At 59.4% G+C, this 50079-nt stretch carries 91 protein-coding genes (1 of these 91 only partly in view); 28 read left to right on the top strand and 63 right to left on the bottom strand.

Annotated elements, in window-relative coordinates; translation table 11 throughout:
• The 31 genes from A3AI_RS0117570 to A3AI_RS0117415 form a co-directional block, all read right to left on the bottom strand.
• Window positions 1-346, bottom strand: partial view of a phage virion morphogenesis protein gene (locus A3AI_RS0117570; protein WP_024516853.1) — the 5' portion only. 65 nt of this gene lie to the left of the window's left edge; 346 of the gene's 411 nt are visible here — the first part of the coding sequence; it begins with the start codon at window positions 344-346; its stop codon lies beyond the left edge, outside the window.
• Entirely contained in the window at window positions 343-1149 is an 807-nt protein-coding gene (locus A3AI_RS45310) for a lysozyme family protein (protein ID WP_024516852.1), read from the bottom strand. The genes A3AI_RS0117570 and A3AI_RS45310 overlap by 4 nt, the downstream gene beginning before the upstream one ends.
• Window positions 1150-1152: 3 nt before the next feature.
• The gene (locus A3AI_RS47635) at window positions 1153-1308 is read right to left on the bottom strand and encodes a hypothetical protein (RefSeq protein ID WP_156927829.1); all 156 of its coding nucleotides are present in this window, start codon (window positions 1306-1308) and stop codon (window positions 1153-1155) included.
• Between the two features lie 20 nt (window positions 1309-1328).
• On the bottom strand, window positions 1329-1589 hold the full coding sequence (locus tag A3AI_RS0117555; protein ID WP_198030137.1) for a hypothetical protein: 261 nt from the start codon (window positions 1587-1589) through the stop codon (window positions 1329-1331).
• A 137-nt stretch (window positions 1590-1726) separates the two neighbouring features.
• On the bottom strand, window positions 1727-2164 hold the full coding sequence (locus A3AI_RS0117550) for a hypothetical protein (protein WP_036048651.1): 438 nt from the start codon (window positions 2162-2164) through the stop codon (window positions 1727-1729).
• 66 nt (window positions 2165-2230) lie between these two features.
• Window positions 2231-4183 carry a hypothetical protein gene (locus A3AI_RS45305; RefSeq protein ID WP_024516849.1) on the bottom strand — a complete coding sequence of 651 codons (1953 nt, stop codon included), beginning with the start codon at window positions 4181-4183 and terminating at the stop codon, window positions 2231-2233.
• A gap of 241 nt (window positions 4184-4424) precedes the next feature.
• Window positions 4425-5306 (bottom strand): hypothetical protein, encoded by an 882-nt coding sequence (locus A3AI_RS0117535; protein WP_024516848.1) that lies wholly within the window; start codon window positions 5304-5306, stop codon window positions 4425-4427.
• Complete coding sequence (locus A3AI_RS0117530) at window positions 5307-5684, bottom strand: hypothetical protein (RefSeq protein WP_156927828.1); 378 nt, start codon at window positions 5682-5684, stop codon at window positions 5307-5309.
• A 4-nt stretch (window positions 5685-5688) separates the two neighbouring features.
• Window positions 5689-5970, bottom strand: coding sequence for a phage fiber-tail adaptor protein (locus tag A3AI_RS0117525; protein WP_024516846.1), 282 nt, complete (start codon window positions 5968-5970; stop codon window positions 5689-5691).
• Window positions 5967-7154: a hypothetical protein gene (locus tag A3AI_RS0117520; protein ID WP_156927827.1), complete on the bottom strand. Its 1188-nt coding sequence runs from the start codon at window positions 7152-7154 to the stop codon at window positions 5967-5969. The genes A3AI_RS0117525 and A3AI_RS0117520 overlap by 4 nt, the downstream gene beginning before the upstream one ends.
• 28 nt (window positions 7155-7182) lie before the next feature.
• Window positions 7183-7698, bottom strand: a complete 516-nt coding sequence (locus A3AI_RS0117515; protein ID WP_024516844.1) for a hypothetical protein — start codon at window positions 7696-7698, stop codon at window positions 7183-7185.
• 10 nt (window positions 7699-7708) lie between these two features.
• Complete coding sequence (locus A3AI_RS0117510; protein WP_024516843.1) at window positions 7709-8107, bottom strand: hypothetical protein; 399 nt, start codon at window positions 8105-8107, stop codon at window positions 7709-7711.
• A 3-nt stretch (window positions 8108-8110) separates the two neighbouring features.
• Entirely contained in the window at window positions 8111-8785 is a 675-nt protein-coding gene (locus A3AI_RS0117505; RefSeq protein ID WP_024516842.1) for a hypothetical protein, read from the bottom strand.
• Window positions 8786-8788: 3 nt separating this feature from the next.
• Window positions 8789-10285 carry a heparin lyase I family protein gene (locus A3AI_RS0117500; protein ID WP_036048645.1) on the bottom strand — a complete coding sequence of 499 codons (1497 nt, stop codon included), beginning with the start codon at window positions 10283-10285 and terminating at the stop codon, window positions 8789-8791.
• Between the two features lie 136 nt (window positions 10286-10421).
• Window positions 10422-11303 carry a phage tail fiber protein gene (locus A3AI_RS0117495; protein WP_036048643.1) on the bottom strand — a complete coding sequence of 294 codons (882 nt, stop codon included), beginning with the start codon at window positions 11301-11303 and terminating at the stop codon, window positions 10422-10424.
• 69 nt (window positions 11304-11372) lie between these two features.
• A complete protein-coding gene (locus A3AI_RS47630) occupies window positions 11373-11543 on the bottom strand; it encodes a hypothetical protein (protein WP_156927826.1) in 171 nt (56 codons plus the stop codon).
• A gap of 1 nt (window position 11544) precedes the next feature.
• Complete coding sequence (locus tag A3AI_RS0117485) at window positions 11545-11859, bottom strand: hypothetical protein (RefSeq protein ID WP_024516839.1); 315 nt, start codon at window positions 11857-11859, stop codon at window positions 11545-11547.
• Window positions 11860-11875: 16 nt separating this feature from the next.
• Entirely contained in the window at window positions 11876-12811 is a 936-nt protein-coding gene (locus A3AI_RS0117480) for a hypothetical protein (protein ID WP_024516838.1), read from the bottom strand.
• A gap of 4 nt (window positions 12812-12815) precedes the next feature.
• Window positions 12816-13238, bottom strand: a complete 423-nt coding sequence (locus A3AI_RS0117475; RefSeq protein WP_024516837.1) for a hypothetical protein — start codon at window positions 13236-13238, stop codon at window positions 12816-12818.
• 10 nt (window positions 13239-13248) lie between these two features.
• Window positions 13249-13482 carry a hypothetical protein gene (locus A3AI_RS0117470; RefSeq protein ID WP_024516836.1) on the bottom strand — a complete coding sequence of 78 codons (234 nt, stop codon included), beginning with the start codon at window positions 13480-13482 and terminating at the stop codon, window positions 13249-13251.
• A 74-nt stretch (window positions 13483-13556) separates the two neighbouring features.
• The gene (locus tag A3AI_RS0117465; RefSeq protein WP_024516835.1) at window positions 13557-14567 is read right to left on the bottom strand and encodes a hypothetical protein; all 1011 of its coding nucleotides are present in this window, start codon (window positions 14565-14567) and stop codon (window positions 13557-13559) included.
• Window positions 14568-14594: 27 nt separating this feature from the next.
• A complete protein-coding gene (locus tag A3AI_RS45300) occupies window positions 14595-16028 on the bottom strand; it encodes a DUF6582 domain-containing protein (protein WP_051382431.1) in 1434 nt (477 codons plus the stop codon).
• Between the two features lie 3 nt (window positions 16029-16031).
• A complete protein-coding gene (locus tag A3AI_RS0117455) occupies window positions 16032-16346 on the bottom strand; it encodes a hypothetical protein (protein WP_156927825.1) in 315 nt (104 codons plus the stop codon).
• Between the two features lie 47 nt (window positions 16347-16393).
• The gene (locus A3AI_RS0117450; RefSeq protein WP_024516832.1) at window positions 16394-16618 is read right to left on the bottom strand and encodes a hypothetical protein; all 225 of its coding nucleotides are present in this window, start codon (window positions 16616-16618) and stop codon (window positions 16394-16396) included.
• Complete coding sequence (locus A3AI_RS49950; RefSeq protein WP_283807244.1) at window positions 16615-16743, bottom strand: hypothetical protein; 129 nt, start codon at window positions 16741-16743, stop codon at window positions 16615-16617. The genes A3AI_RS0117450 and A3AI_RS49950 overlap by 4 nt, the downstream gene beginning before the upstream one ends.
• The gene (locus tag A3AI_RS0117440; RefSeq protein ID WP_024516831.1) at window positions 16743-17036 is read right to left on the bottom strand and encodes a hypothetical protein; all 294 of its coding nucleotides are present in this window, start codon (window positions 17034-17036) and stop codon (window positions 16743-16745) included. The genes A3AI_RS49950 and A3AI_RS0117440 overlap by 1 nt, the downstream gene beginning before the upstream one ends.
• Window positions 17033-18400 (bottom strand): phage portal protein, encoded by a 1368-nt coding sequence (locus A3AI_RS0117435; RefSeq protein WP_024516830.1) that lies wholly within the window; start codon window positions 18398-18400, stop codon window positions 17033-17035. The genes A3AI_RS0117440 and A3AI_RS0117435 overlap by 4 nt, the downstream gene beginning before the upstream one ends.
• A gap of 71 nt (window positions 18401-18471) precedes the next feature.
• On the bottom strand, window positions 18472-19674 hold the full coding sequence (gene terL, locus A3AI_RS0117430) for a phage terminase large subunit (RefSeq protein ID WP_245286912.1): 1203 nt from the start codon (window positions 19672-19674) through the stop codon (window positions 18472-18474).
• A gap of 193 nt (window positions 19675-19867) precedes the next feature.
• On the bottom strand, window positions 19868-20203 hold the full coding sequence (locus A3AI_RS47625; RefSeq protein ID WP_024516828.1) for a hypothetical protein: 336 nt from the start codon (window positions 20201-20203) through the stop codon (window positions 19868-19870).
• Between the two features lie 26 nt (window positions 20204-20229).
• Window positions 20230-20499, bottom strand: a complete 270-nt coding sequence (locus tag A3AI_RS0117420; protein ID WP_024516827.1) for a hypothetical protein — start codon at window positions 20497-20499, stop codon at window positions 20230-20232.
• Between the two features lie 202 nt (window positions 20500-20701).
• Entirely contained in the window at window positions 20702-20977 is a 276-nt protein-coding gene (locus A3AI_RS0117415) for a hypothetical protein (protein WP_024516826.1), read from the bottom strand.
• Window positions 20978-21093: 116 nt separating this feature from the next.
• Between A3AI_RS0117415 and A3AI_RS0117410 the strand changes: the two genes are divergently transcribed.
• Window positions 21094-21795: a class I SAM-dependent methyltransferase gene (locus A3AI_RS0117410; RefSeq protein WP_245286911.1), complete on the top strand. Its 702-nt coding sequence runs from the start codon at window positions 21094-21096 to the stop codon at window positions 21793-21795.
• On the opposite strand, the gene A3AI_RS0117405 is transcribed toward A3AI_RS0117410, so the two are convergent.
• The 32 genes from A3AI_RS0117405 to A3AI_RS0117250 all read right to left on the bottom strand — a co-directional run bounded on the left by A3AI_RS0117405 (window position 21796) and on the right by A3AI_RS0117250 (window position 35955).
• Window positions 21796-22299, bottom strand: coding sequence for a hypothetical protein (locus A3AI_RS0117405; protein ID WP_024516824.1), 504 nt, complete (start codon window positions 22297-22299; stop codon window positions 21796-21798).
• A gap of 2 nt (window positions 22300-22301) precedes the next feature.
• On the bottom strand, window positions 22302-22619 hold the full coding sequence (locus A3AI_RS42885) for a hypothetical protein (protein ID WP_036048638.1): 318 nt from the start codon (window positions 22617-22619) through the stop codon (window positions 22302-22304).
• A gap of 279 nt (window positions 22620-22898) precedes the next feature.
• Window positions 22899-23168: a cold-shock protein gene (locus A3AI_RS0117390; RefSeq protein WP_024516822.1), complete on the bottom strand. Its 270-nt coding sequence runs from the start codon at window positions 23166-23168 to the stop codon at window positions 22899-22901.
• A gap of 14 nt (window positions 23169-23182) precedes the next feature.
• Entirely contained in the window at window positions 23183-23380 is a 198-nt protein-coding gene (locus tag A3AI_RS0117385; protein WP_024516821.1) for a hypothetical protein, read from the bottom strand.
• Complete coding sequence (locus A3AI_RS0117380; RefSeq protein ID WP_245286910.1) at window positions 23380-23595, bottom strand: hypothetical protein; 216 nt, start codon at window positions 23593-23595, stop codon at window positions 23380-23382. Before A3AI_RS0117380 ends, A3AI_RS0117385 begins: the two co-directional genes overlap by 1 nt.
• 468 nt (window positions 23596-24063) lie before the next feature.
• On the bottom strand, window positions 24064-24228 hold the full coding sequence (locus tag A3AI_RS47620) for a hypothetical protein (protein ID WP_156927824.1): 165 nt from the start codon (window positions 24226-24228) through the stop codon (window positions 24064-24066).
• Window positions 24225-24521: a hypothetical protein gene (locus tag A3AI_RS0117370; protein WP_024516819.1), complete on the bottom strand. Its 297-nt coding sequence runs from the start codon at window positions 24519-24521 to the stop codon at window positions 24225-24227. The genes A3AI_RS47620 and A3AI_RS0117370 overlap by 4 nt, the downstream gene beginning before the upstream one ends.
• Window positions 24521-24883: a GIY-YIG nuclease family protein gene (locus A3AI_RS50255; RefSeq protein WP_502685751.1), complete on the bottom strand. Its 363-nt coding sequence runs from the start codon at window positions 24881-24883 to the stop codon at window positions 24521-24523. The genes A3AI_RS0117370 and A3AI_RS50255 overlap by 1 nt, the downstream gene beginning before the upstream one ends.
• Before the next feature lie 168 nt (window positions 24884-25051).
• Window positions 25052-25471, bottom strand: coding sequence for a hypothetical protein (locus A3AI_RS47615; RefSeq protein WP_156927823.1), 420 nt, complete (start codon window positions 25469-25471; stop codon window positions 25052-25054).
• A gap of 234 nt (window positions 25472-25705) precedes the next feature.
• Window positions 25706-26131 (bottom strand): hypothetical protein, encoded by a 426-nt coding sequence (locus A3AI_RS0117355; protein WP_024516816.1) that lies wholly within the window; start codon window positions 26129-26131, stop codon window positions 25706-25708.
• Window positions 26128-26388: a hypothetical protein gene (locus A3AI_RS0117350; RefSeq protein ID WP_024516815.1), complete on the bottom strand. Its 261-nt coding sequence runs from the start codon at window positions 26386-26388 to the stop codon at window positions 26128-26130. Before A3AI_RS0117350 ends, A3AI_RS0117355 begins: the two co-directional genes overlap by 4 nt.
• Window positions 26389-26390: 2 nt before the next feature.
• Window positions 26391-26699, bottom strand: a complete 309-nt coding sequence (locus A3AI_RS0117345) for a hypothetical protein (protein WP_024516814.1) — start codon at window positions 26697-26699, stop codon at window positions 26391-26393.
• Window positions 26699-28264 (bottom strand): AAA family ATPase, encoded by a 1566-nt coding sequence (locus A3AI_RS0117340; protein WP_084800952.1) that lies wholly within the window; start codon window positions 28262-28264, stop codon window positions 26699-26701. The genes A3AI_RS0117345 and A3AI_RS0117340 overlap by 1 nt, the downstream gene beginning before the upstream one ends.
• A 150-nt stretch (window positions 28265-28414) precedes the next feature.
• A complete protein-coding gene (locus A3AI_RS0117335) occupies window positions 28415-28630 on the bottom strand; it encodes a hypothetical protein (protein ID WP_024516812.1) in 216 nt (71 codons plus the stop codon).
• Window positions 28627-29088 carry a hypothetical protein gene (locus A3AI_RS47610; RefSeq protein ID WP_036048636.1) on the bottom strand — a complete coding sequence of 154 codons (462 nt, stop codon included), beginning with the start codon at window positions 29086-29088 and terminating at the stop codon, window positions 28627-28629. Before A3AI_RS47610 ends, A3AI_RS0117335 begins: the two co-directional genes overlap by 4 nt.
• A 1-nt stretch (window position 29089) precedes the next feature.
• Window positions 29090-29500 (bottom strand): hypothetical protein, encoded by a 411-nt coding sequence (locus tag A3AI_RS0117325; protein WP_024516811.1) that lies wholly within the window; start codon window positions 29498-29500, stop codon window positions 29090-29092.
• A gap of 27 nt (window positions 29501-29527) precedes the next feature.
• Window positions 29528-29971: a RusA family crossover junction endodeoxyribonuclease gene (locus A3AI_RS0117320; RefSeq protein ID WP_024516810.1), complete on the bottom strand. Its 444-nt coding sequence runs from the start codon at window positions 29969-29971 to the stop codon at window positions 29528-29530.
• Entirely contained in the window at window positions 29968-30267 is a 300-nt protein-coding gene (locus A3AI_RS42875; RefSeq protein WP_024516809.1) for a hypothetical protein, read from the bottom strand. The genes A3AI_RS0117320 and A3AI_RS42875 overlap by 4 nt, the downstream gene beginning before the upstream one ends.
• Window positions 30264-30473: a hypothetical protein gene (locus A3AI_RS0117310; RefSeq protein WP_024516808.1), complete on the bottom strand. Its 210-nt coding sequence runs from the start codon at window positions 30471-30473 to the stop codon at window positions 30264-30266. Before A3AI_RS0117310 ends, A3AI_RS42875 begins: the two co-directional genes overlap by 4 nt.
• A gap of 208 nt (window positions 30474-30681) precedes the next feature.
• Window positions 30682-31218, bottom strand: a complete 537-nt coding sequence (locus A3AI_RS0117305; protein ID WP_024516807.1) for a hypothetical protein — start codon at window positions 31216-31218, stop codon at window positions 30682-30684.
• On the bottom strand, window positions 31215-31574 hold the full coding sequence (locus A3AI_RS0117300; protein WP_024516806.1) for a helix-turn-helix domain-containing protein: 360 nt from the start codon (window positions 31572-31574) through the stop codon (window positions 31215-31217). The genes A3AI_RS0117305 and A3AI_RS0117300 overlap by 4 nt, the downstream gene beginning before the upstream one ends.
• Window positions 31571-32260, bottom strand: a complete 690-nt coding sequence (locus A3AI_RS47605) for a Mom family adenine methylcarbamoylation protein (protein ID WP_156927822.1) — start codon at window positions 32258-32260, stop codon at window positions 31571-31573. Before A3AI_RS47605 ends, A3AI_RS0117300 begins: the two co-directional genes overlap by 4 nt.
• The gene (locus A3AI_RS0117295) at window positions 32257-32502 is read right to left on the bottom strand and encodes a hypothetical protein (RefSeq protein ID WP_024516805.1); all 246 of its coding nucleotides are present in this window, start codon (window positions 32500-32502) and stop codon (window positions 32257-32259) included. The genes A3AI_RS47605 and A3AI_RS0117295 overlap by 4 nt, the downstream gene beginning before the upstream one ends.
• Entirely contained in the window at window positions 32499-32687 is a 189-nt protein-coding gene (locus A3AI_RS42865; protein ID WP_036048631.1) for a hypothetical protein, read from the bottom strand. Before A3AI_RS42865 ends, A3AI_RS0117295 begins: the two co-directional genes overlap by 4 nt.
• A complete protein-coding gene (locus A3AI_RS0117290; RefSeq protein ID WP_024516804.1) occupies window positions 32684-33118 on the bottom strand; it encodes a hypothetical protein in 435 nt (144 codons plus the stop codon). The genes A3AI_RS42865 and A3AI_RS0117290 overlap by 4 nt, the downstream gene beginning before the upstream one ends.
• Window positions 33118-33441: a hypothetical protein gene (locus A3AI_RS0117285; RefSeq protein WP_024516803.1), complete on the bottom strand. Its 324-nt coding sequence runs from the start codon at window positions 33439-33441 to the stop codon at window positions 33118-33120. The genes A3AI_RS0117290 and A3AI_RS0117285 overlap by 1 nt, the downstream gene beginning before the upstream one ends.
• Window positions 33438-33884 carry a GcrA family cell cycle regulator gene (locus A3AI_RS45290; RefSeq protein WP_024516802.1) on the bottom strand — a complete coding sequence of 149 codons (447 nt, stop codon included), beginning with the start codon at window positions 33882-33884 and terminating at the stop codon, window positions 33438-33440. Before A3AI_RS45290 ends, A3AI_RS0117285 begins: the two co-directional genes overlap by 4 nt.
• On the bottom strand, window positions 33857-34489 hold the full coding sequence (locus tag A3AI_RS0117275) for a hypothetical protein (protein WP_024516801.1): 633 nt from the start codon (window positions 34487-34489) through the stop codon (window positions 33857-33859). The genes A3AI_RS45290 and A3AI_RS0117275 overlap by 28 nt, the downstream gene beginning before the upstream one ends.
• Window positions 34490-34510: 21 nt before the next feature.
• Window positions 34511-34921, bottom strand: coding sequence for a hypothetical protein (locus A3AI_RS0117270; protein WP_024516800.1), 411 nt, complete (start codon window positions 34919-34921; stop codon window positions 34511-34513).
• A 133-nt stretch (window positions 34922-35054) separates the two neighbouring features.
• Complete coding sequence (locus tag A3AI_RS47600) at window positions 35055-35231, bottom strand: hypothetical protein (protein ID WP_156927821.1); 177 nt, start codon at window positions 35229-35231, stop codon at window positions 35055-35057.
• Window positions 35228-35731 carry a hypothetical protein gene (locus tag A3AI_RS47595; protein ID WP_156927820.1) on the bottom strand — a complete coding sequence of 168 codons (504 nt, stop codon included), beginning with the start codon at window positions 35729-35731 and terminating at the stop codon, window positions 35228-35230. Before A3AI_RS47595 ends, A3AI_RS47600 begins: the two co-directional genes overlap by 4 nt.
• Window positions 35728-35955: a hypothetical protein gene (locus A3AI_RS0117250; protein WP_024516797.1), complete on the bottom strand. Its 228-nt coding sequence runs from the start codon at window positions 35953-35955 to the stop codon at window positions 35728-35730. Before A3AI_RS0117250 ends, A3AI_RS47595 begins: the two co-directional genes overlap by 4 nt.
• Before the next feature lie 84 nt (window positions 35956-36039).
• Between A3AI_RS0117250 and A3AI_RS42855 the strand changes: the two genes are divergently transcribed.
• The 27 genes from A3AI_RS42855 (at window position 36040) to A3AI_RS0117100 (ending at window position 49896) form a co-directional block, all read left to right on the top strand.
• The gene (locus A3AI_RS42855; RefSeq protein ID WP_024516796.1) at window positions 36040-36393 is read left to right on the top strand and encodes a transcriptional regulator; all 354 of its coding nucleotides are present in this window, start codon (window positions 36040-36042) and stop codon (window positions 36391-36393) included.
• 639 nt (window positions 36394-37032) lie between these two features.
• Window positions 37033-37227, top strand: a complete 195-nt coding sequence (locus A3AI_RS47590; protein WP_024516795.1) for a hypothetical protein — start codon at window positions 37033-37035, stop codon at window positions 37225-37227.
• Window positions 37228-37319: 92 nt separating this feature from the next.
• A complete protein-coding gene (locus tag A3AI_RS0117235) occupies window positions 37320-37505 on the top strand; it encodes a hypothetical protein (protein ID WP_024516794.1) in 186 nt (61 codons plus the stop codon).
• Window positions 37502-37717 (top strand): hypothetical protein, encoded by a 216-nt coding sequence (locus tag A3AI_RS0117230; RefSeq protein WP_024516793.1) that lies wholly within the window; start codon window positions 37502-37504, stop codon window positions 37715-37717. Before A3AI_RS0117235 ends, A3AI_RS0117230 begins: the two co-directional genes overlap by 4 nt.
• Window positions 37714-38088 (top strand): hypothetical protein, encoded by a 375-nt coding sequence (locus A3AI_RS0117225; RefSeq protein WP_024516792.1) that lies wholly within the window; start codon window positions 37714-37716, stop codon window positions 38086-38088. Before A3AI_RS0117230 ends, A3AI_RS0117225 begins: the two co-directional genes overlap by 4 nt.
• Window positions 38088-38651 (top strand): hypothetical protein, encoded by a 564-nt coding sequence (locus A3AI_RS0117220; protein ID WP_024516791.1) that lies wholly within the window; start codon window positions 38088-38090, stop codon window positions 38649-38651. Before A3AI_RS0117225 ends, A3AI_RS0117220 begins: the two co-directional genes overlap by 1 nt.
• A 191-nt stretch (window positions 38652-38842) precedes the next feature.
• Complete coding sequence (locus A3AI_RS0117210; protein WP_024516789.1) at window positions 38843-39046, top strand: hypothetical protein; 204 nt, start codon at window positions 38843-38845, stop codon at window positions 39044-39046.
• A gap of 16 nt (window positions 39047-39062) precedes the next feature.
• Window positions 39063-39386, top strand: coding sequence for a hypothetical protein (locus A3AI_RS0117205; RefSeq protein WP_024516788.1), 324 nt, complete (start codon window positions 39063-39065; stop codon window positions 39384-39386).
• A gap of 11 nt (window positions 39387-39397) precedes the next feature.
• A complete protein-coding gene (locus tag A3AI_RS0117200; protein WP_024516787.1) occupies window positions 39398-39682 on the top strand; it encodes a hypothetical protein in 285 nt (94 codons plus the stop codon).
• 20 nt (window positions 39683-39702) lie between these two features.
• Entirely contained in the window at window positions 39703-40131 is a 429-nt protein-coding gene (locus tag A3AI_RS50250) for an HNH endonuclease (RefSeq protein ID WP_024516786.1), read from the top strand.
• 346 nt (window positions 40132-40477) lie between these two features.
• The gene (locus tag A3AI_RS47585; protein WP_156927819.1) at window positions 40478-40714 is read left to right on the top strand and encodes a hypothetical protein; all 237 of its coding nucleotides are present in this window, start codon (window positions 40478-40480) and stop codon (window positions 40712-40714) included.
• The gene (locus A3AI_RS42845; RefSeq protein ID WP_024516784.1) at window positions 40711-41307 is read left to right on the top strand and encodes an ERF family protein; all 597 of its coding nucleotides are present in this window, start codon (window positions 40711-40713) and stop codon (window positions 41305-41307) included. The genes A3AI_RS47585 and A3AI_RS42845 overlap by 4 nt, the downstream gene beginning before the upstream one ends.
• Window positions 41304-41990 (top strand): lambda exonuclease family protein, encoded by a 687-nt coding sequence (locus A3AI_RS0117180; protein ID WP_024516783.1) that lies wholly within the window; start codon window positions 41304-41306, stop codon window positions 41988-41990. Before A3AI_RS42845 ends, A3AI_RS0117180 begins: the two co-directional genes overlap by 4 nt.
• Entirely contained in the window at window positions 41987-42235 is a 249-nt protein-coding gene (locus A3AI_RS0117175) for a hypothetical protein (protein WP_024516782.1), read from the top strand. Before A3AI_RS0117180 ends, A3AI_RS0117175 begins: the two co-directional genes overlap by 4 nt.
• Window positions 42232-42498: a hypothetical protein gene (locus A3AI_RS0117170; protein ID WP_024516781.1), complete on the top strand. Its 267-nt coding sequence runs from the start codon at window positions 42232-42234 to the stop codon at window positions 42496-42498. The genes A3AI_RS0117175 and A3AI_RS0117170 overlap by 4 nt, the downstream gene beginning before the upstream one ends.
• The gene (locus tag A3AI_RS45780; RefSeq protein ID WP_024516780.1) at window positions 42495-43247 is read left to right on the top strand and encodes a recombination protein NinB; all 753 of its coding nucleotides are present in this window, start codon (window positions 42495-42497) and stop codon (window positions 43245-43247) included. The genes A3AI_RS0117170 and A3AI_RS45780 overlap by 4 nt, the downstream gene beginning before the upstream one ends.
• Window positions 43244-43621, top strand: coding sequence for an HNH endonuclease (locus A3AI_RS46270; RefSeq protein WP_084800950.1), 378 nt, complete (start codon window positions 43244-43246; stop codon window positions 43619-43621). The genes A3AI_RS45780 and A3AI_RS46270 overlap by 4 nt, the downstream gene beginning before the upstream one ends.
• A gap of 103 nt (window positions 43622-43724) precedes the next feature.
• Window positions 43725-43967: a hypothetical protein gene (locus tag A3AI_RS0117150; RefSeq protein WP_024516779.1), complete on the top strand. Its 243-nt coding sequence runs from the start codon at window positions 43725-43727 to the stop codon at window positions 43965-43967.
• Window positions 43960-44988, top strand: coding sequence for a hypothetical protein (locus tag A3AI_RS0117145; RefSeq protein WP_024516778.1), 1029 nt, complete (start codon window positions 43960-43962; stop codon window positions 44986-44988). Before A3AI_RS0117150 ends, A3AI_RS0117145 begins: the two co-directional genes overlap by 8 nt.
• A gap of 199 nt (window positions 44989-45187) precedes the next feature.
• Window positions 45188-45352 carry a hypothetical protein gene (locus tag A3AI_RS47580; RefSeq protein WP_156927818.1) on the top strand — a complete coding sequence of 55 codons (165 nt, stop codon included), beginning with the start codon at window positions 45188-45190 and terminating at the stop codon, window positions 45350-45352.
• 10 nt (window positions 45353-45362) lie between these two features.
• Window positions 45363-45551 (top strand): hypothetical protein, encoded by a 189-nt coding sequence (locus A3AI_RS0117135; RefSeq protein ID WP_036048628.1) that lies wholly within the window; start codon window positions 45363-45365, stop codon window positions 45549-45551.
• Entirely contained in the window at window positions 45548-45964 is a 417-nt protein-coding gene (locus A3AI_RS47575) for a hypothetical protein (protein ID WP_156927817.1), read from the top strand. Before A3AI_RS0117135 ends, A3AI_RS47575 begins: the two co-directional genes overlap by 4 nt.
• 2 nt (window positions 45965-45966) lie before the next feature.
• Window positions 45967-46311 carry a RyR domain-containing protein gene (locus A3AI_RS0117125; protein ID WP_024516775.1) on the top strand — a complete coding sequence of 115 codons (345 nt, stop codon included), beginning with the start codon at window positions 45967-45969 and terminating at the stop codon, window positions 46309-46311.
• An 89-nt stretch (window positions 46312-46400) separates the two neighbouring features.
• The gene (locus A3AI_RS0117120; RefSeq protein ID WP_156927816.1) at window positions 46401-46598 is read left to right on the top strand and encodes a hypothetical protein; all 198 of its coding nucleotides are present in this window, start codon (window positions 46401-46403) and stop codon (window positions 46596-46598) included.
• A gap of 173 nt (window positions 46599-46771) precedes the next feature.
• Window positions 46772-47539 (top strand): DUF5131 family protein, encoded by a 768-nt coding sequence (locus A3AI_RS0117115; protein ID WP_024516773.1) that lies wholly within the window; start codon window positions 46772-46774, stop codon window positions 47537-47539.
• A gap of 234 nt (window positions 47540-47773) precedes the next feature.
• The gene (locus A3AI_RS0117105) at window positions 47774-49087 is read left to right on the top strand and encodes a site-specific integrase (RefSeq protein ID WP_024516771.1); all 1314 of its coding nucleotides are present in this window, start codon (window positions 47774-47776) and stop codon (window positions 49085-49087) included.
• A gap of 209 nt (window positions 49088-49296) precedes the next feature.
• Window positions 49297-49896 carry a PAS domain-containing protein gene (locus tag A3AI_RS0117100; protein WP_024516770.1) on the top strand — a complete coding sequence of 200 codons (600 nt, stop codon included), beginning with the start codon at window positions 49297-49299 and terminating at the stop codon, window positions 49894-49896.
• The last annotated feature ends 183 nt before the right edge of the window (window positions 49897-50079 follow it).

Raw genomic sequence — 50079 nt, 5'->3', positions numbered from 1 at the left:
GCGCTGACCCCATCAGGAATGATCGTGGCGGAATCTTTGACGTGCCGACTTCCTGATACAGGGCATAGTCGAGATCGGACCCGATCCGAGCCGTATCGCCGGTTACCTCGTGGCGGATGCTGTCGCGCATCTCTCCGGTCTCCAGCAGCGGGGTATCGGCCGACTTTCTCGCAAGAGTAGAAGGTGCCAGCGACGGCCAACCGAACTCATACGTGCCGATTGCCGCCTTCGCGCCGTCCTCGACGATCACCGCGACATGCTCCAACGCCTCATGCTTGGCGCGATCCAGTCCGACGACGGACGCCGTAGCGAAGGCGGCAAGACTCGCGAGGGAGAACTCCTTCATGGCACCGACGTCTCCGGATCGAATGGCTTCTCGGCCTTCGCTTCATCACCATGGCGGGCCGCGAATGCAGCCTTGCCTCGCGCCAGCCTGCGCCCCCACCCTTCTTCGAAGCTCTCATGCGTCTGAGCGCCGTGCATTCCGGGATACGGGTTGCCGCTGATGTTGGTCATGGCACCGCGCGTATAGAAGCCCAACCCCTGCTGGTGCATCATGTAAAGCTCGGCGTCGGTCGGATCGCGATGGAAGTGCTCGCGGAACTGATTCCGGTTCGCCTCGAACATCCGCGCCGCGCCCATTGCGTTCTCGCGCGCCGAGTAGATGTTGCCGCCACCCCCGAACCTGCGCCACTCGTCGTGGCCGATCTGGTAGAGTCCCTTGTACTGCGTCGATCGGTTGGCGTTCGACGACGGGTTCATGCCGGATTCGATGTCGGCAATTGCTCGCATGGTGTTGGGATCGAGGTGGTGAGCACGAGCCGCTTCCACGATCGCTTGATCGACCTCGGCCGAGCCTTGGCTGACCGGACGACTGCCGCTCCCTGCATAGTCCTTGCCCTGCGGCGTATAGCCTTCGTGCGCGGTATGGTGATGGGCGCGATCTGATGTGTGCGCCTCGTGACCGTGCGAGGCATATCGATGCGGAGCGTGTGCCGCGCCAGACGGAGCGCCCAAGGTGTGCTCTGCCGCCCGGCCCTGCGGCACGTAGCCATCAAGATCGGGGACGAATGGATCTGCGGAATAACCATCAGTCAGACTAACGACGCCGACCTGCCGACCGCCGACCGTGATGACGCCAATCTGCATTGATCACCGCTTCTCGATGAACCCGCCTCGGTCCCAGTCCCATTCCTGCCCGCCGTTCTTCAGCGACGCGAACACAATCGAATAGGACAGCAACTCGTGGTCGAACATGTTATGGGCGACATCGAACGGGACCCCATTCTGGATGCTCCAGCAGATCATCCGAAAAACAGGGTCCTCGACTAGTTTTTTGCTTCTTCGGCCCCGTTGACCGGCGAGTCCTCTGCGAGGCGCCCGAGTGCCGCACCAGCCGCAGCCAACCCCTCGGCGTCAAGCTTATCGAAGATTGCGTCAAGCTCGCCGCGATTGCGCGGGAACGGAATGGGCGACTCGTTGATCATGCACACGGCGGCAGCGATAACATGCGGCATCCGGTGCGATATCTGCACCTTGTTGCCGTCCGGCGTCATGACCTCATCGTGGCCGCTCAGCTCGGGCGTCATGCCCGTGACCTTGGCCTGCTCGCTAGGCCTCAGGCGCCGAACTCCGATCAGGCGCCCAAGCTTGTCGGCCTCTTTCTCTACTGTTTTGTATCGCGCAAGGATTGTCTCACTTTCCGTGGACATGCACTCTCCTACTGTTAGGCAATCTGCGTCTTGGCGCTGGCCATTCCCTCAAGCTTCAGCTTCACAGGCTTGTCGCGGCTGATGTTGCCGTGGTCGGTGAGGAAGATGACGCAGTTGACGTACTGATACCGGCTGGTCGAGCCATCGGGGTTGATAATGGCCTGGTTCAGGAAGCCCGGCTGCCGCACCGTCCCGTTCAGAAGCTGCTGCGAGCGCGTGATCATGTAGTTTTCCAGCGTCGCGCTGGTACGCACAATGCTGAACTCGATGCGGAAGCCGTCGTCGACATAGTCGTAACGGGGAAGGTTGTTGTACGGCATCGCCTTGATGTCGTGCTTCATAGCGGTGATGGTGACATCCTCGATGTCGGAGATGTCGAGCAGGATGCCGCTTGCACCGTCGAAGTAGGAAAACGAGTAGTCGACGCCAATGTTCATCGTATTCGTGGGCATTGAAGTCTCCAAACAAAAAACCCGCCGGCTAGGGCGGGGCGATCAGGACAAAGGCGTTGGGGTCGGTTAGAGCGATGTGTTCGCCGAGGGCAGGAACTGCGACGGAGTCGGCGGCGTGCTCTGCGGGGTGATGGTTACGTTGCCACCTCCGGCGAACTTCACAACGAAGTAACGAACTTCGTTCAAATACCTCACCTGCCAGTACAGGAAGAGATAACCAAGTGCTTGCAGTGGCGCCGGGTTGTTGAGCAAATCACACTGCACCGACCACGCATCGATCATGCCCTGCCCGTTGATGCCGAGCCCGACCTGCGGTGAGGCGAGCTGCGCCGAGAAACCATCAAACAGGGCCTTCGCTTTCGCGCGGGTCTGGTCGTTGGGCTGGATCGACTGCAACTGGCCCACGAAGCTCCCCGCCGCCTTGCTCTGCGCAGCGCGGATCAGGAAGTTGGTCAGCCTTGGATAGATGTCGCTATTGGCAGCCGTATTCGACGAGGCGTTGCGGCCCGATGCGAACGAGAAGTAATAGCCGCCCGGCGAACTCGACGGGGGCAGGATGACGTCGATGCGGCCGGTGTTGATCTGCGACAACTCGGTGTCGGAATAGGTCTGGCCCAACGTCGAGCGCTGGGTTGCCGAGATACCCTGCAGTGGCTTGTTGAGAGATCCGAGTTGAGGCGACAGGTTGCCGAAGATTCCGATGCCGAACGCGGACGGGTTGATCAGCCGCGAGACACCGTTAAAGCTATCATAGAAGGTCGGCCAGTCTCCGAGGATGTACTTGAACCAAGGCGTGTCGACGCCAGCATTGGTTATGGTCGCAAGGCAGTTCGCGATGGTGTCACCCGATGGCGATGCAAAGATCGCGTAGCAAGTCTCCGACAGCGCAAACGAGGCAATCGCCGCATAGTCAGCAACCGTCGAGAGATCGCAGAGCGTGAAGCAGTCGACACCGGCATTACGCAGGGCGAACATGCCCTTTCGCGGGGTGATGTCCTGCCCCATCAGCGTGGCGTCGGTGACGTTGGACGCGCCATCAGTGCCGCCCGACAGGGTCGTCTGGGTAGATAGCGTCGGCGGGACCGTGGAGACGTTTGCCGTCGCGATCACAAACTGGCTCGGCCCATGGAAGGCGTTACCGCTGTTGATGACGCTGGCGACGTTGTTCCAGAAGGTCTGCCAAGTGCCTGCACCACCAGTCAGGGTGGCACCAGACAGCGTAATGGCGGTCGAAACCTTGGCGAGGGTCAGAGAGTTGCCCGAAGCGCCAGCGCTGCCGCCGGAGTTAACGAACTGGTTGGCCGAGAACGCCAGCACGTTACTGGACAGCGCATAGCTGAATTTGACGAGGTTGACGTCCGACGATGCCAGCAGGAAGGCCAAGAGATTCGACAGCGTCACGGCAAGCGACGATCCAATCTGGACCTGGCTGCCCACTGGATTCGCAGTCACGAACGTGACCGACGTGCCGCCGATGGTCAGGACGTCATTATTGGAGGGCTGGCCTGAGAATGTGGCGCTGCCGGTTGCCGGCGTCGGGCCGGTGATGTTGTTGAATTGCTCCGGGACGATGCCCGGGAAGCCAACCACAGGCATCCACGAATTGGCCAGCGAGCCATTCTGGATCGACACGTTGATCTTGTTGCCGAGAACTCCAGTATACTTGCCGGTGATGGTGACGCCGCCGATGTTTGCAGTAGCAGCGAGGTCTGTGCCGTCAGACACGCGCACACAGAAAAAGCCGATCGCGCCACCGACCTGCGAGGCGGCCGACACATAAGATGACATGTCATAGGGGCGGATCATCGGCGGACCGAACGTGGTCGCCATATCCGACGGCTTCGAAACACCCATCACCGCATTGAGCGGACCCCAGCTTGCAACACCCACAAGGCCTTCGATGTTGGTCGGCGTGCCGAGAAGTTGCGGCGTGGGGAGGATGATGTCCCCATAGACGCCCGGCACGGTAAGTGCCGCCAAATTCTGCTGACCGTCGAGGAAAACAGTGCCGGTCGTCATCTAACTTTCTCCAAATAAAAAACCCGCCTCGAAGGGCGGGTCATTGGGTTGATCTGACGGCTCTGTTAGTCGTCTGCACTGGGCTCGGGCTCACCACCTTCCGATGCAGGCACCCTGACGAAGTGGTGGTCGCGATCCTTCATCAGTCTTTCGACCTCCGAGGGATCGGTGACCCTCTGCCCCTTGTGGTAGCCGTGGAAGTCGTGGACACAGATCAGGTGATATTGCACGGTGACCTCTCTCAGACGATGGCGGTCGCGATTGCGGTGTTGCTCGGGTTGGCGATGTCTATCGTGACCGATGTCACGACATAGCCGGGGAACTCTTCCAACGTGGCGTATTCGGCCTCGTAAATGAGATCGCGGCGATAGACCGTCCTCGCCTCGCCCTCATCGATCACATTGGTGCGGCTGTAGCGGATGACGGCCTGTGAGGTATCCGGCATGGACACCTTGAGGTTCTGCTTGATCAGATTGTCGACCGCGCTAGCGAGCGTCGTGCGGTGATCGGGCGTATCGGCCCACACGCTGACCATGACGCAATGCTTCTGGCGCCACGTCACCTTGCCCATCACGCCGACACCGCCCTGCCTTACGGAGAATGAGAACTTGGCGGGGATGCTCAGCGACGTTGCTGTTGAGCTCGCGGTTGGGTAGTTCGCTTGCGCCTGTGTGGCCAGGGTTGAGAGGATGGCAGGAAGTGTCGCGCCCGTTGCCGAATAGATGAATTGCCGGTCCGCCTCGACTGTGAGGTACTCGCCGGGGCCCGGCTGTCCCGAGGCATAGATCACATCGCCAATGACCACGAACGTAATTCCGTAGGTCGGCTGCGAGATGATGCGGGTCTCGTCCTGTATCTGGTAGGTACTGACGCCAGTCCCCGCCATCGGGAACACGCTGACGTTCATACGCGGGCCGTTCGGGCGCTGCACCTCTAAGGGCGGCTTCCTCGAATTGTCCAGCGTCATGCCGGCGACATCGAGATCGAGCTTCGCGGCGTTAGGCCAGCCTTCGACAACGAGGCAGTCCAGCCCCACGATACTCGGCTGCAATGTACCGTTAGGATAGACGGCCGATATGGCCTGAGATTTCAGGTATGCCGTCACATCCGAAAGGTCGGCCATTTATGCCTCCAAACGGATGCACGTCAGTTTGTAGCCAAGAATGTTCCAGTAATTCTGGCCGACTTCGTAGCGATAGCCCTCATCGTCCACGATAATGTCGCGGTCGCGCACCGTGTACTGCCCCACCGCGGTGGACGGGATGTAGATCGTCCACGTCGGCGCATAGACGACGTCGGTCGGCAAGGTGCCCGCGGATTGCCCGCGGCGCCCTACCGCGCCGGACTGGATCTCCGCTATCAGCCCGGAGGCGATAAGCTGAAGCCCCTGCGGGCTCGTTGTCGACTGCACGGGGCCAGAGTAGCCGCCATCACCGACCGCACTGTCGCTCGGGCCCGCAGACGTCATCTGCCGGTAGACGCTCACCGTCCTTCCAAACACGTCGCTAGTCCTTGACCAAGACGGATGCCTGACGCGTGAACGAGCTGCCGAACACCGTCGTGATGGCGTTCTGCAAGATGTAGGCCTCTCCGCTTATCCCCCCGGTCAGGAAGACCTTGGTGACGGGGCTGATGAACCCGCCATCGACGAAGGTCAGCGAGGTCGACGCCGACGGCATAGACCAAGTCGATGTCAGGATCGAATCGCCGACGTCCAGCTTGTCCGTCCAATACAAGTCGTAGTCGATATGCGCGTCGGCAGATCTCTTTGATGGCCAGTGGATCATCGGCGAATGCGCCCAAATCTCTGAGAGAGCCGGAAGACCGTCAGCGAGGCCTTGGAGAACGCCGCCGCCATAGAGTACGCAGAAAGCGCAATCCCGCCGCCGAGGCTCCGGCCAAAGGACATCGCCGCGCTTCTGGCTGCGAGTGCCATCTTGCCCGTCGCGAACGAGCGGCCCGTGGCGACCGCGCGACCTGCTGCGGACAAGAAAGCCTTAAGCGTATTGGTCGCGGTGCCTTTAGCGACCGCCGACGACCCCGCCAGCAACAGCGCGGCCACACGGAAAAGCGCCGAGCTACTCGCAGCGGCTGCACTCTTGGCAGCGAGCGCGGTCTTGGCGACGATTCCGGCGCGACCGACTGCGGCAGCGACCCCGGTGGTGGAAAAGAACGTTTTGGCCGCAATGGACGCAACGCCCCTTGCCGCGGCCGACGACCTCGCGAACAGCAGGAACGCATTGACCGCGGCAGATGCCGTGCCCTTGGCCGAGGCTATGCTTCTAATGGCCAGCAAGGCCTTGGGACTGAATGCCGCCGGTCCCTTGGCCTGTGCTCCCGATGCGCCCCGCAGGGATGTCGCGCCCGACATGCCCCCGAAACGGCCACGCGCCATGGCGATCGACGACGCGAATAGTGTGAAGACCCCCGGAGGGATCAGCTGACCAAAGGCGGCGGCAGCGCTTCTCGCTGCGAATGCAACCTTACCGGCAACGGCAGCGACACTCGTCGCTGCCCCAAGCCCAGCCGCGACTAGGCTGGCACTAAACGATGGCGAGGCTTTCGCCTGCGCCTCGCCCGTGCTCTGAGCTGCGAATAACGTCTGGAACAATCCAAGACCGCGGCCAAAGCCGGCGGCCACGGAACTGGATGTGATGATGATCAACCGCGCAAGGACAGAAACGCCCTGCCCCGCGCTTTTGCTAATGGTTGACAAAGCGGCATTGGCAGCAAGCGGACTCAGCGCCCGCGCTGCACCGACGCTCCTCGCCGCCAAGTACAGCGTCCCATAGAGGTTCGACAGATTCGGCGGTGCGAACTTGGAGATCGGCACCGGCGTATAGGTGTGGCTAAAGACGGTCCACACCGGGATCGGATTCGTCAGCAGGTTTATATTGGTCGGGCGCGTCGCGTCCGGTGCCGCCGCCCTCACAGGCCTCGGCGGCGTAAAATGTGGTCGGCGAAGGGTCATCTACGCGACCACGCTAGTGAGACGAAACTTACAGGACCTCGTAGAACCAATCCGCACCGATCGCACCAGCGGAGCCGACGTTGGCCGAGGACAGCAAGGTTTCCGAGTTGGACGCAGTGTTATTGCCGACCGCAACCCACTCCTCTTCGGAGCCCGGGTTGGTCTGCCACTGGATGATGCCGCCAAAGGCGTTGAAGGTGAGGTTGAGGCGCGGAATGCCGACAGCGGGCGAGCGGTTCGGGGCGCCGGTTGACGCGACGAACGCAACCGGCGCGGTCGACACAGCGGTCGCCGCGATGTTTGCGGGACCGTCTGAGTTCGGCAGAGCCAGCGCCGAAGGCGTAGTGGCAAGCGAGGACGATCGCGCCAGCATGGTCGCCGTCACCGCCGAGGACGAGGCCTGCCCCATCAGTAGCATCTTGCCGATCTTCAGGATATCGGTCGACGATCCAGGCTTCAGTGCGGCCCAAGTGCCCGCGGACAGGGCACCATCGGCCTGCGCGGTCGGCGTGAACGAGGAAACCTGGAAGACGCGCTTGGACATTGATTACTCCTTATGGAAGCAGAAGCTTCTGAGGGGTTCCTGATAACGTGACGCCCGGCGCAGTGGGCAAATCGCGCGTCGAGCACGGATTGGCTGCCACCGCGAGGTGGTCATCGATGAACTTCGTGAATGGGGTATGGACGTAACCTGGCTCGCGCCGAATGAAGTCGCAGCCATCACAGATGTAATGGCCTTCCTTGTTGTCGCACTCGAAGCACTTGGCGCGCTCTCGGGTGCGGGCATTGTTCTTGACCACGACGCTCTTGCAGTGAGAGCATGTCATGGTGTCCTGCTCGAACACCTTGCCTTCGCCGCAGAACTTCGGATCGTATCCAGCTGCTCGCGCGATATCCTCTGGCAGACCGGGTGATGCCCGGTGATCCACCAGGATGTATCCCATTTGCTTCATGACCTACATCCAAGCCTGCGGCATCAGGACATCGGCAGCCACGAACTGCTTCAGTGCAAACTGACAGGAGGCGTATGTTTCAGAAGCGCTCAGAGTGGCGTTCTCGAAATACGTCCCGGTAGAACTCACGATCACGTCGTTCCACCAGATGATGTTGCCGTCCGCGCCGATGCGATTCGTCCATGTATTCGGAGTGGACCCGGCGACATTGTCCGTCCACGTCACGCCGTTCTGCAGGACGTAAACCCCGATCAGGACGTCGTTTGCGTTCGTCGTGGTAATGGACGGTAGTGAAACTGCTGTGCCGGCCGTGTCATTATACTGGATGGCGCTGACATCAACGGGGCTGGATGTGGCCACGCCACCATATTCAGCTATGGCAAAGTCAACAGAACTCGCCGCTGCAAAGGTCGCGGTGACGGTCGGTGTTCCCGACGCGGTATTGGGGAAAATGTAGACACTCAGCTGGTTGCCCAGCGCGTTCCACGCCGTTTGCCGCACCTGGGTCCATGCAACGGCGCCGTTGACGTTGTCTGTCACCCCGGTGATGGATTGGCTGTTGGACCGCATGGCCAACGCCAGGCACGATCCAGCAGTTACAGCACCGCCAAAGGTAAAAGCCTGAGACGTATTGGAGGCCGAGAAGCCGCCCGTCCCCTGGATGAACCCGAATGGCATGCGTTACACCAGCGGGGGAGTCGGCAGCGGAGTGTTGATGCGCGAGGAAAGCGGCTGGGTACCGGAGGAATCGATCTCCATATTGGCGACCCAGACAGCAAACGGCGTCGTGGTGCTCCCGGTTCTGTCACCTCGATAAAGCGCGAGGTTGTACCAGAACGGAGCCCCTGCCGCCGTTCCGAACTGGCCGCCGGTGTAGTTGAGGATTTGGGCGCCGTCGAACCACACCTTGAGGAAGCCGTTCGGCGCGTTGTCCCATCGCCAGGTCAACCTGACATGGTGCCACACGCCCTGCGCGGGCTTGGTGGCGAATGTCGTATCCGGGTACTCGTTGATATAGGTCGGCGATCCCGTGGCGTTGTAGCCCCAAACGAAAATATTGCCCGAGCCATTCGTTTCAGGGGTCATGCCGGGACCGGCATTCACGCCGCTGGTCTGATCGTGCCAGTCGACGACCAGATCCATGAAGTCGGTGGAATAGACGCCACCGCTTTCGATGAAGAACGAGAACGCCTGATCCATGGTGGTCTGCCATGGATAGAGACCGGCCCCGAAGCCGGTATTGATCTGGACACGATCGATGTAGGTATGGTCGAACGATGCGAAGTCGCCGCCGTGGACCTCGAGCCGCCACAAGCGCCCGTAGTTCGGATCGTTGTTCAGAATGAGGTTGTAAGGATACGCACCCGCCCTTCCCTGGATTTCGCCGACCAGTGCCAGCGGCGAGACCGTAACCGGGAAGGTCGTCGTGGTGTTCGGGATATGCTTGTATGCGGCGGGGTTCGTTGGGCCCGTGGTCAGGCCGAGATAGCCCGCCAGAGGCTTGACACCAACCGCCGCCAAGAACGTATAGAGCGCCTGACTCAAGGCGAGCTGCTGGGGGCCCGTCAGTTTCGAGCCGTAGTGGACCAGCGCAGTCTGTCTTGATGTGAACGAGCCGCCGGAACTCTTGAACAGCTGCACGGTGCCAGAATCGGCGCTGTGCGTCTTGACCTGGGTGCCCAGCGACGCGCCATCGAGGAACGCCTCCAGCGTGGACGACGTGTCCTCCTGCTGGAGAACCCAGTGGCCCACCGTGGACCCCCACTGGCTGCTCCACGTGCCCGTCGTGGACGTATTGAGGCCGCCGGTCATGTTGTTGATGGCGGTGCCGGACGCCACCAAGGAAGTGAAGCTACGCCCCCCGGTGCTCTGGAACACACTGATGCCGTCCGAGGCCTCGCTCAGGCAGAAGTGCCCGAACTCGGCGCTGCCGTCGACCGCCTTGCCAGAGTTGACACCAAACGTCGTCGAGAACCAGCCCGTCGAGCCATCACTGGCGACATAGGAATAGGGCTGGTAGGTCAGGCTGCCGTGCGGGGTCAGAAGCCCCACAAGCGGGTTGACCCAGTTGAAATTGCAAGCGTTCTGACTCGGGGCAGCGAAGCAGTAGAACAGGTCGAAGGTCTGCCAAATGCTGGCACTCTTGAGGGTCGAAATCAGAGTGTCGACCGCCTGCAACCACGCCGCCGGGGGACTCGGCGAGATCGTGGCCGCAAGAGTGTTCGTCTCCGAATTGACGTAGAGAGATGGGGGTGCAGCCGCAGCAGTCGGATGCACGATCGTATACATGGTAATGGGAGACACGAACGATCCCTTACGCGAGCGTCAGGGTGAGGGTTGATGCCGCGAAGCTGGCCGTGACACCCTGCGGGATCGACTGCTGCGTGATCTTGCGCACATTTCCGGAGCCGGACGCGGTCGTGACAATCGGCGTGGTCGGGCCGGATGTGGTGTCGATGTTGAACGTGTCGGTCGATGGCGATGCAACGTAGTTGACCGTGTAGCCCGTCAGCACGCCAGTCGATGTGGTTGGCAGCGTGCCACCATATTCGGGGTTAAACACGATCGGGTCATTGCTGGAGTAGCCATGGGCCTTGACGGTCGCCAGACTCGACGCTGTCGGGATAGTGAAGGGCTGCCACGCAAAGTTGCCCATGAAATCCCAATCGATCAAATTCCCCGACGACGACGCGTCATAAGTACCCCAGGCAATGACGGTGCCCCAGTTGGCGGTAGCCTGAGCGAAGTTGATCGCCGCACCGTTGACCACGGATGAAGGAGACGTGCCACTGGCGTTCGGGAATGCGCTGAACGTGAGGCTGTCCGTCGAGCCAGACGAGGCGTGCGACGCATTCGACGTCAGCGTCAGCGCCGTGCCAGAGTAGGAAGAAACGGTTCCGATCGCAGACGCCGCAGTCACGTCATAGACCGTCATGCCGGGAACGACCCAGCCCGGGTTCGATGACCCCATCGTGATGTTGGGCGTCGCGGTCGTCCATGTACCGGCAGCGGCGATTGCACCGGCAATCTGCACCCGGGCGTAAGAGCCGCCGGTCACCTCGGTGAAGCCAGTGCCAGCATCGGTGCCCACCGCGGTAAACATTGCCAGATAAACGGACGGCAACGACGGCATCGGGATTTGGCCGGTCTTCCAATTCAAGGTGGCGTTTGATGCGTAGTTAGACATTCCGGTCATGGCGAGCGGTCTCTCCAATAAAAAACCCGCCTTGCGGCGGGTGTTCGTGGGGATTGATTGTGTGGCGGCTTACTTGGCCGTCCCGAGAAATCTCGGATAGAAGACGTGGAACGGACGTTCAGCGAACCCGCTGGCCTGCCAGACGATGGTGCGGAACGGCATGCGCATCACGGTCGGCGGCGGCAGCGTCACCTGATGCGTCGAACCATCAGCGGCCGTCAACGTCAGCGTGAGCGACATGTCAGGCCGTGGCGCTAATGCTCAAGCCGCTCGGCGCAATCGTCCAGACGCGGCCGGAGTCATCCGAGAAGCCCGTGACCGTGACCGACTCCGGCGTCGAGGTCGTGTGGGTGCTGGTCACCGTCGTCGCCGGGATCGTAATGGTGGTGGTCGACCCATCGGATGCCGTAAGCGTCAGCGTCAAGGCTCCTGACTGCTGCTGCGTCGTCGTGGTCGTGGTCAGGACATCGTTACCGGAGATGGTAACGGTCATGACGTCGCCGGCATTGTAGGATGACTTGTCGTAGGCGGCCGTTACATTCCAGGTGTCGGTCATTTGGATCTCCCCTGCCCTAGAAGGTCAGTCGTGCCTTGTAACGGTCGAGAAGCTTCTTGGAATCGCCGTCCAGATAGGTCGAACTGAAACGCTCGATCCGCATGTCACCGGCGCTGATCATCTTGAGCCCTGCCCCGCCATAGGCCTGCGCGCTGATGAGCGCGGCTGCAACCGACGCCGTCGCGCGGACGATCTCGTCGGGCACATTGCTCGCCGTGAATCCCGCGACATACTTGATCTTCACGTCGCTGTAGTAGGCGAGCAGCATGCCCGCCGGCACCCAGATTTCCCCGGTCGAGTCGCTCCAGGAACATTGGGTGATGGAAATGGGTATCCACTGCGGCGGACCACCGAAGGTCTGCACCGAGGCCAAGAGATTCATTTCCTGGTACAGGCCACCGACCTGATCGGAACGTCGGCCGTAGGCGTACCGCCCCATGAGGGACATGATCGTCGGCATCGGCCACTTTGAGTAGCGCGCGATCGAGCGCTTGTTCGGCATCGACCGTTCTTCGGTAATCACCAGCCCAACATCCAGCTCGGCAGAGGCACCGTGGTTGAACTGGCAGGTCTGGAACGTCAGCGTGTTGTTGCCGGACGTGCCCTGCACCACCACAGCCTCAAGTTCATCAGGGCCGTTGCGGTTGATCACCATGACTTCGCCGATCATGTCGGGCCGGATATTCGCCGGGCTCACAGTGACCGTCACGAGATTGCCGGCAGTGATTGCCCCGCTCGTCACGGTATACGTCATGGACGGGACCGCGGCCTTCATGAACGCTGGGTTGCCGTTCTTGTCGGTGACGTAGACCAGCCCTTCGGGACGTTTCAGGTAGGCGTCAACAATGGCGCTGGCCTGCTCGCCTACGCCAGAGGGCAGAACCGTAGGCAGGCCGCCGGGGAAGCCGAAGAGGTTCTCCTCCCCGTCCAGGTAGTTGGAGCCGCCTGCCATGGGCTTAGTTCGCGTTCAAGAGGACAGCGAAATTGGTAACGGTGGCTGCACTAGCTCCGGTGTTAGTGATCTGCACAGTGAATGACTGGAAGGCCATGCCGTCGTTGCTGGTGACCCATTGCGCGGTACCTGCGACCAGTGCAGCGGTCACCACGGTGCCGACGGGAACGGTCCCCGCGCGATCGATATAGCGCTGCACGTTGATCGCGCCCGTCTGGGTGGACTTGGCACCGACACTGAGCGACTTGAATCCGTCCGATACAATGATGGCCGAGATCCAGTTGCCGCTCGCCGCGATCGTGCCGGTGGTTGGCAGCGTTGCGCCCAGCAGGCCGGGAGCCTGCGAGACCAACTCGCACTGAGCCACCGGGCCGTTCGCCAGCGGCTCCCAATACTGGCCCGTGGCTTCGGTTGAGACTAGGGGCATCGTTTGTCCTTTAGGCGACCAGCGTCGGCAGGATTAGCTTGGTTTTCTTGGCATAGCCGCGAGCGATGAGATATTTCCCGATGGGATCGGGCACCTCTGCCGCGCCGTGCCTGAACTCTATGGTGAATTGCAGCGGACTGTTGTTGTCATCCACCCATTCGGCCGGCACTTCCCCGGTCGTATCCGCCGCCGGGCAGATATACAGCGTGGAGGTGGGATTGCTGCCGCGACTGTAGACCTTCAAATTGCACTCCTGTGCTTCAATAAAAAACCCCCGGCCCGAAGGCCGAGGGTTCAGTCTGGGACCGTTAGTGGCTGTTACGGCCGGATTACCTGCACGAGTTTGTGGGCGTAGCCGAAGCCCTTGACGATCAGGTTGTCGAACAGAATCGCCACATACTGGCCCTGCAAGCCGGCGAGCAACCCGAGCTGGAAGAGGCGCGGATTGAGATTACCATCGCCACCATGGACAACAGCCATCTCGATGTCCTTCTCGGTGACGATCACGGCATAGTAGCCGTTGAAGCCGGAAGGCACCGCCGACAGGCCATAGGCCGCGACAGTCTGGGCGGTCTTTGCGGCCCCTAGGAACGGATCGACAATCAGAGGCAGGGTACCGATCTGGGTCTGGATCGCGTTGACCTTGACACCCCCGACGACCTCGATCTTGTCGAAGGTGAGCTGCGAGGCCTTGGCTTCACGATCGAGATAGTCACCCAGGATCGGGTCGATATAGATCGCCGTCGGGCGGATGACGTAGGTGGTGTTCGCCGCCATCTGGGCGACCTGAGCCTTCAGGCCGTCAATGATGGAGGCGCCGTTGGCAATCGCCACTGCAGCGTTCGGCGAGGTGCTGATCTGGGTCAGTGCCGAGACGTACTGGGTGGTGGTCGGCGAGGTCAGCGAGGTGTCGGTGCCGGTCCAGACTGCCGAAGCAGAGGCCACGACCACCGAGTTGACGATATCCTCGATGTCCTTGGCCTCGACATACGCAAACTGGCCCTGCTGGCGCGTCACATCGACGTCGAACAGCGACAGGTTGGTTTGGTTGGTGATCGCCTTGACCATCGCCGAACGCTCAACGCGGGTCGGGCCGGTCGGGGTCGGGGAGATGTTGCGCGGATCGGTGAAGGTCGCGGACGCAATCGCGGTCTGCTCGAAGTAGCGGTGCGGGTGGCCGTTCGCGGGGCGACGGTCGACGCGCTGCAGGAAGACCGAGTTACGACGGATAATGTCGTAGATCTCGGTCTCATACTTGTTGATTTCGATGGCGCCGTTACCGAGGAAGTCGGCCGCCGCCTTGACGGGGGTAGACCAGAGTGCGGTCATTGGTGCGTGTCCTTTTCTTGTGCGGCGTTACGACAGGGCGCCAACGCGGCCGAGTTCGTTCTTGACCATGATGCGCTTCTGCACATCGAGGCCGGCGGCCTTCAGGGCTTCGTCGACCTTGTGCATGGCAAGCTTGTCCTCGCCTTCGGGCAGGCCAATGCCGGACTTGGCGAGCAGTGCGGTGACCATCGGGTTGACGGTCTTGCGCGCCGGGGCTTCAGCAGCCAGACGCGCCTTCTCGCTCGCGTCCTTCAGCTTGGTCTCGGCTGCGGCGAGCTTGTCGGCCAGTTCCTTGTTCTGGTCCTGCATCGGCTTGACGGCGGCGGTCACCGCCTCTGCAACCAGCTTGGTGATCTCGTCCTTCGTCACGTCGTCTTCTCCATTTTCTGTGTCGGCTGAAGCGCCCATCGGATAGTCGTGATCGCGGAAGATGTGCGGGATCTTGCCGATCGCCGCCTCTGCGCGCATTGAGTCCGACATGCGGCGCAGCACGTGGACGTGGCCGGAACCGGGATGCACACCAACACCAGCCGCAGCCATTGCGGCATGGCAGGCGTCGAGCGCGGCGCAATGCGGCTCGACCATGGCGCGCGTGGTGGCGTTGGCCTCCACACGCTCATTCTGCTCCCCTTCGACCTTGTCGAGGCGATCAGCGAGCGGCTTCACGGCCTCGGCGAGCATCGGGCCAAGGAGGGCCTTCAGTTCATCAACTGTCATTGTGATCTCCTCGGCACTAGCCGCGAGTGAGGTGGTGGTGTATGCCGCCTTGTCCTTGCGGAGGATGGCCGCACCCGTGAATGTCAGATCGGTGATCCTGAGAACGTCCGCGCTAGGGTCCTCGACATAAAGACGTTCGGCCTCAAACGAGAAGCCAAGCACGTCCTTCAATGCCTGGATGAGCTCTGCGGTCTCCGGGAAATCCGCTGCATAGACAAAGCCCTCGATGCGGATCTCGTTGCCAACGATGTCGGCTGACGTGATGATCCCGATCTTGGCCTTGGTATCGTGCCCGTCAAAGGACGGGGTGAAGTCAACCGCCATGCCGAGCAGAGAGCCAAGGGCCTTGCTTGCGGCTTCGGAGGTGACAATGATCCTTCGGCCGCGCGCCCCGCCGGGAGGCGCATCCGAAGGCTCATCAAGCTTGGTCAGGACGCCGGAGAACGGCATCTTGTTGGGGTGGTTGTCGTCGTTGGCGATGTTGAGCGCCATGCACTCGATCGCCATGGACTGGACCTTGTGCCAGTCCTTGGTGTCGATGCCGAGGTCCTTGGCCCGGTGCAGAATGCGACTGCGGGCGCCGCTGCGCTCTTCTGGCGTCAGACCTTGGGTACGATCGACCATATCCCACGCTAGCTTGGTATGGTGTTCGTCATTGATCGGCAATTTGCGCTTGCCGGGAACCGCGAAGTGCTCGTCGGACAGCGCATCCCTGCTCTTTTTGTCGAGTTTCGCAGTCTGCATGCCTTATGCCTTCAGAATGCCCATCAGCATTTCCAGGAACGCCTTCAGCGCGCCGTCGGCCTCTTCGATCGCTGCGGGCAGGAATGGCAACATCTCGATCAGGCGCATATGGACGGCGTGGAGCGCGCCGGACGTGCCCTCCAGATGATCCATCGGGCGGAAAACCGTTGGTTCGGGGGCGGGAGGAGCGTCAGCCGTCATTCGATTGATTTCGTCAAGCGTGTAGGATCGACCACCTGGAATGTTAATCCACGGCTCCTCCTTGGCCTCAACGACGTCGGGCTGTACATCCGAGCCCTCGCCGTCTCCGCCAGGCATGGGCGCAACCGGCGTCCAGCCCGACGTGTCCTTATGCTTCCTCGCCATCAGGGCAACAGCGCCTGAATGGCCTGCAGGGCCGTCACATTGGCGGCATCACCACCGCCGGTCGGGTGCAGGGCGAGGATCTGGGTAATGACGTTGTTCAACTCCACCCCATGCTGCTGGGCAAGGAGCATGAGAGAGCTGATGTCAGCCCCCTTGGTCTGGACAACAGACTTGGCATTGGCAGTCGGCGTGATCGCCTTGAGGTTGGTTACAACGGTCGTCATTTGCTGCCTCCATTGGGCTTGGCAACCTGGCCACCACCCGGGTTTGAACTCTTCACTTGCTCAGACTGAGCGGTGCGGAAGGGCGTGCCGGAGCGGACGCCGAACTCATGCTTGACCTCGGCCATCAGGCAGCCACCACGAGAATGTCGGCGGTCGTGCTCGACGTGGTGCCGGTGACATTAAGGGTAAAGCCGGTCGAGCTCTTGCTGGTGATGAAGTAGGTCAGACCGGTCGTGTTGAACGATGCGAACACGCTATAGACCTGCGGCAGGGCATCGACGAATGTGACGGCAACTGTCTGGGTAGAGCTGCCGTTGGGGACAGCTACAGCGATCTTCTGCCCCAAGATCATGCGGTCGAAGAAGTCGCTACCGGACTGCGAGTCCAGCACCTGCACGGTATGAACCGGAATGCTCATTTTTTACCTTTCGGCTTGGGTTTCGGCTTGGCGGACTTGCCCCCGCCGAGGTTCTTGTCGTCGACCTGTGCAGCACCGCGCGCCGCCTGGATGGCGATCTCAACGTCTGCAAAGAGCATGTCGGCGAATGGATTGTCTGACGCGTCCCAGCCTCGTGCCCTCCTGTAATCATTGGGGGTCAAGGCGTTATTCTTGTACTCATGCTCATAGACCTGAGCGATGTTGAGCTCGTCTTCGGCCTCGACGCCCTTGAACCTGAACTGCAGCTGCGAGAACCCGAGCTTGCCGTGCAGCGCCTCGCGGGTCAGATGTTCCTGCACAAGATGGGCATAGGGCTTGATCGCCTGCGCCCGGTCGCGGTCGTCGGCCACCTCTGCGGTGTTGCGGTTGACGTCCTTCTCGATGCCGAGCACCTGCGGCGAGATGTCAAACGCCGTCGCGATCTCACGGATCAGGAAGTTCTGGTATTCGAGATAAAGGGCCTTATCACCCTCGGGGAACATGCGAAGTACTTCCGGGCCGCGCGCCTTGCCGTCGGTGCCGACCGACTGCATGGCCCAGATCGGCATGGTGCCCTGCCCCTCGACCTCGTTCCGCCAATAGGAGCGGAAGGCGTTCAGCGTCTCCTCGGTCGCACCCTCCCCCAGATCGAGCGCCACAGACGGACGGGCATTTGTCGCCACATTCCCGGCGAACTCGCCCACGCCAAGGATGCGGGACACGGTATTGAAGGCTATTTCGAGCGGTCCGTGTCCGAATGGTGTGGCGCTGGAGGGATTTGGCCGGATATATATGAGCTCGTCGTTTCGGAGTTGGACCTGCTGGCCCATTCCATTGCCGACGAAGTTGCCGTAACCCACGATTTGCACGTAGCGGGGATCGGCAGGGTTACCGTCCCATAGGGGATAAATCTGTATTGTGAGTCCATCGACTGGCCACATCCAAAGGGGGCGTTGCTCGTCACCTGATAGTTGTGTTTCAAGAGCACCGGCTCCAAGGAGAATGTCCTCCGTCACCTGTTCCGTTAACGTGCGGAATGAATCATCGTTGTTCGGGTGGTCAAAGCAGAACGTGGCGATCTCAATCTGCCGATCAAGTTCAGAATTGCCCTTCTCGTCCCTGTCGAGCGGGGTGATCTCCCACTCCAACATTGCGATCGGGTTCTTGATCGCATTGATGGCGCGGCGGGCATAGGGATTGAGCGCGAACCAGCGCAGGTTGCGCGGGATCGGCTTATAGGCCAGCCTGCGATTGGTCTGTATCCCGTTCGGCTTGATGAGGTTCGGGAACGGGATGGTGTCCCGTGGCGGCTCATGCCTCCGACGGCCGGGGCGCCGGTTTTTAAAAATGTCCAACAGCCCCATTTTCAACCTTGGATAGGTCTCCGGCCGGTGTTTTCGGCACCCAATGAGACGGTTGCAACCTGCGGTCTATGCTAACCGAACACCAATTGCGGCTTGCGCGCCAACAGTTGCGAGAATGCCCGGCTCAGCGCGTCGGTCTGGTCCTTGTATGTCCCATTCGGGAATGAGCAGACCTCGTCCATGAAGTCTGCATTCCAGTCGCCGCGTACAATCTTGATATTGCCGACCTCGGCCTGTGCCGATACCGGCATGGCGCGGTCCTGCTTGTCCCCACTCTCCGGCGAGAACCGCACGTCAAAGCCCGCCAATAGCTTGGCAAAGGCCTGCACCTGAGACTTGCCAGCCTGCCCCGGATCTTGCGGAATGGATATCCGCACGTCCCCGCCGTCATGAGTGGCCGTATTGCGCAACAGGCGCTCGACGTCGCCAGGACTTCCCCGCTCCCGCCGCACGTCCACAACGTAGTAGACGCCATCCTTGAGCGCGAGCAGCACGCCTGCGGTATAGGCCGCGGTCTCCGATAGCGAGGCCGCCAAATCCCAGCCGCGCACATACTGCGCACCAGCAGGCACAGCAGGCACAAACTCAAACCATGCCCGCTTGAAGATGCCGCCCTCACGTGGTGCGGGGCGCTGCTGATATTGCCCGGCTATGGCGTATTGCGTGGTGTCCTGCTTGAATTTCTCCCACGCCTCCTTCGGGAAGCGCACCGGATCGAGCAATTCCCCGTCATATGCGCGGGGGTCCTTAAAGCCAATGAGGGTTTCACACGCTCTTTCCGGCTCAAACTCCATCGGCAGCATTAGATGGACAAAGCCCATCTTCAGCTTGAGGATCACCCCGGCGAGATCCTCCTCATGCAATCGCTGCATGATCACCACGATGGCAGAGCGCTGCGCGTCGTTGAGACGGTTCAGCGCGCCTTCCCGGAACTGCCTTGTCGTCTTGAAGCGCTCGACGTCCGACTCTGCCGTGGTGGTCGAGTGCGGGTCGTCGATAACCAGCCTGTCACCACGCTGCGAGGTCAGAGAGCCGAAGGCAACCGCGCGACGGTCACCCCTTGCGCTGTTCTCCATCGCCGTGAGCGCGGTCCGCTCGATCTTCAATGGCCACAGCGCCTGAAACTTCTCTGACGTGACCAGGTTTAGAAACTTGCCTGCGTCGCGCAGAACCGGACCGTCATTAAAGGCGGTCGACAGATAGCGCAGGAACGGCTTGCCTGCCGGGCCCCACTCCCACGCCTGCCAGAACACCGACACCAGCAGCGATTTCATGCTGCCCGGTGGGACCGTGATCAGAAGCCGGGTAATCCGCCCGGCGGTCACTGCCTCCAAATGATCGCAGATCGCGTGGATATGCCAATTCTCAACAAAGGTCGCATTCGGCTCAAGGATCGACCAGAACTCGCGGACGAAATCGATTAGCCGGCCACAGCGGGCCTTGATCTCGTCAGCATGTTCGGCGACCTCACGCTTCGCCAGTTCCCTCTTGAACACCGTCAGCGCCGTCGGCGGAAGCTCGTTCAAGGATGGCAATGACTGTCCTGAGTTCATCGGTGGTCAGCTTGGACGGGTCATAGACACCCAGCGCGCCCGAGTGCTCGATTTCCTGCCTCGGCTTGCCGAAAGCGCGCTCGTAGACGATCTCAATACAGCGGACCCTGACTGCATCCGGGGCGCCCTTCAGGAGGCTGCGGAGTGTCTTGTTTGCGTCAGGCACCATAGCAAGGGCGATTGCTTTAATCGCAGGAGGGACCTTGTTCTTTGATCCTGGGCGCCTTCCGCCAGTCTTGTAACCCTTCATCTATATCCGTCTATCTTTAGAACCGATTATTTCCGTGTCGGCCGCCGCTTCGGCTCCGGCATCGGCTCGTAGTCTGGCTCATAATCCGCCCGCAGCGAGGAAACCACATCGCCCATGAAGCAGCCGAAATCCCATGCGGCCCGACATACCCGCTTCATCGCGCAGATCATGACGTCGATCATCCGCTGCGCCAGCATCCAAGCGCAGATAACCACGATGGAATAGAAGATCGCCGCGCCCGGAGTCATATGGGCGAACTCCACCATCAGGTGCATGGCTCTTTCGGTATCGAACATGGGGGATTCCTAGCAGGTGACGAAGCCGCGTTTGATCGCGGCGGTGAAGCAACACAACGCGCGGTGACGCTCGCGAGATTCCTCGCTGTGCCGCTGATACTCAAGCGCCGTCTGAATGTGGGTGAGCGCACAACTGTTGGCCCAGCGCCGCTCTAGTTCCTCTTCTGGCGAAAGATCTTCGACAGTGTTCCAGGGCATGTCTTTAGCCAGCGCTCACCGCGCCAGGCGGCAGCCAGTGCCACCAGAAATGCGTGGATAACGAGCCGACGAATAGGCCAAGCAGCAAACCGCCATAGAACGTCGCCAGCGGGAACTTGCTCGTCACGTAGAACACGAAATAGGAAAGCGTGATGTGGGTCGGCGTCGGGTTATCCAGCGCCTTGGTCTCGAAATAGCCGAACTCGGCCCAGCCGATGATCAGCCACAGCGCAATGCCGACCGGCCAAACAATCCAGTAATTGTCGAGATACGCCGCCATCACGCGGACCCTAAGCCGTTGTTCAGAATTCGAGAATTCAAAGGTATTACCCCACAATCCCCAATTGCCTATAATCCTCTGGACTCGCTAAGGTTTCAACAATCAGAGGATTCAATATGGCCAGTATGCAGACTACAGCGAGTCCACTCGTCACGATTGCAATGCGCTATTCAGCGAGCGCACGAGCCAAACGAGTTGAGTCGCTATCGAAGCACGTCAAGCTGGAGCCAGATAATCTGGTCCTCGACCTCGGCGGCGGCACTGGTGACCACTTCCATTCCATCTTCCCGGACCACAGGAAGGTGGTGATTGCCGATATTCTGGAGGACGATCTCCGACAGGCGCGGGAACGGCATGGATATGAGACGGTTCAGCTGGTTGACGGCATCGGAACGCTGCCCTTTCCCGACCAGAACTTTGACTTCGTGTTCTGCTCGTCCGTCCTCGAGCACGTCACCGGCCCCAAGGACGCGGTGGAGTGGACAAGGAGCGGGCCGTATTTCGAGACCACCGGGCGTCAGCACCAATGGGCATTTGCGAACGAAATCCGCCGCATCGCCAAGCGATACTATGTCCAGACGCCCTATCGGTATTTCATCCTTGAAAGCCATAGCTGGCTGCCGGGGCTTATCGTGTTCCTGCCCCGCCCCGCTCTGGTTGCCCTGCTGCGGCTCACCAACACATTCTGGCCGAAACAGACCTCGCCGGATTGGCGGCTGCTGACCATCGGTGAATTCTCGGCGATGTTTCCCGAGGCCAAGATCGAGCGCGAGAAGTCGCTCGGATTCGTCAAATCCCTTATGGCGATCAAGGCCTGATCAATTCACGAATTTGCGGTAGGCGGCCACCCAGTCGGAGGAAATGGCGGCCTGAGCCTCTTTGAGCGTCAGCGTGCCATCACACACCAGCTTATTCAGGCGCTGCTCGAGCTTGTCCTTTACCCTTGCGCCCCACTCGCCTGCATATGGCTGGGGGAATAGGTTCTTGGGATCGCGGGGAGCCCCACCGATCTCCAAACTTATGATGTGATCTTCCTCATAGTGCCGAGGATTCTTGTCCTCGTAGCCCCAGTCGGCGAGCTGCTTCTTCTTGAGCTTGGTCGTGTAACTCGCAGGCGGCCGGATTGACTTGGTCGACCAGTGCCCGCCGCGGCTGTTGGCGCAAATGGTCTCGCCGATGTTGTCTTGGGTGATGTCAGGATTGACCGCGCCCGGAGTCCGGTCGTGGTTCGGCAGCCACTTGCTCATATTGGCCGCCATGGTGTCGGCGGACAGCAGCAGGCAGGCGGCCAGCGCTAAGGCTATCTTTGCTGGCCGCATCATGCTTAGGAGCCCGCCGGAGCCGGGTTGGCAGCCGAAGCAGCCGAACTCGTCGCATTGCTCAGCGTGGTCGCCAGCGCGTTCAGGCTGGTCGCAGCGGCTTCCATCGCGGCAGCATCGCCAGAACCAGCGGCGGCACTGACCGCAGCGGCAAGCGTCTGCAGCTCAGTCACAGCACCATTGACGGCGGCGGTCAGGGTTGCAACTGCGGCGGAGAGATCGGTCTGTTCCTGAGACATTGCGGCTACCTTTTTCTCTAGAGCGGTGATCCGAGATGCGAGCGATGCGATGCTTGAAAGATAACTCAGAAGGGCTTTCAGCATGACTTCGCCCCTCTGTTGTGCTATATCGTTTCCATGAGGCGGGGCTCGGCAAGGCAGGGCCGGGCGATGCTAGGCGATGCAAGGCACGGCACGGCATGGGGCGGTTACCTTACAAACCGCTGAATCGATGTTTCGACGTCGATTAGATCACCGAATATCCGGTCAAGAAGGTCAAAATCTCGCTTATTGGCGACATCCCTGAAGACCGATATCTGGATTCTGGCCTGCTTGGAGGCCGCCGCAATGTCATCCAGCATCGCCGCGAGCTTCTCGCGCGGATTAGGTGGTGGCGGCAAGCTCGACTCGTATGGCCTTCGGACCGCGATCTCCCGCCGCAATCTCAAACGTGACGGCCTGGCCTTCCATCAAGGTATAGCGCGGCGTCCCATTGGGGATAATGGCCTGGAAACAAGATTGGCCAAGGTCGGAGCGATGAACAAAGACCTCCTGCCCGTCGTCGCAGGCTATGAACCCAAAGCCGGTGCCCTTTGCACTCCCGTCGCGGGCCTCACATCTAAAGAACTTCGTCCGCCCGCTTACCCGCGACATTTCCTGACTTCCGGTTAGTTCTGCGGCAGCCTAAGCACGCAGCTCAACGAATTTCCAATCGCCTCGATCATCGTGGTGATCTGGGCTTTAGACTGCTCGACAATCAATGTGTTGCCCGTCGGCAGCATCACCTTGTGGTCGTCGTACCACGCAATATGGTCCACGTTTACGATGTGGGACTGTTGGCGGTAGGATAGCTCGATGAACTTCATCAGCCCATCGCCCCCGGCAGAAAGCAGCGCACTTGCGGCCTGTCACCCCAGATCGGCCAGACCAACGTACGGCCGTCCCGGTTCGGCTCCTTGATCACCGCATCATCCGGCACATCAACCCAGACGTTCTGGCCGCTGCCGTCCATGTACTGATTGATCAGCACCTGATAGTGGCCGTTCTCGCTCTTCCATTCGACGTCGGAGAGGTGCTTCATCTCCGTCTCGGAGCCGTCACAACAAGGTCCGCGGCCCTTCAGATTGGAGTACCAGCTACTCAGATCGGGATGCTCATGATCATGCGCGCGGGCGACGTTCACCAAAATCATGGCCGTCAAAATGAGAGCAAAGCTAACCCACAGCCAGTACAAATGCCGCATCACTCCCTCACAACAAATCGCACACTGGGCAGACCGCGCATGAGCTATGCCTAGCCCAGTCCATTAAGACGCAGCCGCAATCTGGACATCGACAACAAATCCAGCGGAGCAACCAGCGCCTCATTTAGACTCCCGCACACTCTCTAATGAACTCATCCGCCTCTTTTGCGATATCAAGACAATGATCGCCGCGAACAGCAGCGTCATAACGATCAGACGACGGAAGAGCTGAATTACCAGCACGGAAGAACCATAGGCGCGCTCGCTTGAGCATTTCACGGCGCAGCGCTATGGCACCGTCGCGGGTCACGTCGGCTTCCAAGACTTAATAAGAGACTCGCGGATAAGAGCGCCATCGATATTGAGGCTCAGTACTACATACCGCGCCACATCTCTTGGCTGAGGTTTCTGCGCATCCACTGCCGCAGCCAGCATATCCAAGTTCATGCGGGGGAAAGCGATCGGGTTCATGCGCAGTCCTGCGGCTCGGCATCACCCCAGCGCCTGGCGATCAAACGCTGATATGCCTCGTCGTCCACTATAGTGGGGATCTCTCGGAATGTCGGTTCGGCCAGGTCTGGCACCGGTGGAGCGCCGCTCTTGGCAAAATCAATCAGTCCGATCGATCCCGCATCACGTCCCGGCCGCAGCAATGGCGCGGTATGCATTGGGCTGTGCGGGTTGTGCTTGCGTGGACGGTCGCCGAGGTCATCGGGGATGAAGCCGGCGAAGCGGGCGCGGCGGAACTTTACGACTTCGCCCATTACCAAAAACACCCCTCTAGAGGGTCCTCATGTAGCGGGAACGTTTTGATAAGATCCCTATGAGGGACCAGTTGGCACCCGACATCGATGGATGCGCGATCTATTACCTTGGCGGCCTCAATCGGCGTCAGGCTGAACCACTCTCCGCGAATATGATGTCCAGATTCCTTCAACATCCGGTGGCATCTCGCCTCAAGCGCAGTCGCATCGCTCTTGGTTGGCAACCAACACACCAAATGGAAACGGATATCTGTCGGGCTTGCAATCTGCAGGTCCACCAAACGAACGGCGGGCCTGCCGCTAAATCCAATCTTCACCGGCGGTCCAGACCTGGGACCGATGGCATAGACGGCCGTCCTCATCCTCAAATGAGAGGTCAGCAGTTTATTGGAAAGCTTGCTCTGCCCAACCCTACCAGATCCGGCGGTACGGGCAGAATAGATGTAATCAGATAGAGCCTCATCTCGGCGCATATTGGCGCCGCCGAGTTCATATCTTAGAAATGACGATTTGCGGCGACGCATGTTGTTCTACGCCGCCATATCCCGGCCGAGGCGCTTAACCAGCGCCCTGCGCCGATGCTCATTGACATCTTCAAGATGGGCCACGAATGCCGCAATGGCATCTGGCGTCTTTAGAGTGTCGGTCGATTTTTCGGAAATGAAAGCCGCGTGCTTCACCGGGGCACAATCCGCAACCCTTGCTTCGTTTATTACGATCGGCTGGCTCGCAAGTCTAGCCCACCTGTCAGCAGCCGGGCGGAAGGGAATGAAAGCATTGCCAAAATTGAAAAGTAGATGGTCCCAAAGCCTCTCAAGCCTAGCGTATGCCGTCGCTCGCGCCCATCCATTGTGATCGCAAATCTTCGAAAAAGGACGAGGATCAACGTCCGCCGCCCAACGCGCCCACGCCCAGATCAATTCGCGACGATCGAGCGGCACCAGCTTCATGTGCCATTCGAAATAGCACTCACCCCAGCGCGAAAGCTCGTCGCTCCGCGTCACGCGACGATTGCGCCACATCTCATCTAGGTCGCTGTGGGCGGTATCGTCCCACTGGGTCCTGTCCCAAGTATAGACAGGCCATGCATTCCCGCTTGTAGGGATACCCTTGACCTGTAGCCGCCTCTCGACGTCTGCGGCCTCCCTCCACCTCGCCTGAATGCTTTCAATGGACCACATGGCCTACCCCTTTCCAAATAGAGTTGGTTGCGCCTCTTCATGAAAATGCGGCCGAAGCCGCTCTAAAATCATCCCGCCTATCAGCCACCTCGGCGCCACCGCCTCGCGATCGGCCTTCGCTTTCTCATAGAGGGAGACGAGATCGATCTCATCGAATAGATCGAACCACTTGCTACCGAGCCAGGTCGGGTGGGCTCTGAGCACATCGCTCACCGCCATCAGAATCGGACGCACCAATGCCATCCGGTTGTTTTTGCTCTCGACAATCGTCATCAACACAGACCGCAGATGCGCGGAGCCCTCGTCGCGCAATAGTTCTTCCAAAGTACCAACCGCGCATGTTTGATTGGGCCCCCGCTGGCGTTGCTGGCGAGGCTCAAGAATCCCAACGCCTAGTTCGGCACATATGGTGTTGAGAGTGGCGGTCACGACTTCTCCCTGATCTCCAGCCCGGCGCGGTCGAGGGCGCTAATCAATTGCGCTGGCGTGCGGTGATCCAAATTGAAATAGCTCATGAACTTACTGATTTTGAAGATTTGCCCAACGCCCTCGTCAATGTCTGGCTCCTCCAGCTTGAGCAGGCCGAGCTGAACGAAACAGCCCAGCAAACTCTCTGGCGTCAGCAAATCCGCCCGATCATAGTCAAACGCCTTGTGAATGATCGTCTTTGCTTCGTCTCGAGTCATGATTAGCCCTCCTCACGGGAGGAACGGCCCTCCCCGGCCTGCGCCGTGCTCCTGCTGTCGTAAGATGCGCCGCACTCTTGGCAGTACCAAGTTGACCAACCAGAACCATCGCTACCGATGGAGCCGGTGCCCACGCGATTCCAATGCTTGCATGTTCGCCTTCGCTCATCCGCCTCCCACTTGTCGGCCACATCGATCGCCACGCTGGCCAATGTGAGCGACAGCCGTTCTTTCGGTTCCTCTTTCCCGTGCCACCAATTATGCTCCGCAATGGCTATCGCCCTAGCCACCTCTTCCAGCTTGCTGCTCATCACATCCCCTCCTGATACGGACTCGCATCGAGCAGTTCGAACCGCGAGTTCTCCCGGTTGAATTTCATGACGACGTGGCCCTTTTCGCCGGTGCCACGGAAGCGGACCTTTTTGATGTAGATGTCGGTCTTGTCGTGCTTGCTTGGATCGCGGTCGACGATGATCCCGAAGTCTGGCTTGTTGTAAAATGCAGCCGAGCCGTCCGCGTCATAGAGCGTTGGGATTCTCGTCTTGCCGCCGTGAGCCACGTCCTTCGTCGGGTGGACGACCAGATACGTGGCGATGCCATGCCGCCGACCGAACTTGATCAGCTTGCGCAACGCCTTGTTGGTATATTCTGTCGTGCTCTCGCGGCCCTCCTTGGCGTGCTCGATCTCATTCCACGGGTCCAGCACCAGCACACGGATGCCGTGGCGCATCAGGGCGTCATAGGCGCGGTCCAGCAACCACTCCAGCGTCAGGTCTTTTTCATCCTCTCCAGAAACATCGAAGTCGATGAAGACGAAGTTCTGGTTGATCCATCGGTCTGCCTTGGCGACCTGTGCTGGTGTCAGCCGCTCGACATCATCTCCCGATACAATGCAGCGCATGACATCGCGCATGTTCGGGACGATCGGCATCTCCGGTGTGAAGATCGCGGCCTTCCAGCCGTGCATATCGGCGAGATTGACGCAGAGGTTCATGAGCCACGTCGACTTGCCGGAACCCGGCAGGCCGAGGAGGACCGTGAGTGACGGCGCAAAAGGAGTATAGTGGGCATCAACCGTGGGCCACCCCGTCGAGAATGTCTGGATCGGCGGTTTGTCGGGATAGTCGCTGAGCGAATAGACACCCTTCAGCGGGTACGGCTTGGCATTGGCCAGCACATTGTATGCCGCCTCCTGCCCGTGCTTCATCAGTACGTCATTGAGATCCTTGCAGCCCTCTGGATAGACAACGAACGAGCACCGGGCAGCGGAGAGACGACGAACCAACTCCTCCGCGAGATATTTGCCCGGTGCGTCGTTGTCTACCGCGATGATGAAACTCTTGATCTTCTTCAATCGGTCGCGGTTCAAGTACATGAACTCGAATTTACCCGACGTATCGTCTGTCTCGCCTTCCTCCCTCTTCTCCTTCGGAGGCGACGGAGCGCCGTCAGGGACCGAGACCGCGAGCGGGAAGCCGCACGTGATCGCCGAAAGACAATCGATCTCTCCTTCGGTCACCACTAGCGCCATGGAGCCAGACTCCAGCGCAGGATCATTGAGCGCGTCGGCATTGTAGAACGTGCGCTTGCCACCAACGCGCTGCCAAAATCGCTTTCCAGCCGCGCGATATTTCTCCGCAACGACAATGCCGTCTTCCAGAAATGGGAAGCAGACGACGTTGCCATTTTCGTCGGGGATGACTTCGCCGCCATTGCCTTCTCTACCTGTATAGAGATTCAATCGGGCGGCTATTTCTGGGTCGATTCCCCTTGCTTCTAATGCTTTGACTCCGTGATGGCCGAGCGTTTGGTTCGTCATAATAATGGCCACCCCGGAATTGGCATGGTGCGTTATGGCAGCAAAATTGAAACCCATCAGACTCTGACCGCACCGTCATGCACCGCTTGCGCTTGTTGTGCGCCTTGCGGAGATGACTGCATTGCGGGCAGCGAAAGTTCTTCTGCCCCTTGAAGGACATTGGGGAGCAGCCGGTCTTGGCCAGCTCGATCAGGACGTCGTCGAGCGTCATGACCGCCACGGCGTCCAACCGGTCGCCGCCGCGATCATTGTGCCGATAAGATTGAACACGACGAATGCTATGTTGTAACAGGACATTTTTATAAACAGTATCGACAGGCCTAAAGGGCCACTCGTGCCCGTGTAGACGCAGATTAAAAAGATGCCGAATGCCCACACGAGCCCATACGCCATAAAGAATTGCGCAGCGGTTGGCTTCTTCATGCAGCCCTCCTCATCTCAGCCGGCCATCGCGGCTCCCGCTCGTTCCGCCATTCGAAGGTGCAGAGATCGCCTTGGAAGCCGACGAAGCGCCAGCCGAGCAAATACCAATCGATCACCTCAGCCCTCGTTATTGAGACGATATGCCTCGTCTTTTCCTTCGGCTTTGGTGCCGGAACGGGCTTCAGAACACGCGGCTTGGCACGACGATTGTCCCACTCCCGCTTACAGGCAAGACAGACGCGGAAACGGGAAACACCGTACTTCTTCCAGAATGTGTTTTGCTCGTCGTATAGGTGGCCGCGACGACAATGCGTCTTGTCTTTTGATGGATAGCGCCGACGTTCTCCATCCTGTTTGCAGGTGCGGCAGCAGCGGAATAAGCTGCCGCGTATTTTCTTCCAGTATGTATTCTGCTCAGTGTAGGCGTGGCCATGAATGCAGTGTGTTTTAAGAGCCACGTCACGCCCTCCAGTCCATTGCCGGGGTGGCGTTGCGCTGGTCACGATTCTTGAACTCGACCGCCTTCCGCACCCAGTTGCGCCATGTGGCGGCCCAGTCCGAGAATGACTTGCCATTACCCAAATAATGGTCGCGGAAATGTCCCCACATCTCATGCACATCAGCGAGATTAAAGCCGCGATCTGTGGCCACCTTCACCAATTCCGGCGTCAGTACGAAGTCGGGCGGGAATGATCGCTTGACCTGCCTGAGTTCGGTCGCTGGCCGTAACGCCGACACCGCCCGCGGCTTCTTCGCGATCTTGCAGAGCAGCCCGACGAACTCCACCGCCTCGCTTGGCTTCCAGCCATGGGCGGAGAGATAATCGATCGCGTCGCCTGTGGAGTTTATTTCACTTATATGGATGCACATGATGGTTTCCCCTGCCGATTGTCAGAACTATGCAGCACTATCCATGGCGGCTTCCTGCGCGAGCGGCTTGACGGTAACGATAACCGCGGGCGTGTTGCCGTAGCTTTTCGAGGATGAGACATGAACGATCTGGCAATCGTCAGCGAACACCACGCCATTCATCGCATCGGTCCATGCCTTTACAATGTTGTCGAGGTCGGGCTTCTTGGTCGGCAAAAGTTGGCCAGCCAACGCCATTTCCCGTTTCTTGCGCGACCAGCTTGCCGGCACAGAGAATATCGCCGTTAGGACAAACTTGACGGGGCCCGGGATAACCTCATTATCTCCCATAGCGTCCATCGCGGCGGTGCGTATCATCCCCTCATAGGTTCTGGTCTTCTCTGGCGTATAGTGGCCTATGAAGCTGCCGCGACGGAATGCTCGAGCACGGCCCTTGCCTTGCGGATCACCGGAGAGGGTGACGGTAATCATGACCGACCCTCAATCTCATACTGAACGTCTGGCGCTTCCTGCTTCTCGTATTTACCAACCGCCAACCGCTTTAGGATCGCATCAACGGCAAAGCGAAGATAGTAGTCGCGCTCGTCTTCGTCGAAGCATCCATCGCCCTGTGGGCTAGCCTCATAAATCGTTTCGCCGTTGTGGTCCGGGAAATCCACCCGGAATGCCCCATGCCGGAGTCTGAGATAGCCAACCTGCGCTCCATTGAGAAAGGCATCGTATTGTTCGGGACAAGCCGAACATGTGAGGACGAGTTTAATCATCATGCCCCCCTGCTCTCTTGCTTGCCCATCCGGCATTTCCAGCCAGCGAGGCGCTCGGCCGGATGCTGCTTCATCCAGTCAGCCAGCTGCGGTGCACCCATCAGGCAGGACTGCATCGAGATCTCGGCGAAGTCTGAGTTCGTGACGAACTGCTCGTGGCAGGTGCCAGGACTGGCAAGGCTGCAGAGCACGGCGATGATGCTGATCATGCGGCTTGCCTCGGTGCGGATTGGGGGATTCGGAGAGACCCGCCACCGCTCCCGCCCATGTTCAGGATCAGCCACCCCTCGTCCTCCTCTGAAATATCGACTGGAAGGACGTGATAGCGAATAAACTCATCGTCACTGACGCATAGATAAATGAACTGGCGCCCATCTACTTCTGACAAGTGGATGCTACGGATTTTGTGTTTCATGATCAGTCCTCATCTTCCTCTGCGGCGGGCTCGTCCTCGCCAACGTCGTCACGCATGCTCAATATGAGATCGCGCTCCGTCCTTCCTTGGCGAAATCCGCGAAGCCACGCTTGTCCGTTGCTGGTCGTCAGATCGTGCGGGTTGTCCGACTCACCAATACCCGGCGCGACATCGAGGCCATGACTGCGCCCGTCCAACTCAGCCCGTTCATCGATCGGCGCGAGGTTGGACTCCAGATCCAGGCTCAACTGCCCGTCCCGCACACCATGACGGAGAATACGAAGGTAAGTCGTGATCTTGCTGGTCTCTTGCAGCCACGCTTCGGCGTCGCCAGCATCGATGATGGCGAAGGCCTTCTTCGCCGCCTTCAGGTGAATCCCCTTGGCCTCGGCGTGGCTCTGAGTCTCCTTGAGAACAAGTTTGGCGCCCCCGACTCTGTCTTGAGCGAAGCGGATCTTGTGCAGGTTGACGGCGGTTACGTCATCCTCGGCTGGGGTGTTCTTGATGGGGTCGGGTTTAAGTGCGGCGGCTGTACTCAAGCGATTTGCTCCTGTTTGCTGGTCTTGCTGCGAAGGAAAAATCCACGGCCATAGACGTTTGCGATCTCGATGTCTGTCTCGGCGAGCTTCCGGCGCATCCGGTTGATCAAAACGTCCGTCACTTTGGTGTCTGGCCCGCCGTTCGGGTCCAGCGCATAGAGACGATCAAAAATCGCTTCGCCGGTAACCACGCGGCCCGTGTTCCGATTCTTCCAGAGGAGGTCGAATATCTCGGCCTCAAAGGCGGTGAAGACCACCGCATAGTCGGAACTGATCAGCGTGTGGCTTTCGAGCCTGAACTGGACGCTCCGGCCAATTGGCATCTCATTGCCGCAGCAGGGACAGATCGCGGTCATGGAGCGGCCGCCTCGGGTTGCACGAGGCTCGCACGGCCGGGAAGCCGCTCGTCCGATGGACTAGCCGCAATAGGTTTTGGATAAGGAAGGTTCTTCAGGCCAAGCCGCTTGGCCTTAGACCGCCCAGAAATGGCAAGCGGTTTCCAATAAAGGTGCTTGCCTTCATCCCAATGGGGGGCGATGGAGGCTTCTGGAAGGACGCTTTTGATCCTTTCTGGCGACCTTGTGCCAAACGCCGAATTGCAGGAACGCCCCGGCTTAAATACGCCATCAATGACCAACCCATCCATAGCCGGTTCACGCTTGCCGTTATAATTCCAGCCTGCGGCCTGATAGATGCCGCCATGATGGCGCTGGGTCCAGTCAGCAAAGCTTACAGCCAAATTCCAGCCAGACTTTTTTAGCCAGCCCAAGGCGAAGGAAATAAGTCGGCTTAACGGTTCATCGTAATTTGGGTGGCGTACCAATCTCGCTAATTCGATTACTTCTTCAGCCCACTTTGTCGGCGGGATCGTGAAAATTATTCCGGCAACTGGTTCGCCGGTGTCTCCGAAGAGGCCGCCAGACCTGCGCACCGCATAAGAATGTTGAATGTTGGCCGGCAATCGACCCGAATAGTGGAAGTCGCGCACAAGTGGCCAAAGTTCATCGGGCGAAGCGCCGGTTATGACAAAACGCTCGTTCATTCCCCGCCCTCCCGCCGCACCATCTGATCCAATGCGCTACGACCTTTCGGCGGATCCCCCGCAATCTGCCCCACGATGCTATTCGGCCCCTCACTGCGCGGGGCATAGCCTCGGATGATCGCCAGACGATTGGCGACCTCGAACTCGCGGCAGTTCAGCTCTCGCGCGATGGTCGCGGTATTCAATCCCTTTTTCCATAGGGCCATGATGCGGGGATCGTCTGCGGAGGTGAGGCGTCTCATGACCAGGGACTCTCCAGCCGCCAGTGTCGACGCGACTTGCCCATGCCTTCCCAGTCAGACCTTGTGCAAAGGATGCCTGAGACTGGGGCCTGATCTCCGCCCACGTTCGCAAAGAAGACAGCCAGTTCGAAAACCGTGATGTCCGGTTCTGGCTCAAAGAAGATCATGCGATACTCTTCGCTCATGCTGCCCTCGCCTTCGCTGCGGCCTCATATGTCGCGCGCTCGGCGATCCACTCGCGGATCAACACATAGGGCGAAACCCCCTCGGCCTTGGCGATGGCCAACACCGTTTCCATGGTTGAGGGGTCCAGCGCCTTCAGCATTTCATAGGTGCGGGAGCGATTGCGCCTGGCATCATTCGAGCCCCCATACAGATAATATCCGATGGTCCTGTGGTTGCGCCGGAGAATGTGAGCGATGCGCGTGACGGCAAACCCGGCTGCCTTCAGCTCTTGAGCGGCGGCTCGGCGGGCCGCAGTTAAGTCCCCAGCCCGGCATGTGCTGAAGAAGTCGATTGCCTCGACCCTGTGCTGCGCCAGCACGCGATTGAGTATCTCGTCGCGCAGCAGGACCTTTGACGGTCGCGGATTTTTGAGCGGGGGACGATGCGCCATCACTCCAGCCCCTCGTTTATGATTCTGATGGCCCGCTCAACGGTGTGCTGTGACAAGCATAAATCGAGCATGATCTGCTTCTTCAAGCAGCCGACGTTCTCCTCCATGTATTTCCTGACGCGCTCGACGTTCTTGAACTTCCGATCGAGCGCCGGGTTGACGGCCACCTTCGCCCGCCACTTCTGCCTCTCCTTGCCTTCGTAAATGAGGTTGTGGACAGACTGGACGCTTGCATAGCCCATGAGATGCGCCACTGTGCTGCGGTCGTGGCCCTCTTGGATCAACGCCATGGCCCGCTCGACCTTGAGGCCGTCCTCGCTCATGCCGCCTCCCCGACTCTCGCCTTGCGGGCGCGGACCCAGACGACACCATGATGCTTGCGACAGAACGCAGAGCCGGACTTGCAGGGATTCCCGCAGAATAGCCAGTCACCGACGCCATCAGCGTTCGTGCACTCGTACTGGCACTCGCCGTCGCCAAGCTCGGCGAACGGCACCATGCGAGGCTCGGTGACGACGACCTGGGGGACAAATGGCTGTCGCGACGGCTTCGGCTGAAACAGGCGCGGCTTGCGCTCGGCGCAAAACTGCGTGACGCCCTCGCGCTTGATGCCAAGCCGGTTGAGCTTCCCCACAATCGCGTTGCGGGTCACCTCGATGCCGAGCTTTTCAGAAAAAAACCTTGCTACCGCGCCCTTGCTGAATCTCCTCTCAATGAAAAGATGCTTCAGTTCTTCGATTATTTCGTCGGTCCATGTGATGCGCATTGCCTGCCCATGTGATTGCTAGCCCGCGCGAGGCGGGTCGGGTCTGTGAACGAAGATGGCGCAGTCGCCGGATCGTTGGCTGCGCAGAATTCGTTGAAACGTTTAACGGCACCAATTGCGTGCGTGGCCGCCTTGAAGCTCTCGGCCGGCACGGCGCGAATCTGTTTGCCCATCTCTGCGAGCGCAGTGACGGTAGTCGGTTTAGGTGCCTCAATGGCGGCCTCGAATTTTTCTTGAGGCACGTTGGCAACGCGGACGGCCTGCAACTCTTGATGCGGAGAAAGACCCGCCCTGTCCGCCGCCTCCCGTTGAGATAACTTTTCGTGGGTGCCCACGATAGGTTCGTCCGAACGTCGGCCCTGAGCGTTAAATGTCTTCAGCAACTCGCCCATGCGGCGAACCGCACGGGCCTGAATGCGGTCAGCAAGAGTGCGCAAGCTATCGTCGTCGGCCATCTTGGCATAAGACGCGAGCGCCTCTGCCTTGTTCGCCCAGTCTTGGCACTCGTCGATGCTAGCGCACGAGGCAAGCGCAATCTTCGCTTGCTCATACGTCGCAGGCAGGCGAGCTTTGGCGATGTCGATGTTGGTTGGAAGTGCATTCATAGAGCCACACGCTCCGCCAGTTCAACAATCTTGCGCGCGAAGCTGGTTAACGTCCGCGCCACGGAATTCCTGACTACCCGAATTGAGCCGCGCCTCCAGAATTTCGATTTTTGTTTTGAGCGCGCACAGTTCATTCCAGTCATCCTCTTCCTGCTTTCTTTGAATTGCGGCAGCGATCAGATGCAACTCGTGCTGCGTTATGGTGCGAGCGCGCCCGTACCAGATTTCGTAGCATCTCCAAAAAGGTAGCCCGACGAGCTTAGAGGCGCGGTTGATCGCTGACTTGACTCTGCCGCCGCGTGGCCAAGGCTCCGACAGCTGATGCAATTGCAACGTCGGCACACTGTTCGGCCCGATCTGAAGCCCGTAATTCTCGCTTCCATGATTTAGCCGGTTCTCTTCAAAGTCATTTTCCCGTAGATCTGCGGACATTGGTTTTACTCCTTGATACTGATTGGTACTGAAATCCCGAATTTCCCAAACCCACCACTGAGCAAAAATTCCGATGCAAAAACGCAGTTACATAAGTTCAATTACATTCACCGCTGCGCTGATCCTCGATCGGCTAAGAGCCAACAACCGGCTCCAGCAGAACGCCGACCAGCAAATAGAAACCGTAGATGAGAAGAACGAGGCCGCCGACGAGCGACCAGAAGAAGCCGATAGCGACGCGCTCGTAGAGGACGGAGTCCTTGTCGAGCCGGTCGACGCCGGAAGGCAGACCGAAATGCCTATGACTCATAACGATCGCTCCTTGAGGAGCCCGCCGACGAACATGCCGAGAGGCAGCTGGATCGACAGCCAAGCGAGTACAATCCATGCGAGCACGGTCATCGTCAGTGCCTCCAGTTCGCGGAAAAGTTGAAAGGTGTTCCATGATGGAACACCGTAGGAGTACGGAAGATATGCGAATTCCTGCAGCCCAGTGCAGAATGCGCCTCGACAAATCATTCGCGCAGGCGTTGAATGCGTGCCGTTTTCGCAGCGGCAGGTTAGTGGGATCAAACCATGGGAATGCTGGAATTGGTGGATGCCGTAAGCATCCGAGATGTGTTTGTTATGGGATCGGAGTTCGAAGACGCTGGCGATGGCATGATGCGTATCGTCAAATTCGCGAAGCACGGCGGAGTAATTGTTCCGGTGCTCTCCTTCGTCACTCCAGCAATTGTTGTCGTCAGAGAGTGGGAAGGCGCGCTGGATTTCGCGCGGAAGATTCTGCGGGAGCAGGCCGGCAGGAGTCATTGAGCCGACTCCTTCGATCTGATTTTAGCGGCCTCAAGTCTGGCGAGCACTTCCAGGGTCACGCCCTGGATCTGCAACCTGTGCGCAGCGTCGACCGTGGCCTGCCAGCGCGTCGATGGGATCGAGTTGCGCGCCCTCATCGTGCGGGCGTGGCTTTCCTCGATGCCGATCGCTTCCGCGAATTGGCCATGAAAGGCGTCAATGATTTCTGAAAAGGAATCCATGACGCATATCGCTACAGGAGGTAGCGACGAGTGTCAACACATTTCGATACGGCACGTAGCTATTCTGCCGCTACAATTTGTGGCATGAGTAGCGACGAAGAAATCATGAAGGCCCAAGGCGGCCGACTTAAGCAGATCAGGGTCCTCGCGGGATTCGGATCAGCCCGATCGGCGTCGACGGAGGCCGGCTGGGCAGAGAGCACCTACCGGGCACATGAGGCAGGCACCAGAACCATCGACCCCAAGGATGCCGACCGCTACGTGCACTTCTTCCGCACCCACAGCCCGGCCGCCAAAAGTTACACCGGGCGCTGGATCATATATGGCGAAAGAGACGATCTCGATAGCGTGAGCTTTGACGACCTAGTGGCCGGGGAAAGCCCGAATTTCCGCCGAAAAGCCTATGAAGCCATTCTGGCCATGAAAAAACGCCGCTAAAAATTTAATCACTACCCCTTGTAGCAACGTGTAGCTGGGCTTAATAGAAAAAGGCCCGGCCCGATTCCGCGAGAATCGTCCGGGCTGTCTGGGTAAACCTTGACGCACAAAGCCCAGACCGTTGCGGCCTATATAACACAAGATATGGTAGTCGCAATAGTGTTTTTGTGCAGCCCGGTACAAAATACCGACTGAGCCGGTTTCTTCCCCCCCTCGCCTGACCCGACAGCATTCGGGGGCGTAAGCGAGCCGAGGGCGTGACCCCACCCCGGAAGAAATCCTGGCAACGCTGTGGCCATTGCGACCAGGTCCATTGAGGAACGGGCACCCCCCGGACGGCAAAAGCGACATTGGCATGATGGTATGCCGCCGATGTCGGTGCGCGCCGAAAAAAGCGCACGGAGCTGCCGAAGTGGCAGGCCCTACGGGGCGAGGCAAACTAGTATCCGGCGGCTCACCCCGCTCCCCTCATACCGGGGCTTGAGGTCCATCCTCAAGGGAGAAAGGCCCGAGCTATGCCCGGAACTAAGAGAACCAACTTTCTGAAAAAAATCGCTACTGATCGCTACATTACGTATTGACACCAATCGCTACATGGCGTAGCTATACGGTCATCAGCACAGTCCATGGGGACCGCAGATGACCACCACAGCCCTACCCAACCCGTTCATGCCGACGCCTGACGATCTGGACGAGCAGATCGCGACCGCCCGGGACATGCTCAACCGCGCCTTCTGGAAGGCTGAGAGCGCCGAGCAGTTCGCCGCGGTCATTCAGATCGAGGCTGAGTATCTGGTGCCGTTGCTGGCGCAGCGCGCGAGCTTGGAGGGCTGAGCCATGACCCAGATCCTTCTCCTGACCATCGCCGCCGCATTCGTCCTCACCCCGCTTCTGTATTGGGAAGCGCGTTACGCAGAGGTTCGGCCATGACCCGCCGGCATCAACTCCGCCTCGTTCACTCGCAGCAACACCGTCGCGCCGCCCGCTCTATCGCCGAGATTCTTGATGGTTCGGCGCCTAAGGCAAAACTCGACCTGGTGGTCGAAAACGATCCCCTGACGGTTGCGGCGCAGGCGTGGATCAAGCTTCTTTTCTGTTGGGAACAGCCATGACCCGGTACAGCGTCACAGTCCCAATTGCGGGATACGCGATTGTTGAAGTTGAGGCCGCCGACGAAAACGACGCAATCGATGAGGCTCTCGGTGCCATCGATTTCAACGACATTCAAGAATGGGAAGCCTACCGCCATCTCGTGCGCGGGCACGTCTGCTCGGCGCCGTACCACAAGGCAGTCGTGGAAGAGATTGAGGGAGATGATGAATGACACATCTCGACATCCAAGCCCATTACGACCGCATCGCCCACATCTCCCGTGACCATTGGCGGCAATACGAGTCCTATGAGGAACACGCCGCGCGGGTGGTCTCAGCCAAGAACGAGGCCGCTTGGTATTTCGACCATGCCACAGCGCTTCAGGCAGCCGCGTACGTGCGTGCAATGCACGACCTGCAGGGATTGTCCGCCCCTGTCTATGACCGCGCCAGAGAGGCCGCTAATCGCGACTGGTACGCCTCCACGGCGGAAGCGCGGAAGCTCTACGAGCGGACGTTTGAAGATTTCATGCGGGACGGTGAGATCCAAGAATCCACAAGCGAGCTTTGGGAAGCGCTGGATGCAACGGCGGAAGCGGCGTGATGAGCAAGGAAGACACACAGCACACGATCGGCCACATCCTCGACAACGGCGAGCATGAGCGCGACGCAATCCATATTGCGGTCGCCCCGGTCATCGCTGGCAGCAAACTGCACGCCGGTCAGCACGTTGGCATTGACGGAGGGGTAGCGATATCAACTGCGCTTGGCATCGTCCCAATCGGCATTGTTGACCCATTCCTCCGAGAGCCGGTCTACCCAGACCAGCAGTTCTGGCTGTTCCTCTACCCGAACACGATCACCAGTCTGAAGCATCTATGGACGCATCCGGCGTTCCCCGCATCATCATCGGTGCCCGACCCGAAGGCCATGTCCGAAGCATGGTTGCGAGATTTCGCCGACGAAGTTGACGCCGACTATGAGGAGATGATGAGGGTCGCAGCCACTCACTGCGATCCAACCAAATACGGCGAGTATCTGAACGAGGGCGGCAAGTGGGAAGGCCAGACAACACCAAAGGAGTTCTGGGACCACTTCTTCAACATCACGGGCAAGAGAGCAGATTCCGGTTATGGCGTGACTGGCATCTTCTCGTGTTCGTGTTGATCGGGAGGCTGCATGATGAGAATGACCACTCTACAAATTATAGCGGCCTCAATAGCGATACTTGTCGCGGCCGTCGCTGCACTAAGGAGCGAATTGCCGGTGGTGTGGCTAGTAAGCGGCATGGCCATGGCGATGGGCGGGTCGGTTATCTGCTCTCAACTAGTGATCCGCGACATGGATAGGGACGCCTGATGTACGGCTTCATCTGGCCCCAGACCGCCGCTCAGGACAGTGACGATAATTTTCGCTGCCATGGTTGTAACGCGCAGGTGTTGATGGCGTCGCCGCGCGAGCAGCGAAGCCTCGAATGCAAGCAGCAGTCGGAGATCCGTCTCTGCTCCACCTGTCTGATCAACCGCAAACCGGTCAGCGTCACGATTGAGTTGAATATTTAACAAGAGGAGGATTGCCGTGGACGCTGAGTTGAAAGCGAAGTGGGTGAAGGCGCTGCGGAGTGGAAAGTATCAGCAGGCGCGAGGGCAACTTAAGGACGGGGACAGATATTGCTGCCTCGGTGTTCTGTGTGACATTGCCGGACGCGGCGAGTTTGAGACCCGAGATCGCCTTGGCGACAGCTTCGTCTACAACGGTGACCGAACTCAAGGGACGTTGCCCGAACAACTTTCCGTTGAGATTGAGCTGAGCCCGATCGCTGAGTCCACGTGCTGGAAGATGAATGATCAGCGATTTCTGACATTCCCAGAAATCGCCGACTGGATCGAAGAAAATTTATAGGAGGATTGCCCATGAAAGATTTGATCACACTCGTTCAGTCCTGCCGCGAGTCACCGCTGACACAGGTAAGCCCGATCTCGGTTTGCGAGGCGATCTGCCTCATTCGGGAGGCGGACAATCCGGAGCTGGCGGCTGCGTATCAGCGGAATGACGAGCTAGAGAGCACGCTTCGCGAAGTCCGGCGCATTATCCATGAAGCAGGGCCCTGGGGACACGGCCCATGCATCGCCGACCAATTCCCGGCCGAGACTCTCGACCTCATCGACATCGCTCTCGATGACATGGTGATCCCTTGAGAAGACGACAACGCAGCGCGGTGGCGAGGCTCTTGTCTCTGTGCGACGCGCCTAACGACGATGCGTGCTGGAATTGGCGCGGCCAACTTGATCGGGATGGTTACGGTATCTTCAGTCGCGAGCGCATCAAAGAGAGGGCTCACCGAGCGTCTTATGAGCTACTTCTTGGCCCGATACCCGCCGGGCTAGTTATTGATCATCTTTGCTTCAACAAGGCCTGCGTCAATCCTCGTCATTTAGAGCCGGTGACCATAGCGGAGAATAGCCGCCGTTTTTATCGAGTTAAAACTCACTGCAAACATGGTCACGAGTTCACTGTAGAAAACACGCGAATCTATACCGACAAAAAACTCAGAACACGCCGCATTTGCAGAGCTTGCGAAGCGATCAACCAGAGGGTCCATCGCCAATGTATATCATCCTCGGCCACAGACCGAAGCAGCATCTGACCTTCGACGATGCATCAGAGGAGTTGAACCGCCTTCGTTCGACTCATCCCAACACGGCCCTCGCCATCTACAAGGTCGGGCGGATACCCGCTGGCGCGTTCGTGAGGGTCGGAGATCATGATCCTGAAGTGAAGCGATCATGAGCAAAGCATTTCAGAGTTCTTGCGGCGGCGTGGAAAATCGAAGACACGCAATGCGAGGGAGCGCCACTCCAAAAACAGGCGCAGACGGCCAGGAAGGTGGGCCACTCGGCTCTGCAGGCCCGCGAGGGAAGCACCCCGAGGAACACATCGCCGGGGTAGCGACCGGCCCGCAAGGAACCATCGACAAGCGCAGGCAGGACGAATTGTACGCGATCAGAAAGGTCAGATGGTCCGGCCCTGAATATCGGGCATTGGTCGATCGCTTCGCCGACGCGGTCCGGAGTTTCAAGATTGCGGTTGAGAACGAGAATTTTGCAGGCATCCGCGAGGCCTACGCCAGCCTGGTCGAGATTACGCACCAGACCAACCATCTCAACGAGGGCCTGCGCCACGCCATCAACGAGTGCATGCGTGAGACTATAGAGGAGTTCCAGCGATGACCCAAAGCGATCAGATCAACGAACTGGCAACGGCGCTCGCCAAGGCACAGGGAGCCATGCAGAACGCGGTCATGAACCGGACGAACCCGCACTTCCGATCGAAGTATGCGGACCTCTCATCAGTCCTTGACGCCATCCGCGCGCCGCTCTCGGCCAACGGCCTAGCCGTGGTGCAGATCATGCAGCCCACCGAGCACGGCATGACCATGAGAACGACTCTGATGCATGCCAGCGGTCAGTTTATCTCGACCGACTATCCCCTGCCCCACACCACCAAGCCGCACGAAATGGGCTCGGCAATCACCTATGCCCGCAGATACTCGCTCGCCGCGCTGATCTGCAACTCCTCCGACGAGGACGATGACGGCAATGCGGCGCAGGACGCCCACAAGGGCAATGGCAAGGCACCGAACGGAAACGGCATCTTCATTACAGCCCAGCAGATAGCGGAACTGCAGAATTTGGCCGGCGAGGTTGGCGCAGACATTCCGAAGTTTTGCAAATACCTCAAGGTCGAATTTTTGGGTGACTTGCCTGCGGGAAAATTTGAAAGCGCCAAGGCCGCGCTGGAGGCCAAAAGGAGTCCGCTGTGACAGAAGAATTGATCCAGGGCAGCGAGGAGTGGCGCCTTGCCCGTTGCGGCTCCCTGGGCGCATCGCGTGTGGCTGACGCCATCGCCAAGACCAAAACGGGCTTTGGCGCTTCGCGAGCGAACCTGCTGGCTGAATTAGCGTGCGAGCGATTGACCGGCGCCCCGACCGAGAAATTCATCACGGCGGCGATGCAACACGGCACCGACACCGAGCCAGAGGCACGCTGCGCATATGAGTTCTATCGGGATGTGAGCGTCGAACAGGTCGGCATTATCAAGCACCCAACCATTGTGGGGACGCATTCGAGCCCAGACGGACTCGTGGGGGGTGATGGGCTAGTCGAGATCAAGTGTTGCCAGGCGGCTGCCCATCTCGAAGTGTTGCTCGATCGCGCCGTCCCAGCGAAATACGTCACCCAGGCCACATGGCAGATGGCCTGTACCGGCAGAGATTGGTGCGACTTGGCCTTCTACAATCCAAGCTTCCCGGAGGCGATGACCCTGTTTGTGTCCCGCGTCGAGCGCGACGACAAGCGGATCACTGAGCTTGAACTAATGGTGAAGGAGTTCCTGAAGGAACTGGACGCCAAGGTCGCCGATCTTCGCACGCTCTACATCGAGCGCCGCTCGCCCCTGCTCAAGAACCTCAAGGCATCCGCCGACCTGGTGGACAAAGCATCATGAGCCATCAGTTCACTGAGCAAGACGACGAATTGGTACAGCGCATCCATGGCACCATTTTGGAGTTTTTACATGCAGAGAACATCAATCCAACGATAGGCATCGTGTCACTTGAGCAAGTTCTGGCAACGATCATTTACAATGGTTGGAAGCACGAAGGTGTCGACATAGACCGATCGATCAAGGGGTTTACCGAGTCCCTGCGCCGGTTCGTCGATGCAAGAGTTAATGAGTGGGGGAGATCATGAGCGACAAGCTGATCGCAGACCACTGGGCCGAGATCGAGCGCCAAAGTGACAAGGACAGAATCTCAGACGAGCAACTCGATCTGGCGCGAGGGCTCTATATGGCTGGGGCCATGGCGGCATTCCACGCCATGACTGGATGGGACCCGGAGTCCGACAACACGTCACTCGAAATCAACTACCACAATATTGCGCTTCTGTTTGAGGAGTTAACCGAGGCCTATCGCACCGGGGCGGGCGAGCTTTATGCAGAGGTGGTGCATTGAACCGCATCGGCATCACCATACGTGGCCCGTCCGATAGAGAGCGCGTGGCTGAGCTGGCCAAGACGCTGGCGGTCGGGATGCGCGTCGAAGTCAAGCCCGAACGCAGGACCGGCGCCCAGAACGATCGCTTCTGGGCCATGTTGGGGGATATCGCTGAGCAATTGCCTTGGCACGGCATCAAGCTGACGGATGAAGACTGGAAATTGATTTTCTTGGATGCGCTCAAGCGCGAAGTCCGCATTGTGCCGAACATCGACGGCAACGGCTTTGTTAATCTCAGCCAGTCCTCATCTGACTTGTCGGTCTCCGAGATGTCCGACTGCATGGAACTCATGGCCGCCTTTGGCGCGAACCATGGGGTTATCTTCAAAGATTCAGACTCGTCCGACGCATCCCCGGCAAACGGCGATCGGACGAAGGTGCCCGGAGGGGCCCTGTCTCCTCCCCAGAGTGCTGACCCTCCGGGCACCAACTTCATTGAAGCGTCGCTGCTCTCCGACGACTGGCGGCACACGTATTTCGCCGCCCTCACCCGCCCAGACGACAGGAAGGAGTCCCTCTTGGCCAAACACGGACTGGCACTCCAGATGCTCGGTGGCGAACCGAGCGAGCGAGAACTGATGTGGATGCGGCTGGCCTTCACCGCAGTCAAGCGCCGCAACGAGGGCCAGCTGCTCCCAGAGCATTTCATGCAGAGGAAAGTTGAGCTTCTAGAAATGCCGCTTCCGGTCGTGGAGACGGCAGCATGACGAGATCAATCAAGGAATGGATCGGCAAGACTCATGATTCTCAAGTACCTCCTCGCGTTAGACTTCGCATTTTTGAGCGCCATAACGGCATTTGCCATATCTCGGGGCGAACAATACGAGCAGGTGAGACGTGGGACCTGGATCACGTTGTTTCTCTTATCAACGGCGGGGAGCATCGTGAGTCTAACCTTGCCCCCGCACTGAAGGCACCACATCGGTTGAAGACCGCGCAAGACGTTGCCGAAAAATCGCGAGTTTATCGCAAGCGCGCGGCCCATCTCGGCATCAAACCGAAGAAGGGCAGACCAATGCCCGGCTCACGCGCGAGCGGCATACGTAAGCGTATGAACGGCACGGTGGAGCGGCGCACATGATCTTCCTTGCGGTCGCCATCCTCCTCGCTGGCCTCCTCTACATCAACTTTCTTCGTCTCGGCAGAGACGAGTACGGCAACCCGCCGATCATCGGGAGGTTGAAGTGACATTCCCTGTAGTCTGCGTCACGAGAGGCCTTTCGTCCCATCCCGGCCTGATCGTCGGCAATACCTACACGGTCACCTCGGTCATGCACGAGCGCACGTGGACCGGGTACCTGCTCGCTGAGATTGCGCCGAGCGCAGGCTGTTGCTGTTTTCTCAGCCAGTTGTTCCAGCCGGCTGTCGAACACAAGGCCGATATCTCGATTTTCACTGACATGCTGCTGGAGGCTGAGAATGTCTGACGAAACGTTGAGTGGCGTTTCTGCCCAAGGATGGAGCCCCGCCGATGTCGCAGCGGCGCAGAACGCGATCATGGACAATCCGTTTTATCACAGCAAGTTCGGGAATAACCCGGTTGCCGCATTTGGATTGGCCAACTCGGCTTTGAAGGCCGTTGCACATCGTCGGTTGCCGGCAGCAAATGCTGCTGAGCCCGAAGATGATTGCTCGTGCGGCGGTGGCGATCTCAGCGGGCATGACGGCATGTGCCCCTATGCCCACGAACCCGCAGCCAGTGCTCCGGCAGCGACGGAAATGGAGGCATCAGACGCGCCCGTTTGGTACGGGCCGGATGAAGCTTCCGCATGGGCCAACGGATACAACGCCGGCGCTGCTCAGCCCCACCCCGCAGCCAGTGCGGCGCAGGGGCCGGCAGGGAGTGTCGGCGTCGAAGAACTTGCCGATTGGTTCTATGACAACGGGCACGAGTTTGTTGTCAGCGACGAAGAGGATGTCTCCCGCGCCATTCTCGATAAATTCGAAGTGCGGCTTCGCGGTCGGTCGCAGCCTGAGACGGACGACCTAGCCGGCAAGCTTCGCGCTGCGCATCAGGACAAGTTAAAACTGTGGGAAGCCATTGCCGGCGGTCCCGAGCCACGCTGCCGCGACTGTGCAGACTTCAATGGCAAGTGCCAAGGCAATGGACTGCCCTGCGATCCCCAAGAGCGCGCCTTGGAGCGCGTGAAGCAACTCCGCGCCCAGCTCGCCGAGACCGAACAGAAGCTCGCCCAGGCCACCGATCGGGTCGAGAGATGCACGGCGGCGCTCCAATACGTTCGCTCGGCCCTCAACAACCCGCAAAACCTAGAAAGCCGAGCGATGGCGTATCGCGCTATCTCAGCCTCGCTTGCATCGACCGATGGGGCGCGTCCAACCTGCAAGCTCTGCGGCTTGGAAGATGGCGCGTGCATCTGTCGGCACCTCCCTCCGCACAATCGGCAGCCTAGCCCTTCCGCTCCCGACGCTTCAATTCCCGATCGATAGCGGTGCGGATCATGTCAACCCGCGCCTCACCCTTCTCAAGACTCGCGTCGATCCGCTCCACGGTTTCCGTGGTCAGCGGCAGGGTAATGCGCTCTGGCCAAAGTTTTTTGCGTCCCATGCTCTTTTTTCGTATGTACGATATTGACGATGGCTGGAATATATCGTATGTACGTAATCACAGTCAAGACGGAGCAAGCAAATGACCTACGTTTCAACAACTCGCCGTCACATTCGCTACCTCGCCAACTTCAACGGTTTGATTCAGAACGGCGAAACCTACGCCTATGGCTTCGACGAAGTGCGATCTCAGCTTGAGGACGCCTTTTACAACGTCGAACTTCTCCAAATTCAATTCCTTGACTGAGGAGAACAAAATGAGGGACGAATTTCTGATCAGCGAAATCAAGAAAAACCTGGATTACCTCCCGACAAGGGGGATGGGCGCCACAGCAACCGCCATTGAGATGCTTATCCAGCGTTTCGAAACTCTGAAAGAGGCTCACCGACTACTTGCCGAGCGCGAGGAGCGCTTGACGCAAGAGTTGGTCGAGCTGCGGCCATGAACAAACGAGATGCAGCGCAGGAAAGTTACGGGGCTGAGGGCCTGCGCCCCCGTGAAGCCCCAGCCTTAATTGAATGTCCGAGGTGTGGCGGTTCTGGTTTCGAAACGCCAGGCACTGGCTACGGGAATGTCTGCTCGCATTGTGGCGGTCTTCGTTGCGTTCCAGATCAGCTTGCCGAATTAGTCAGCAGATTCTCTGCTGCCCTCCTTGAAAAACTTCGAGCCGCCGAAAAGAAGTATGGCTGGAAGAACGGATGGAAGCGCCCGAATTGGGAAGCCGATTGCCAGCGCCAGTTGCTGGAGCATGTTGCAAAGGGCGATCCACGCGATGTTGCGGCCTATGCAGCCTTCTGCTGGCATCATGGTTGGCGCACAGCGCCCATCATTCACGACAAACAACACTCTGGAGAATAGACATGAATAATACCATCGAAAATATCGCCCGCGTCTGCCATGAAGCCAACCGTGCGTGGTGCATCGCTAACGGCGACCACACGCAAAAGGAATGGCATTTCGCCGATCAATGGCAGCGAGACAGCGCAATTGCCGGCGTCTACTTCGCAATCGACAATCCGGACGCTCCCGATAGTGCCCAGCACGACGCCTGGATGGCCGACAAGGTGAAGGATGGCTGGGTCTATGGCGCGGTGAAGGATGCTACGGCCAAGACGCATCCCTGCATCGTTTCGTTCGATCAACTTCCCGAGCATCAGCAGGCGAAGGACAAGCTGTTCCGCGCGGTCGTCAAATCGCTGGCTTGATCGCAGCTCATTTCACAAGACGGAGACGCAACATGACTTGGGTCAAGCTTCACAGGCCGGATGCTGAAAGGCGGGAGACGTGGGTCAACATGGACCGCGTGGCCCAGATGATTGTCGGCGAGTTCTGGGAGATGGGCAGGCAGACGACCCGGCTGTTTACCGGCCACATTGCCATGGCCGCCAACATGGAAACGTCGGCGAGCGATTATTTCTCGATCGATGTGGTCGAAACGCCTGAAGCCATCTTGTCGCTTGCTTCCCACGATGGAGAGACAAGCCGTGGCTGAGCATCAAGCAATCTGGCTGCAACCATGGTGCGAGCGTTGTGCGGTGACCGGCGACGATCGTTTGTGGTGCCAGGACAATGTTTGGGATCCTTGCAGCGAATGCGGCGCTAAGCCGGTGCGCTACCGGATCGACCGCAGGCAATCAGTCCCTTTTAATGAACGGGGCTCAAGCAATGGCTGAGAACAGCAAGATCGAGTGGACGACGCACACGTTCAACCCGTGGATAGGTTGCACGAAGGTCAGCCCCGCATGCGACCACTGCTATGCCGAGGCCATGATGGATACGCGCTACGGCCGTGTCCGCTGGGGAACTGGGGAGGATCGGCAGCGGACATCGGCGGCCAACTGGCAGCTTCCGCGTCGCTGGAATCGCCAAGCCCAAGCGGATGGCTCGCACCCGTTCGTCTTTTGCGCCTCTCTCGCCGATGTCTTTGACAACGAGGTGGACCCGCTCTGGCGCCGCGATCTGTTCAAGCTGATCAATGAGACGCCGAACCTGACTTGGCTCTTGCTGACGAAGCGCATCGGCAACGTCAACAAGATGACGAATCCGTTTGAGGGCAACCCCACCCTTCCTCCCAATACGGCTATCGGTGCCACCATGGCGAACCAGGAGGAATACGACCGCGACCGGATGAAGCTGTGGGACGTTGCCATGGCTTGCGGGCCGCTGTTCACCTTCGCCAGCATCGAGCCAATGCTCGGCCCTGTCATCCTCGACAAGCACGCGCCGGACTGGATTATCTGCGGCGGCGAGAGCGGCCGAGAAGCACGCGAGATGAAGCCGGAATGGGCTCGCAATCTTCGCGACGGCGCTGCGCGGTTCAAGCGCGCGTTCTTCATGAAGCAGATGACGGGAAAGAAGCCAATACCGGGTGACTTGATGATCCGGCAGCTTCCTTCATTTTCAGTCGCATCTGAGGAACGGGGATCAGAGTGAGCGAACCGCTGAAAGAGGCCGATTTCTTGACTGATCTCGAGATCGCCCAGAGATGGGGGGTCTGCGACAAGACGGCCCGGCGCGCCATCAAGGCCCTGGAGAAGGCTGGCGGCTTCCCGCGGAAAGACCCCCTGTTCGGGGGAAAGCGGTACTGGCCGGCAATTGACGCTTTCATGAAACGTCGGGCGGGGCTTATCGTCGCCTCGGTTCCAACAGACGGAGAGGAGAATTGGGATGACGAGGCCCCCGCCCCTAGACGACGCACCAGGCCATCGCTGGCAGTCACGCGCTGACGGCCGCCGCTGGGTCTGCGTTTGGATTGCGCGCACCGACATTGCCAAGGATGGATACAAGCCCAAGACACATCGCGTCTGGCCGCCTGTCAGCACGCCTGACGCCGAGCTCGACGATGCTGCCACGCTCTATATCCAGAGCGAATGCCAGCGCCTGCAAGATGAAATGCACGCCTGGAACAAGGGCAAGAACGAGAAGTCGGGGAACCGCTTCGACGGTACAATCGATAGCTTGATCAACTGTTACAAGTCCGATCCGGACAGCGACTACCAGAAGATCCGCTATCGCTCGACCAAGACATATAACTCGCACTTGGGCCAGATTTCAAAGACGGTCGGAAAGCGGCGGCTGCAGGAGGTCAAAGCCCGCGATCTGAAGCGCTGGTTTGAGAAATGGTCAGCAGATGGCGAGCATATTCCGAGGGCTTCGGGCCGCATGACGATGCTGCGGATGATCCTGGGCTTTGGAGCGGCCATCCTTGAGGATGAGGACTGCCAGCGCGTGCGCGGCATCCTTGAGATCCTGCGGTTTGAGCAGGGCAAGCGCCGCAAGAGCATCATCACCGCAGAACAAGTCATCGCGTTCTGCAAGGCCGCGCGGGAGGCCGGTGCCCCATCCATGGCTTTGGCTGAGCGGCTGAAGTATGAGCTGATCGTGCGGCCCAAGGATGTCATCGGCGAGTGGTTGCCGATGTCGGAGCCCGGAATGTCGGCGATTACCCGCAGCGATGGTCATAAGTGGCTGTACGGCTTTGACTGGCGCGAAGTCGATGAGCACTTCAACCTGGTCCACAGGATCAGCAAGTCACTCCGCGGCAAGCGCGCGATCGCCACTCCGGACGCTGGCAAGACAAAGACCTATAAGCTGCACCTCTATCCCGGCGTGATCGAGGAACTGGCCTTGATGGCAGGGGTCAGCCATGTGAACTTGCGGCGCGACATGTTCCCGGCTGCGGGGCCAATGGTGGTCTGCGAAGATACCGGCTTGCCCTACCCGGATTCGTCGTATCGAAAGGACTGGCGCAAGCTCGCGACCGCGGCCGGGATCCCGACCAAGGTTCAAAGCCGAGATGCCAGGGCCGGCGGCGGGACGCACGCCAAGCGGCTCGGTGCCAAGCCCGAAGACATCCAGCAGGCTATGGGTCATTCGAACGTCGAAACGACCTGGATCTACCTACGGGATGATGATGAGACGACCGCCGAAATTGCCGCCCTAAGGGGCGGAAAACACACGGCGAACGACACTGGCGAATAGCCTCGAACTGCCTCAAGCGATTTCAATTGGTTAATAGGTACAATCGTTAACTTAACCTTAACGGCGCAAACCCCTCGCCTGCCCGTGCCAAATCCGGCTTCCGGCATGGACGCTGCACCGGCCTTCCTGCAAAACGGTTAAGGGAGTGTTAGCGCGCGAAAACGGGACAGAACTGTCCCGGATGTCGCGGCTACCAGTTGAGTGGCGTCATGAAGCATCCGGCGACATCTGCATATTTCGCCTATTGGGACAGCAAACGCGCTGGCGAACGTGCGCCTGATCGCAGCGCGATCGAACCCGGCGAGGTGCGGGAGCTGCTCGGCGACATTTTCGTGCTTTCCTATGACACGACTGCCGGCTTCCCCTTCCGCGTCGCCGGCACGCGGGTTTGCGCGCTGTTCGGCCGCGACCTGAAGGACACGAGTTTCCTGTCGCTGTTCGCGGGCGACAGCCGCCGGGAGATCGAGGACATCGCGACCATCGTCGCCGAGGAAACGCTCGGTGCGCTTGCGGGCGTTACCGCGCGCACGGCTTCGGGCGGCCTCGCCCACCTGGAATTGCTGCTGCTCCCCTTCACCACGCGCGCGCATATGCCGGTCAGCGTGACCGGGCTGCTCGTGCCGTTCGAAACCAATCTCGGCCTGCTCGGCGAGCTGGAGCTGACTTCGTACCGCTATCTGCACCGGCCGGAAAAGATCGTGCCACGCGCCTTGCGCAAGCTCGCCATCGCCCGCGGCTTCATGGTCTGCGGATTCCGAGATGATGGTGCGCACCGTACCGAGTTGATGGCGCGCAGGGTTCCGAAATGATCGCGCGCAGCATTCCGAGCATTCTCCGCGCAGCATTCCGATTTGATCGCGCGCAGTTTCGATGGTGTGAGGCCTGATCGTTGGGCCATTTCTCCGACTGGAAACAGCTTGGAGAATTGGATGCCGACGAGGAGGGTTATCATGCGCCAGGTGCGCGAGATTGTGAGGTTGAGCCTTGAGGCT

The organism is Bradyrhizobium sp. Tv2a-2 (assembly GCF_000472425.1).
Taxonomy (GTDB): domain Bacteria; phylum Pseudomonadota; class Alphaproteobacteria; order Rhizobiales; family Xanthobacteraceae; genus Bradyrhizobium.
This window is presented reverse-complemented; position numbering and strand designations above follow the sequence as displayed.

Coding starts and splice junctions, on each gene's coding strand:
- terL (WP_245286912.1), bottom strand. CDS start 19,674: ATGAAATCGCTGCTGGTGTCGGTGTTCTGGCAGGCGTGGGAGTGGGGC.
- A3AI_RS0117480 (WP_024516838.1), bottom strand. CDS start 12,811: ATGGCAGGCGGCTCCAACTACCTGGACGGGGAGGAGAACCTCTTCGGC.
- A3AI_RS45300 (WP_051382431.1), bottom strand. CDS start 16,028: ATGCAGACTGCGAAACTCGACAAAAAGAGCAGGGATGCGCTGTCCGAC.
- A3AI_RS47605 (WP_156927822.1), bottom strand. CDS start 32,260: ATGAACGAGCGTTTTGTCATAACCGGCGCTTCGCCCGATGAACTTTGG.
- A3AI_RS0117230 (WP_024516793.1), top strand. CDS start 37,502: ATGACCCGGTACAGCGTCACAGTCCCAATTGCGGGATACGCGATTGTT.
- A3AI_RS0117235 (WP_024516794.1), top strand. CDS start 37,320: ATGACCCGCCGGCATCAACTCCGCCTCGTTCACTCGCAGCAACACCGT.
- A3AI_RS45290 (WP_024516802.1), bottom strand. CDS start 33,884: ATGCGCATCACATGGACCGACGAAATAATCGAAGAACTGAAGCATCTT.
- A3AI_RS0117415 (WP_024516826.1), bottom strand. CDS start 20,977: ATGGCGGCGTATCTCGACAATTACTGGATTGTTTGGCCGGTCGGCATT.
- A3AI_RS0117125 (WP_024516775.1), top strand. CDS start 45,967: ATGAATAATACCATCGAAAATATCGCCCGCGTCTGCCATGAAGCCAAC.
- A3AI_RS0117405 (WP_024516824.1), bottom strand. CDS start 22,299: ATGATGCGGCCAGCAAAGATAGCCTTAGCGCTGGCCGCCTGCCTGCTG.
- A3AI_RS0117210 (WP_024516789.1), top strand. CDS start 38,843: ATGTACGGCTTCATCTGGCCCCAGACCGCCGCTCAGGACAGTGACGAT.
- A3AI_RS47635 (WP_156927829.1), bottom strand. CDS start 1,308: ATGATCTGCTGGAGCATCCAGAATGGGGTCCCGTTCGATGTCGCCCAT.
- A3AI_RS0117550 (WP_036048651.1), bottom strand. CDS start 2,164: ATGCCCACGAATACGATGAACATTGGCGTCGACTACTCGTTTTCCTAC.
- A3AI_RS47580 (WP_156927818.1), top strand. CDS start 45,188: ATGACCTACGTTTCAACAACTCGCCGTCACATTCGCTACCTCGCCAAC.
- A3AI_RS0117465 (WP_024516835.1), bottom strand. CDS start 14,567: ATGACCGCACTCTGGTCTACCCCCGTCAAGGCGGCGGCCGACTTCCTC.
- A3AI_RS0117250 (WP_024516797.1), bottom strand. CDS start 35,955: ATGGATTCCTTTTCAGAAATCATTGACGCCTTTCATGGCCAATTCGCG.
- A3AI_RS0117300 (WP_024516806.1), bottom strand. CDS start 31,574: ATGACCGCGATCTGTCCCTGCTGCGGCAATGAGATGCCAATTGGCCGG.
- A3AI_RS0117485 (WP_024516839.1), bottom strand. CDS start 11,859: ATGACCGACACCTGGAATGTAACGGCCGCCTACGACAAGTCATCCTAC.
- A3AI_RS0117435 (WP_024516830.1), bottom strand. CDS start 18,400: ATGGGGCTGTTGGACATTTTTAAAAACCGGCGCCCCGGCCGTCGGAGG.
- A3AI_RS0117120 (WP_156927816.1), top strand. CDS start 46,401: ATGGACCGCGTGGCCCAGATGATTGTCGGCGAGTTCTGGGAGATGGGC.
- A3AI_RS0117440 (WP_024516831.1), bottom strand. CDS start 17,036: ATGAGCATTCCGGTTCATACCGTGCAGGTGCTGGACTCGCAGTCCGGT.
- A3AI_RS0117220 (WP_024516791.1), top strand. CDS start 38,088: ATGAGCAAGGAAGACACACAGCACACGATCGGCCACATCCTCGACAAC.
- A3AI_RS42865 (WP_036048631.1), bottom strand. CDS start 32,687: ATGAGCGAAGAGTATCGCATGATCTTCTTTGAGCCAGAACCGGACATC.
- A3AI_RS42875 (WP_024516809.1), bottom strand. CDS start 30,267: ATGATGATTAAACTCGTCCTCACATGTTCGGCTTGTCCCGAACAATAC.
- A3AI_RS0117200 (WP_024516787.1), top strand. CDS start 39,398: ATGAAAGATTTGATCACACTCGTTCAGTCCTGCCGCGAGTCACCGCTG.
- A3AI_RS0117325 (WP_024516811.1), bottom strand. CDS start 29,500: ATGTGCATCCATATAAGTGAAATAAACTCCACAGGCGACGCGATCGAT.
- A3AI_RS42855 (WP_024516796.1), top strand. CDS start 36,040: ATGAGTAGCGACGAAGAAATCATGAAGGCCCAAGGCGGCCGACTTAAG.
- A3AI_RS0117105 (WP_024516771.1), top strand. CDS start 47,774: ATGACGAGGCCCCCGCCCCTAGACGACGCACCAGGCCATCGCTGGCAG.
- A3AI_RS42845 (WP_024516784.1), top strand. CDS start 40,711: ATGACCCAAAGCGATCAGATCAACGAACTGGCAACGGCGCTCGCCAAG.
- A3AI_RS0117295 (WP_024516805.1), bottom strand. CDS start 32,502: ATGAGACGCCTCACCTCCGCAGACGATCCCCGCATCATGGCCCTATGG.
- A3AI_RS0117345 (WP_024516814.1), bottom strand. CDS start 26,699: ATGAGCAGCAAGCTGGAAGAGGTGGCTAGGGCGATAGCCATTGCGGAG.
- A3AI_RS0117285 (WP_024516803.1), bottom strand. CDS start 33,441: ATGAGCGAGGACGGCCTCAAGGTCGAGCGGGCCATGGCGTTGATCCAA.
- A3AI_RS0117525 (WP_024516846.1), bottom strand. CDS start 5,970: ATGATCCACTGGCCATCAAAGAGATCTGCCGACGCGCATATCGACTAC.
- A3AI_RS0117455 (WP_156927825.1), bottom strand. CDS start 16,346: ATGCCTGGCGGAGACGGCGAGGGCTCGGATGTACAGCCCGACGTCGTT.
- A3AI_RS0117290 (WP_024516804.1), bottom strand. CDS start 33,118: ATGGCGCATCGTCCCCCGCTCAAAAATCCGCGACCGTCAAAGGTCCTG.
- A3AI_RS0117450 (WP_024516832.1), bottom strand. CDS start 16,618: ATGACGACCGTTGTAACCAACCTCAAGGCGATCACGCCGACTGCCAAT.
- A3AI_RS47620 (WP_156927824.1), bottom strand. CDS start 24,228: ATGAACCCGATCGCTTTCCCCCGCATGAACTTGGATATGCTGGCTGCG.
- A3AI_RS0117515 (WP_024516844.1), bottom strand. CDS start 7,698: ATGTCCAAGCGCGTCTTCCAGGTTTCCTCGTTCACGCCGACCGCGCAG.
- A3AI_RS45310 (WP_024516852.1), bottom strand. CDS start 1,149: ATGCAGATTGGCGTCATCACGGTCGGCGGTCGGCAGGTCGGCGTCGTT.
- A3AI_RS0117270 (WP_024516800.1), bottom strand. CDS start 34,921: ATGTCCGCAGATCTACGGGAAAATGACTTTGAAGAGAACCGGCTAAAT.
- A3AI_RS0117410 (WP_245286911.1), top strand. CDS start 21,094: ATGGCCAGTATGCAGACTACAGCGAGTCCACTCGTCACGATTGCAATG.
- A3AI_RS0117475 (WP_024516837.1), bottom strand. CDS start 13,238: ATGCCCCTAGTCTCAACCGAAGCCACGGGCCAGTATTGGGAGCCGCTG.
- A3AI_RS0117495 (WP_036048643.1), bottom strand. CDS start 11,303: ATGACCGGAATGTCTAACTACGCATCAAACGCCACCTTGAATTGGAAG.
- A3AI_RS0117350 (WP_024516815.1), bottom strand. CDS start 26,388: ATGACTCGAGACGAAGCAAAGACGATCATTCACAAGGCGTTTGACTAT.
- A3AI_RS0117170 (WP_024516781.1), top strand. CDS start 42,232: ATGAGCGACAAGCTGATCGCAGACCACTGGGCCGAGATCGAGCGCCAA.
- A3AI_RS0117320 (WP_024516810.1), bottom strand. CDS start 29,971: ATGATTACCGTCACCCTCTCCGGTGATCCGCAAGGCAAGGGCCGTGCT.
- A3AI_RS50255 (WP_502685751.1), bottom strand. CDS start 24,883: ATGAGGACGGCCGTCTATGCCATCGGTCCCAGGTCTGGACCGCCGGTG.
- A3AI_RS0117505 (WP_024516842.1), bottom strand. CDS start 8,785: ATGCCATTCGGGTTCATCCAGGGGACGGGCGGCTTCTCGGCCTCCAAT.
- A3AI_RS0117535 (WP_024516848.1), bottom strand. CDS start 5,306: ATGGCCGACCTTTCGGATGTGACGGCATACCTGAAATCTCAGGCCATA.
- A3AI_RS0117145 (WP_024516778.1), top strand. CDS start 43,960: ATGTCTGACGAAACGTTGAGTGGCGTTTCTGCCCAAGGATGGAGCCCC.
- A3AI_RS0117225 (WP_024516792.1), top strand. CDS start 37,714: ATGACACATCTCGACATCCAAGCCCATTACGACCGCATCGCCCACATC.
- A3AI_RS47630 (WP_156927826.1), bottom strand. CDS start 11,543: ATGTCGCTCACGCTGACGTTGACGGCCGCTGATGGTTCGACGCATCAG.
- A3AI_RS0117555 (WP_198030137.1), bottom strand. CDS start 1,589: ATGACGCCCGAGCTGAGCGGCCACGATGAGGTCATGACGCCGGACGGC.
- A3AI_RS0117520 (WP_156927827.1), bottom strand. CDS start 7,154: ATGACCCTTCGCCGACCACATTTTACGCCGCCGAGGCCTGTGAGGGCG.
- A3AI_RS47615 (WP_156927823.1), bottom strand. CDS start 25,471: ATGAAGCTGGTGCCGCTCGATCGTCGCGAATTGATCTGGGCGTGGGCG.
- A3AI_RS45305 (WP_024516849.1), bottom strand. CDS start 4,183: ATGACGACCGGCACTGTTTTCCTCGACGGTCAGCAGAATTTGGCGGCA.
- A3AI_RS0117420 (WP_024516827.1), bottom strand. CDS start 20,499: ATGTTCGATACCGAAAGAGCCATGCACCTGATGGTGGAGTTCGCCCAT.
- A3AI_RS0117390 (WP_024516822.1), bottom strand. CDS start 23,168: ATGTCGCGGGTAAGCGGGCGGACGAAGTTCTTTAGATGTGAGGCCCGC.
- A3AI_RS47600 (WP_156927821.1), bottom strand. CDS start 35,231: ATGAGTCATAGGCATTTCGGTCTGCCTTCCGGCGTCGACCGGCTCGAC.
- A3AI_RS0117100 (WP_024516770.1), top strand. CDS start 49,297: ATGAAGCATCCGGCGACATCTGCATATTTCGCCTATTGGGACAGCAAA.
- A3AI_RS49950 (WP_283807244.1), bottom strand. CDS start 16,743: ATGGCCGAGGTCAAGCATGAGTTCGGCGTCCGCTCCGGCACGCCCTTC.
- A3AI_RS0117370 (WP_024516819.1), bottom strand. CDS start 24,521: ATGGGCGAAGTCGTAAAGTTCCGCCGCGCCCGCTTCGCCGGCTTCATC.
- A3AI_RS0117310 (WP_024516808.1), bottom strand. CDS start 30,473: ATGATCAGCATCATCGCCGTGCTCTGCAGCCTTGCCAGTCCTGGCACC.
- A3AI_RS0117175 (WP_024516782.1), top strand. CDS start 41,987: ATGAGCCATCAGTTCACTGAGCAAGACGACGAATTGGTACAGCGCATC.
- A3AI_RS0117385 (WP_024516821.1), bottom strand. CDS start 23,380: ATGAAGTTCATCGAGCTATCCTACCGCCAACAGTCCCACATCGTAAAC.
- A3AI_RS46270 (WP_084800950.1), top strand. CDS start 43,244: ATGACGAGATCAATCAAGGAATGGATCGGCAAGACTCATGATTCTCAA.
- A3AI_RS0117335 (WP_024516812.1), bottom strand. CDS start 28,630: ATGAAGAAGCCAACCGCTGCGCAATTCTTTATGGCGTATGGGCTCGTG.
- A3AI_RS0117115 (WP_024516773.1), top strand. CDS start 46,772: ATGGCTGAGAACAGCAAGATCGAGTGGACGACGCACACGTTCAACCCG.
- A3AI_RS47625 (WP_024516828.1), bottom strand. CDS start 20,203: ATGAAGGGTTACAAGACTGGCGGAAGGCGCCCAGGATCAAAGAACAAG.
- A3AI_RS47590 (WP_024516795.1), top strand. CDS start 37,033: ATGACCACCACAGCCCTACCCAACCCGTTCATGCCGACGCCTGACGAT.
- A3AI_RS47595 (WP_156927820.1), bottom strand. CDS start 35,731: ATGACTCCTGCCGGCCTGCTCCCGCAGAATCTTCCGCGCGAAATCCAG.
- A3AI_RS47575 (WP_156927817.1), top strand. CDS start 45,548: ATGAACAAACGAGATGCAGCGCAGGAAAGTTACGGGGCTGAGGGCCTG.
- A3AI_RS0117340 (WP_084800952.1), bottom strand. CDS start 28,264: ATGGGTTTCAATTTTGCTGCCATAACGCACCATGCCAATTCCGGGGTG.
- A3AI_RS0117380 (WP_245286910.1), bottom strand. CDS start 23,595: ATGAAGCACCTCTCCGACGTCGAATGGAAGAGCGAGAACGGCCACTAT.
- A3AI_RS0117135 (WP_036048628.1), top strand. CDS start 45,363: ATGAGGGACGAATTTCTGATCAGCGAAATCAAGAAAAACCTGGATTAC.
- A3AI_RS0117510 (WP_024516843.1), bottom strand. CDS start 8,107: ATGAAGCAAATGGGATACATCCTGGTGGATCACCGGGCATCACCCGGT.
- A3AI_RS0117275 (WP_024516801.1), bottom strand. CDS start 34,489: ATGAATGCACTTCCAACCAACATCGACATCGCCAAAGCTCGCCTGCCT.
- A3AI_RS42885 (WP_036048638.1), bottom strand. CDS start 22,619: ATGCTGAAAGCCCTTCTGAGTTATCTTTCAAGCATCGCATCGCTCGCA.